Genomic DNA, 57,671 nt, shown 5'->3' on the forward strand with positions numbered 1-57,671 from the left:
ATCAGCGCGCACGTTCACCCTCACCCTAACCCTCTCCCTCAAGGGAGAGGGACCGATCGAACACAAATTTTGAGAGATATCTTCTTCTGTCTTGTAACAGAAGAACAGAAAATCGGGCTTTTGCGCCTGAATATTGCGGAGAAAAAGCATGGCCGGGAATGACCGCGAGCCAATTGGACGCAAAGGGAAACCGACGCGTCCGGTCAAACAAAAGGTAAGCCGTCGTCGTTACGAAGATGACGATGATTACGACGATTATGATGACTATGAGGATGAAGAACCGATGCCGCGCAAAGGTAAGGGCAAAGGCAAAGGGCGTAAGCCTCGTGGCAAACGCGGCTGGCTATGGCTACTGCTAAAACTGGCTATCGTTTTTGCCGTGCTGATCGCCATTTACGGCGTTTATCTCGATCAAAAAATTCGTAGCCGTATTGATGGCAAGGTCTGGCAACTGCCTGCGGCAGTTTATGGCCGAATGGTCAATCTTGAGCCAGATATGACCATCAGCAAGAACGAGATGGTGAAGCTGCTGGAGGCGACTCAGTATCGTCAGGTGTCGAAAATGACCCGTCCTGGCGAATTTACCGTGCAGGCCAACAGCATTGAGATGATCCGCCGTCCGTTTGATTTCCCGGACAGTAAAGAAGGGCAGGTGCGTGCGCGTCTGACCTTTGATGGTGATCATCTGGCGACCATCGTCAATATGGAGAACAACCGTCAGTTCGGCTTTTTCCGTCTTGATCCGCGTCTGATCACCATGATCTCCTCGCCAAACGGTGAGCAACGTCTGTTTGTGCCGCGCAGTGGTTTCCCTGATTTGCTGGTGGATACTTTGCTGGCGACAGAAGACCGCCATTTCTACGAGCATGATGGGATCAGCCTCTACTCAATTGGGCGTGCGGTGCTGGCAAACCTGACCGCAGGTCGCACGGTGCAGGGTGCGAGTACGCTGACGCAACAGCTGGTGAAAAACCTGTTCCTCTCCAGCGAGCGCTCTTACTGGCGTAAAGCGAACGAAGCCTACATGGCGCTGATCATGGACGCGCGTTACAGCAAAGACCGTATTCTTGAGCTGTATATGAACGAGGTGTATCTCGGTCAGAGCGGCGACAACGAAATCCGCGGCTTCCCGCTGGCAAGCTTGTATTACTTTGGTCGCCCGGTAGAAGAGCTAAGCCTCGACCAGCAGGCGCTGTTAGTCGGTATGGTGAAAGGGGCGTCCATCTACAACCCGTGGCGTAACCCGAAACTGGCGCTGGAGCGACGTAATCTGGTGCTGCGTCTGCTGCAACAGCAACAGATTATTGATCAAGAACTCTATGACATGTTGAGTGCCCGTCCGCTGGGGGTTCAGCCGCGCGGTGGGGTGATCTCTCCTCAGCCAGCCTTTATGCAACTGGTGCGTCAGGAGCTGCAGGCAAAACTGGGCGATAAGGTAAAAGATCTCTCCGGCGTGAAGATCTTCACTACCTTTGACTCGGTGGCCCAGGACGCGGCAGAAAAAGCCGCCGTGGAAGGCATTCCGGCACTGAAGAAACAGCGTAAGTTGAGCGATCTTGAAACTGCGATTGTGATCGTCGACCGCTTTAGTGGTGAAGTTCGTGCGATGGTGGGAGGTTCTGAGCCGCAGTTTGCGGGCTACAACCGTGCGATGCAGGCGCGTCGTTCGATTGGTTCCCTTGCAAAACCAGCGACTTATCTGACGGCTTTAAGCCAGCCGAAAATCTATCGCCTGAACACGTGGATTGCCGATGCGCCAATCGCGCTGCGTCAGCCGAATGGCCAGGTCTGGTCACCGCAGAACGATGACCGTCGTTATAGCGAAAGCGGCAGAGTGATGCTGGTGGATGCGTTGACCCGTTCGATGAACGTGCCGACGGTAAATCTGGGGATGGCGCTGGGGCTGCCTGCAGTTACGGATACCTGGATCAAACTGGGCGTACCGAAAGATCAGCTGCATCCGGTTCCGGCGATGCTGCTGGGGGCGTTGAACTTAACGCCAATCGAAGTGGCGCAGGCGTTCCAGACCATCGCCAGCGGTGGTAACCGTGCACCGCTTTCTGCACTGCGTTCGGTAATCGCGGAAGATGGCAAGGTGCTGTATCAGAGCTTCCCGCAGGCAGAACGCGCTGTTCCGGCGCAGGCGGCGTATCTGACACTATGGACCATGCAGCAGGTGGTACAACGTGGTACGGGTCGTCAGCTTGGGGCGAAATACCCGAACCTGCATCTGGCAGGGAAAACAGGGACTACCAACAATAACGTAGATACTTGGTTTGCAGGCATTGACGGCAGCACGGTGACCATCACCTGGGTAGGCCGTGATAACAACCAGCCGACCAAACTGTATGGAGCCAGCGGGGCAATGTCGATTTATCAGCGTTATCTGGCTAACCAGACGCCAACGCCGCTGAATCTTGTTCCGCCAGAAGATATTGCAGATATGGGCGTGGACTACGACGGCAACTTTGTTTGCAGCGGTGGCATGCGTGTCTTGCCGGTCTGGACCAGCGATCCGCAATCGCTGTGCCAGCAGAGCGAGATGCAGCAGCAGCCGTCAGGCAATCCGTTTGATCAGTCTTCTCAGCCGCAACAGCAACCTGCTCAGCAAGAGCAGAAAGACAGCGACGGTGTAGCCGGTTGGATCAAGGATATGTTTGGTAGTAATTAACATCTAAGCGTGAAATACCGGATGGCGAGTTGCCATCCGGTAAAATAACATCCCATCTAAGATATTAACCCTTTCTTTTCATCTGGTTGTTTATTAACCCTTCAGGAACGCTCAGATTGCGTACCGCTTGCGAACCCGCCAGCGTTTCGAATATTATCTTATCTTTATAATAATCATTCTCGTTTACGTTATCATTCACTTTACATCAGAGATATACCAATGGCGCGTTCCAAAACTGCTCAGCCAAAACACTCACTGCGTAAAATCGCAGTTGTAGTAGCCACAGCGGTTAGCGGCATGTCTGTTTATGCACAGGCAGCGGTTGAACCGAAAGAAGACACTATCACCGTTACCGCTGCACCTGCGCCGCAAGAAAGCCCATGGGGGCCTGCTGCAACTATTGCGGCGAAGCACTCTGCTACTGCGACTAAAACGGATACACCAATTGAAAAAACGCCGCAGTCTATTTCGGTTGTGACAAATGAAGAGATGCAGATGCATCAATTTCAGTCTGTAAAAGAAGCATTAGGTTATACACCTGGCGTTACGGTTAGCAGTCGTGGTGCTTCTAATACATATGATTTTGTTATCATTCGTGGTTTCTCATCTGTTGGTCTGAATCAAAATAATTACCTTGATGGACTAAAACTTCAGGGCAACTTTTATAACGATGCTGTGATTGATCCTTACATGCTCGAGAGGGTTGAACTGATGCGTGGGCCGACGTCTGTTCTCTATGGAAAAAGTAATCCTGGTGGGATTATTTCTATGGTGAGTAAGCGTCCGACCACTGAACCCCTGAAAGAAATTCAGTTTAAAATGGGGACGGATAATCTGTTTCAGACCGGATTCGATTTCAGTGATGCACTGGATGATAACGGTGAGTTCTCTTACCGTTTGACGGGCCTCGCTCGCTCAACAAACGAACAGCAGAAAAACTCTGAATCTCAGCGTTATACCATTGCTCCATCATTCTCATGGCGTCCAGACGACAAAACCAATTTTACTTTCCTGTCCTATTTCCAGAATGAACCAGAAACGGGTTATTACGGTTGGTTGCCGAAAGAGGGGACCGTTGAGCCATTGCCTAATGGTAAGCGTCTACCGACTGACTTCAATGAAGGTGCATCGAATAATACATACTCCCGTAACCAGAAAATGGTGGGATATAGTTTTGAACATGGTTTTAATGACACCTTCACCGTGCGTCAGAATCTGCGTTTCAGTGAAATGAAAACCTCACAGAAAAGTGTTTATGGCACAGGGATTGCTGGTGATGGTCATACCCTAAACCGCGGGACAGTGGTGGATAATGAGCGTCTACAAAACTTTAGCGTTGATACCCAACTTGAAAGTAAGTTTGCTACAGGTGACGTCGAGCATACTTTGCTGACAGGGGTAGACTTCATGCGGATGCGTAATGATATCAATGCCAGCTTTGGATCCGCACCATCCATCGATCTTTATAACAAATATCACCCTGAATACTTTGCATTTGGTAGCGCAGAGCCATACCAGATGAATGAAAGCAAACAAACAGGTATTTATGTTCAGGATCAGGCGGAATGGAATAAATGGGTATTCACTCTGGGGGGACGCTACGATTGGTCTAAGCAAGCGACCACTGTTCGTGAAAACTCTTATACGCCGACTGAAGGTTATATTGAGCGCAATGATCATCAGTTCACCTGGCGCGGTGGTGTAAATTACTTATTCGATAATGGTATTTCACCTTACTTTAGCTATAGCCAGTCCTTTGAACCGAGTGCTTTCGATCTGTGGAGCAACCCACGCATTTCCTATAAGCCATCGAAAGGTGAACAGTATGAAGCTGGCGTAAAATATGTTCCGAATGATATGCCGGTCGTTGTTACGGGCGCAGTCTATCAATTGACGAAAACAAATAACCTGACAGCAGACCCAACAAACCCATTAGCGCAAGTCCCAGCAGGTGAGATTCGCGCTCGTGGTGTGGAACTTGAAGCAAAAGCGGCGTTAAATGCCAATATTAACTTGACGGCTTCTTATACCTACACCGATGCGGAATACACCAAAGACACCAATCTCAAAGGTAAAACTCCAGAACAAGTACCGGAGCATATGGCATCTCTCTGGGGGGATTATACCTTCAATGAAGGGCCGCTTTCTGGTTTAACATTGGGAACAGGTGGTCGTTTTATTGGTTCCAGCTATGGTGATCCGGCAAACACTTTTAAAGTGGGTAGCGCAGCTGTAATGGATGCTGTTGTAAAATATGATCTGGCACGCTTTGGTATGGCGGGATCCAGCCTTGCTGTGAACGTCAACAATTTGCTCGATCGTGAGTATGTTGCCAGTTGCTTCCAGACTTATGGCTGCTTCTGGGGCGCAGAACGTCAGGTCGTTGCAACCGCAACCTTCCGTTTCTAATTTCTCTTTTGGGGCACGGATTTCCGTGCCCATTTCACAAGTTGGCTGTTATGCAGGAATACACGAATCATTCCGATACCACTTTTGCACTGCGTAATATCTCCTTTCGTGTGCCCGGGCGCACGCTTTTGCATCCGCTGTCGTTAACCTTTCCTGCCGGGAAAGTGACCGGTCTGATTGGTCACAACGGTTCTGGTAAATCCACTCTGCTCAAAATGCTTGGCCGTCATCAGCCTCCGTCAGAAGGGGAGATTCTTCTTGATGCCCAGCCGCTGGAAAGCTGGAGCAGCAAAGCGTTTGCCCGCAAAGTGGCTTATTTGCCGCAGCAGCTTCCTCCGGCAGAAGGGATGACCGTGCGTGAACTGGTGGCGATTGGTCGTTACCCGTGGCATGGCGCGCTGGGGCGCTTTGGGGCGGCAGATCGCGAAAAAGTCGAGGAAGCTATCTCGCTGGTTGGCTTAAAACCGCTGGCGCATCGGCTGGTTGATAGTCTCTCTGGCGGCGAACGTCAGCGGGCGTGGATCGCCATGCTGGTGGCGCAGGATAGCCGTTGTCTGTTGCTCGACGAACCGACCTCGGCGCTGGATATCGCCCACCAGGTTGATGTGCTGGCGCTGGTGCACCGTTTAAGTCAGGAGCGTGGCCTGACGGTCATTGCCGTGTTGCACGATATCAATATGGCGGCACGCTACTGTGATTATCTGGTCGCCCTGCGCGGTGGTGAAATGATTGCTCAGGGAACGCCTGCGGAAATTATGCGCGGCGATACCCTCGAAATGATTTATGGCATCCCGATGGGTATTTTGCCGCATCCGGCGGGTGCTGCACCTGTGAGTTTTGTTTATTGATGAGCGGCTTACCTCTTATTTCGCGCCGTCGACTGTTAACGGCGATGGCGCTTTCTCCGTTGTTATGGCAGATGAATACCGCCCACGCGGCGGCTATTGATCCCAATCGTATTGTGGCGCTGGAGTGGTTGCCGGTGGAATTACTGCTGGCGCTCGGCATCGTGCCTTACGGCGTGGCGGATACCATCAACTATCGCCTGTGGGTCAGCGAACCACCATTGCCGGACTCAGTGATCGACGTCGGTTTGCGCACAGAACCTAACCTTGAACTGCTGACCGAAATGAAACCGTCGTTTATGGTCTGGTCGGCAGGATATGGCCCTTCAGCAGAAATGCTGGCACGTATTGCGCCGGGGCGTGGATTTAACTTCAGCGACGGCAAACAGCCGCTGGCGATGGCGCGTAAATCACTGACGGAAATGGCAGATTTACTTAACCTGCAAAGCGCAGCAGAAACGCATTTAGCGCAATATGAAGACTTTATCCGCAGCATGAAACCCCGCTTTGTGAAGCGTGGTGCACGCCCGTTATTGCTGACGACGCTTATCGATCCGCGCCATATGTTGGTCTTCGGTCCAAACAGCTTGTTCCAGGAAATTCTTGATGAGTACGGCATCCCAAATGCCTGGCAAGGGGAAACCAACTTCTGGGGCAGTACCGCCGTCAGTATCGATCGTCTGGCAGCGTATAAAGACGTTGATGTGCTCTGTTTTGATCACGACAACAGCAAAGACATGGATGCGCTAATGGCAACCCCGCTGTGGCAGGCCATGCCGTTTGTCCGCGCTGGACGCTTTCAGCGCGTACCCGCAGTCTGGTTTTATGGTGCGACGCTCTCGGCAATGCACTTTGTGCGCGTTCTGGATAACGCCATCGGAGGTAAAGCGTGAGTAAACGAATTGCGCTTTTCCCGGCGTTATTGCTGGCGCTGCTGGTGATTGTCGCTACGGCGCTGACCTGGATGAACTTTTCGCAGGCGCTGCCGCGTAGCCAGTGGGCGCAGGCCGCCTGGTCGCCGGATATTGACGTCATCGAGCAGATGATTTTTCACTACAGCTTGCTGCCGCGTCTGGCTATTTCGCTGCTGGTGGGCGCAGGCCTGGGGCTGGTGGGCGTGCTGTTTCAGCAAGTGCTGCGTAATCCGCTGGCGGAACCGACGACACTTGGCGTTGCTACAGGCGCGCAACTGGGGATTACCGTCACTACGCTCTGGGCGATCCCAGGGGCGATGGCGAGTCAGTTTGCTGCGCTGGCGGGCGCTTGCGTTGTTGGCTTAATTGTCTTTGGCGTCGCGTGGGGGAAACGGCTTTCGCCGGTAACGCTGATCCTCGCGGGGCTGGTAGTGAGCCTTTATTGTGGGGCAATCAATCAGTTACTGGTTATCTTCCACCATGACCAACTGCAAAGCATGTTCCTGTGGAGCACCGGAACGCTGACGCAAACCGACTGGGGCGGTGTTGAGCGTTTATGGCCGCAGTTGCTGGGCGGTGTGATGCTGACGTTGCTGCTACTTCGCCCGTTAACCCTGATGGGGCTTGATGATGGCGTGGCGCGCAATCTCGGGCTGGCCTTGTCGCTCGCGCGTCTGGCGGCGCTGTCGCTGGCGATTGTCATCAGTGCGCTGCTGGTGAACGCGGTGGGGATTATCGGCTTTATCGGGTTGTTTGCGCCGTTGCTGGCAAAAATGCTGGGGTCGCGGCGTCTGCTGCCGCGACTGATGCTGGCGTCGTTGATTGGTGCGCTGATCCTCTGGCTTTCCGATCAAATCATCCTCTGGCTGACTCGCGTGTGGATGGAAGTGTCCACCGGTTCGGTCACTGCGTTGATCGGTGCGCCGCTGCTACTGTGGCTGTTGCCGCGTTTACGCAGCATTAGCGCGCCGGATATGAAGGTCAACGATCGTGTCGCGGCTGAACGCCAACATGTGCTGGCGTTTGCCCTCGCGGGCGGCGTGCTGCTGTTGATGGCTGTGGTGGTGGCGCTGTCGTTTGGTCGTGATGCGCACGGCTGGATGTGGGCGAGCGGGGCGTTGCTCGATGATTTAATGCCCTGGCGCTGGCCGCGAATTATAGCGGCGCTATTTGCGGGCGTCATGCTGGCGGTGGCGGGCTGTATTATTCAGCGACTGACCGGCAACCCGATGGCAAGCCCGGAAGTGCTGGGGATTAGCTCCGGCGCAGCGTTTGGCGTGGTACTGATGCTGTTTCTGGTACCGGGTAATGCTTTTGGCTGGCTGTTACCCGCGGGAAGTATCGGTGCCGCGGTGACGCTGTTGATTATTATGATCGCCGCCGGGCGCGGTGGATTTTCCCCACACCGCATGTTACTGGCGGGGATGGCGTTAAGTACCGCATTCACCATGCTTTTAATGATGTTGCAGGCGAGTGGTGACCCGCGAATGGCGCAAGTGCTCACCTGGATCTCTGGTTCGACCTACAACGCCACCGATGCGCAGGTCTGGCGTACCGGAATTGTGATGGTGATTTTGCTGGCGATTACCCCGCTGTACCGCCGCTGGCTGACCATTTTACCTCTGGGCGGTGATACCGCACGAGCTGTGGGAATGGCGCTGACGCCGACGCGAATTGCGCTGCTGCTGTTAGCGGCTTGCCTGACGGCGACCGCGACGATGACTATTGGACCGTTGAGTTTTGTTGGTTTAATGGCACCGCATATTGCGCGGATGATGGGTTTTCGACGGACGATGCCACACATCGTAATTTCGGCGCTGGTGGGTGGTTTACTGCTGGTATTCGCTGACTGGTGTGGGCGGATGGTGCTGTTTCCATTCCAGATCCCGGCGGGGCTGCTGTCGACCTTTATCGCGCGCCATATTTTATCTATTTGTTGAGAAAGCAGAGCCGTTAATTGAGTGCCTCGCCCGGTGGGCGAGGCAAAATTATCACAACTTCGCAAATACCCGACGTGCAGCATCGATGGTGTTATTGATATCTTCCATGCTGTGCGCCACAGACATAAAGCCCGCTTCAAACGCTGACGGTGCCAGGTAAACACCTTCGTCCAGCATCATATGGAAGAAACGCTTAAAGCGTTCCACGTCACAGGCCATCACATCCTGATAGCACGTCACGGACTCGGCGTCGGTAAAGAAAATACCGAACATGCCGCCAACGTGGTTAACGACCAGCGGAGTTCCGGCTTCTTCTGCCGCTTCCAGCAGACCTTCTGCCAGACGTGTTGTCAGCTCATCCAGCGTTTCGTGAACGCCCGGCTGCGCGACTTCATTCAGACAGGCGAAACCCGCTGCCATCGCAATCGGGTTACCGGAAAGCGTACCCGCCTGATAGACCGGACCCGTCGGGGCCAGCGCATCCATTACATCACGACGACCACCGAATGCGCCTACCGGCATTCCACCGCCGATGATTTTGCCGAGGCAGGTTAAATCTGGCACTACGCCGTAATAATCCTGTGCGCCAGCCAGTGCCACGCGGAAGCCGGTCATCACTTCATCGATGATCAGCAACGTGCCAAATTCGTCGCACAGCGCACGCAGACCTGGCAGGAACTCTGGCTGCGGCGGAACACAGTTCATATTGCCTGCCACCGGCTCGACGATAATACAGGCAATCTCTTGCGGGTATTGCTCAAACGCGGCGCGTACAGAAGCCAGATCGTTATAAGTACAGGTTAAGGTATGTTTGGCGAAATCTGCCGGAACACCCGGCGAGTTTGGCTGGCCTAACGTGAGTGCGCCAGAACCGGCTTTCACCAGCAGGCAGTCAGCGTGACCGTGGTAACAACCTTCAAATTTAATGATTTTGTCGCGACCGGTAAAACCACGGGCCAGGCGGATGGCGCTCATGGTCGCTTCAGTGCCGGAGTTCACCATGCGTACCATATCCATGGTCGGGACCAGTTCGGTCACCAGTTGCGCCATTTTCACTTCCATTTCGGTCGGTGCACCAAAGCTTAAACCACGCTCGGCGGCTTCAATCACGGCATTGCGGATAGCCGGATGGTTATGGCCCAGCACCATCGGCCCCCAGGAACCGACATAATCGATATAGGCTTTGCCATCAACATCGTACAGATAAGCGCCGTCCGCTTTTTCGATAAACAGTGGAGTGCCGCCCACGCCAGTAAAGGCGCGAACAGGGGAGTTCACACCGCCAGGGAGCAGCTCGCGCGCTGCGCTGTAAAGATTTTCAGACTTACTCATGGAGGGTTCCTGATTCGTAGAAAAAGTGAATGGCTGCTATTCTATGTTATTCATAACAAGTTAAATACTCGTCAAACATCAGGCTGCTTGTACTGGTGCAATCCTGATTTCTTAGAGTATAAAAGTTTTGTGCATTTGAAACATTACGCTTTGCAAAGGATTTTCATGGAACGCGCGAGTAAAATGCCGTCATCTTATTTGTATGACCAATAAGTGATCATTGGATGAAAACTGATACTCCCTCTTTAGAAACACCGCAGGCCGCGCGCCTACGACGCAGACAACTGATTCGCCAACTTCTTGAGCGCGATAAAACCCCGTTAGCCATTTTGTTTATGGCGGCAGTCGTCGGCACGCTTGTCGGGCTGGCAGCGGTTGCTTTTGACAAAGGTGTCGCCTGGTTGCAGAACCAACGTATGGGGGCGCTGGTACATACTGCTGATAATTATCCGCTTCTGTTAACCGTCGCTTTTCTCTGTTCGGCGGTGCTGGCGATGTTCGGCTACTTTTTGGTGCGCAAATACGCGCCGGAAGCAGGTGGTTCGGGGATCCCGGAAATTGAAGGGGCGCTGGAAGATCAACGTCCCGTTCGCTGGTGGCGTGTGTTGCCGGTGAAATTCTTTGGCGGGCTGGGGACACTCGGCGGAGGCATGGTGCTGGGGCGCGAAGGGCCAACCGTGCAGATCGGCGGCAATATCGGTCGCATGGTACTCGATATTTTCCGCCTGAAAGGTGATGAAGCTCGCCATACGCTGCTGGCAACCGGTGCTGCTGCGGGGCTGGCTGCGGCCTTTAACGCGCCGCTGGCGGGTATTTTGTTTATTATCGAAGAGATGCGTCCGCAGTTTCGCTATACGTTAATTTCGATTAAAGCGGTATTTATTGGCGTCATTATGTCGACCATTATGTACCGGATTTTTAATCATGAAGTTGCGTTGATTGACGTCGGTAAACTTTCTGATGCGCCGCTTAATACGCAGTGGCTTTATCTGATCCTCGGTATTATTTTTGGCATTTTCGGCCCTATTTTTAATAAATGGGTGCTGGGGATGCAGGATTTGCTGCACCGTGTGCACGGCGGCAATATTACCAAATGGGTGCTAATGGGCGGTGCGATTGGCGGTCTGTGTGGATTGCTGGGGTTTGTGGCACCAGCAACGTCGGGCGGCGGTTTTAACCTGATTCCTATCGCTACCGCAGGGAATTTCAGCATGGGAATGCTGGTGTTTATCTTCGTCGCGCGGGTCATTACCACCTTACTGTGCTTCTCTTCCGGCGCGCCGGCGGTATTTTTGCCCCGATGCTGGCGCTGGGTACTGTGCTGGGAACCGCTTTCGGAATGGTTGTCGTTGAGCTGTTTCCGCAATATCACCTTGAGGCGGGGACTTTTGCTATTGCCGGAATGGGGGCGTTACTGGCGGCATCTATTCGCGCGCCGTTAACGGGGATCATTTTGGTTCTGGAGATGACCGATAACTACCAGCTCATTTTGCCAATGATTATTACCGGTCTTGGCGCAACACTATTAGCGCAATTTACCGGCGGGAAACCGCTATATTCGGCGATTCTTGCGCGCACGCTGGCAAAACAGGAAGCTGAGCAACTGGCGCGAAGCAAGGCCGCATCAGCCAGCGAGAATACTTGAACGAAATACCAGGGTATTAGATAATGGCGATTATTATTGGGTTAGAATTTGCCCAATTGCCGATGTCGTTTGGAGCAAAATATGAGTGATGACGTAGCACTGCCGCTGGAGTTTACCGACGCAGCAGCCAACAAAGTTAAAAGCCTGATCGCTGACGAAGATAACCCGAATCTGAAATTACGCGTGTATATCACCGGTGGCGGTTGCAGCGGCTTCCAGTATGGTTTCACCTTTGATGATCAGGTGAACGAAGGCGATATGACCATCGAAAAACAGGGCGTTGGCCTGGTGGTTGATCCGATGAGCCTGCAATATCTGGTCGGTGGTTCCGTTGACTATACCGAAGGACTGGAAGGTTCTCGTTTCATCGTGACCAACCCGAACGCGAAAAGCACCTGCGGTTGCGGTTCTTCCTTTAGCATCTAATCTGTTGTTCATGTGCCGGATAAACTATCCGGCACATCTTCTCTCTTCAACGCCCATTCTCATCCAGCGCAAACGTCGGTAGCTTAAGATGCCAACGAATAGCCGCCAGCCGAATCAATAGCGTCACGACCATGCCCATCATACTGGCTGTTTCCAGTGGTACGGAAAATGTGTAATAAGCCGTAGCGTGGACAATACCGCCGATAATACAGGCAGTTGCGTAGATTTCTGTACGTAAAATCATGGGGATTTCGCGGGCCAGTACATCACGAATGATCCCGCCGCCAACGCCAGTAATGACGCCCATACAAACCGCGATTAACGGACCGGCTTCCGCATTAAAGGCTTTATTCACGCCAATGCCGACAAACACCGCCAGACCAACGGCGTCCAGCACCGGCAACATCCATTTTGGTAAGCGTCTTGGCTGGCGCACCAGCACGATGGTCAGCATGCTGGTTACCATTGCAACGACCAGATCGGTGGGATCTTTCACCCAAAATACCGGGCCGTGATCCAGCGCCATGTCGCGAATTGTCCCGCCGCCTACAGCGGTAACCACGCCCAGCACCAGAACACCAAAAGGGTCCATACGCAATTTTCCGGCTAACAAAACGCCGGAGATGGCAAATACCGCTGTGCCGACTATATCCAGCCAATAGACGAGCATTGTTCAATCCCCACTGAGCACCTAAAAAGGTCAGGCGCTAATCTACCTGTGAAAGCGCATTACAGAGCTGTTGTGCAGCGAGGATAATACGTGGGCTTGCACGTCAAACCAGTCACTCGTGAGAGGAATAACGGGAATTTTGAGCTGTTCACCCCAGTATTGTTTGATTTTAGGAATTTGGTCCGGTCCGCCTGTAATGACAATCGCCTGTGGCGAGCGTGCTAACACCTGTTCGCGGCTAACTTGCGGCCAAGGAACCCGGCTGTCTTTAAAGATGTTTTCTCCGCCACAAACTTCGAGTACCTGGTTTTGAATCGACTCTTTTCCACTGGTAAATGGCGGATTAATGCCGAATTGCAGAAAAACACGTTTTTTAGGTTTACCAGCATATTGCGCTTTCAATTGCGCGTACTGATCCAGCAGGGATTGCGCGGCTTGTTCGGCCTTATCCGGTTGCGGACTCCAGGGGGCCAGTTGACGTAACGCATTGGCAATTTGTTCAATGCTTGTCGCATCGACCCACATCACTTTTATTCCCAGCGAAGCCAGCTGGTCAACCTGCCGCTCGGCATTACCTCCACGCCAGGCAATCACCAGATCGGGTTTCAGCGCGACAATGCGTTCCAGATTCATCCCCTGCCAGGTGGAAACCTGCTCAATCTTTTGCGCTTGTGGAGGATAGTCGGAATAGCTGCTGACCCCAACCGGCGTGATCCCGGCGGCAAAGGCAAGTTCAGTGTTGGCGGGAGAAAGCGTGATGACGCGCGGTGCCGCGTTGAGCCACAGTGGCGCGAGAAAAGACAGGGCGACCAGCGCCCTGAACAGTGACTTAGCCATGTGCCAGTTTCTGCACCAGTGACTCAACCATCAGGCTGGACTGTTTAGCGGCAACAGCCAGGAACTCATCGAAGCTAAGATGAGACTGTTGATCGGCCACGTCGGAGATGGCGCGTACGACAACAAACGGGACGTTGAAATTGTGGCAGACATGGGCGATTGCCGTCGCTTCCATCTCTACAGCAATGGCCTGTGGGAAGTTGTGGCGGATTTTCGCCAGACCAACAGAACCGTTGATGAAAGCGTCGCCGCTAACAATCAGGCCACGTACAGCGTTAAGATTCAGTTCGGCAATGCAGGCCTCAGCGGCAGCGATCAGTTTATCGTCAGCTTTAAAGCCTGCCGGACAGCCTGGTAACTGACCGTATTCATAACCAAATGCCGTGACATCCGCGTCGTGATAACGTGCTTCGTCCGAGACAACGATATCGCCCACTTTCAACGTTGGTGCCAGGCCACCGGCAGAACCGGTGTTAATAATCACATCTGGCTTGCAGTGTTCCAACAGCAAAGTGGCACCCAGCGCCGCAGCGACTTTACCGATGCCCGATTTCAGAAGCGCAACCTCGGTTCCATTCAGTTGGCCGGTATAGATTTCGCAACCGCCGAGACTGATAGTTTGACGATTTTCGATTTTGTCACGCAGCAGCGTAACTTCTTCTTCCATTGCACCAATGATGCCGATTTTCATAGATTTACTCGCGATAAGCCCGATTTGAAGGCATAGTTTACCATGCGCTTACGGGGAAGCGTGGGAGAGGACATGGCACAGATTGATTTCCGAAAAAAAATAAACTGGCATCGTCGTTACCGTTCACCGCAGGGCGTTAAAACCGAACATGAGATCCTGCGGATCTTCGAGAGCGATCGCGGGCGTATCATCAACTCTCCGGCAATTCGTCGTCTGCAACAAAAGACCCAGGTTTTTCCACTGGAGCGCAATGCCGCCGTGCGCACGCGTCTTACCCACTCGATGGAAGTCCAGCAGGTGGGGCGCTACATCGCCAAAGAAATTCTAAGCCGTATGAAAGAGCTTAAATTACTGGAAGCATACGGCCTGGATGAACTGACCGGCCCCTTTGAAAGCATTGTTGAGATGTCATGCCTGATGCACGATATCGGCAATCCGCCGTTTGGTCATTTTGGCGAAGCGGCGATAAATGATTGGTTTCGCCAGCGTTTGCACCCGGAAGATGCCGAAAGCCAGCCTCTGACTGACGATCGCTGCAGCGTGGCGGCACTACGTTTACGGGACGGGGAAGAACCGCTTAACGAGCTGCGGCGCAAGATTCGTCAGGACTTATGTCATTTTGAGGGGAATGCACAAGGCATTCGTCTGGTGCATACATTGATGAGGATGAATCTCACCTGGGCACAGGTTGGCGGTATTTTAAAATATACCCGTCCGGCGTGGTGGCGTGGCGAAACGCCTGAGACACATCACTATTTAATGAAAAAGCCGGGTTATTATCTTTCTGAAGAAGCCTATATTGCCCGGTTGCGTAAAGAACTTAATTTGGCGCTTTACAGTCGTTTTCCATTAACGTGGATTATGGAAGCAGCCGACGACATCTCCTATTGTGTGGCAGACCTTGAAGATGCGGTAGAGAAAAGAATATTTACCGTTGAGCAGCTTTATCATCATTTGCACGAAGCGTGGGGCCAGCATGAGAAAGGTTCGCTCTTTTCGCTGGTGGTTGAAAATGCCTGGGAAAAATCACGCTCAAATAGTTTAAGCCGCAGTACGGAAGATCAGTTTTTTATGTATTTACGGGTAAACACCCTAAATAAACTGGTACCCTATGCGGCACAACGATTTATTGATAATCTGCCTGCGATTTTCGCCGGAACGTTTAATCATGCATTATTGGAAGATGCCAGCGAATGCAGCGATCTTCTTAAGCTATATAAAAATGTCGCTGTAAAACATGTGTTTAGCCATCCAGATGTCGAGCAGCTTGAATTGCAGGGCTATCGGGTCATTAGCGGATTATTAGAGATTTATCGTCCTTTATTAAGCCTGTCGTTATCCGACTTTACTGAACTGGTAGAAAAAGAACGGGTGAAACGTTTCCCTATTGAATCGCGCTTATTCCACAAACTCTCGACGCGCCATCGGCTGGCCTATGTCGAGGCTGTCAGTAAATTACCGTCAGATTATCCTGAGTTTCCGCTATGGGAATATTATTACCGTTGCCGCCTGCTGCAGGATTATATCAGCGGTATGACCGACCTCTATGCGTGGGATGAATACCGACGTCTGATGGCCGTAGAACAATAACCAGGCTTTTGTAAAGACGAACAATAAATTTTTACCTTTTGCAGAAACTTTAGTTCGGAACTTCGCGCTATAAAACGAATCTGAAGAACACAGCAATTTTGCGTTATCTGTTAATCGAGACTGAAATACATGAAAAAAACCACATTAGCACTGAGTGCACTGGCTCTGAGTTTAGGTTTGGCGTTATCTCCGCTCTCTGCAACGGCGGCTGAGACTTCTTCAGCAACGACAGCCCAGCAGATGCCAAGCCTTGCACCGATGCTCGAAAAGGTGATGCCTTCAGTGGTCAGCATTAACGTAGAAGGTAGCACAACCGTTAATACGCCGCGTATGCCGCGTAATTTCCAGCAGTTCTTCGGTGATGATTCTCCGTTCTGCCAGGAAGGTTCTCCGTTCCAGAGCTCTCCGTTCTGCCAGGGTGGCCAGGGCGGTAATGGTGGCGGCCAGCAACAGAAATTCATGGCGCTGGGTTCCGGCGTCATCATTGATGCCGATAAAGGCTATGTCGTCACCAACAACCACGTTGTTGATAACGCGACGGTGATTAAAGTCCAGCTGAGCGATGGCCGTAAGTTCGACGCGAAGATGGTCGGCAAAGATCCGCGCTCTGATATCGCGCTGATCCAAATCCAGAACCCGAAAAACCTGACCGCAATTAAGATGGCGGATTCTGATGCACTGCGCGTGGGTGATTACACCGTAGCGATTGGTAACCCGTTTGGTCTGGGCGAGACGGTAACTTCCGGGATTGTCTCTGCGCTGGGGCGTAGCGGCCTGAATGCTGAAAACTACGAAAACTTCATCCAGACCGATGCAGCGATCAACCGTGGTAACTCCGGTGGTGCGCTGGTTAACCTGAACGGCGAACTGATCGGTATCAACACCGCGATCCTCGCACCGGACGGCGGCAACATCGGTATCGGTTTTGCAATCCCGAGCAACATGGTGAAAAACCTGACCTCGCAGATGGTGGAATACGGCCAGGTGAAACGCGGTGAGCTGGGTATTATGGGGACTGAGCTGAACTCCGAACTGGCGAAAGCGATGAAAGTTGACGCCCAGCGCGGTGCTTTCGTAAGCCAGGTTCTGCCTAATTCCTCCGCTGCAAAAGCGGGCATTAAAGCGGGTGATGTGATCACCTCACTGAACGGTAAGCCGATCAGCAGCTTTGCCGCACTGCGTGCTCAGGTGGGTACTATGCCGGTGGGCAGCAAACTGACCCTGGGCTTACTGCGCGACGGTAAGCAGGTTAACGTGAACCTGGAACTGCAGCAGAGCAGCCAGAATCAGGTTGATTCCAGCTCCATCTTCAACGGCATTGAAGGCGCTGAGATGAGCAACAAAGGCAAAGATCAGGGCGTGGTAGTGAACAACGTGAAAACGGGCACTCCGGCTGCGCAGATCGGCCTGAAGAAAGGTGATGTGATTATTGGCGCGAACCAGCAGGCAGTGAAAAACATCGCTGAACTGCGTAAAGTTCTCGACAGCAAACCGTCTGTGCTGGCACTGAACATTCAGCGCGGCGACAGCACCATCTACCTGTTAATGCAGTAATCTCACTCAACCCCTTCCTGAAAACGGGAAGGGGTTCTCCTTACAATCTGTGAACTTCACCACAACTCCATACATCTTCATCATCCTTTAGGCATTTGCACAATGCCGTACGTTACGTACTTCCTTATGCTAAGCCGTGCATAACGGAGGACTTATGGCTGGCATCTTGATACCAAAATGGCGCAGGATATCGTGGCACGTACCATGCGCATCATCGATACCAATATCAACGTAATGGATGCCCGTGGGCGAATTATCGGCAGCGGCGATCGTGAGCGTATTGGTGAATTGCACGAAGGTGCATTGCTGGTACTTTCACAGGGACGAGTCGTCGATATCGATGACGCGGTGGCACGTCATCTGCACGGTGTGCGGCAAGGGATTAATCTACCGTTACGGCTGGAAGGTGAAATTGTCGGCGTAATTGGCCTGACAGGTGAACCAGAGAATCTGCGTAAATATGGCGAACTGGTCTGCATGACGGCTGAAATGATGCTGGAACAGTCGCGGTTGATGCACTTGTTGGCGCAGGATAGCCGTTTGCGGGAGGAACTGGTGATGAACCTGATTCAGGCAGAGGAGAATACTCCCGCACTTACTGAATGGGCGCAACGGCTGGGGATCGATCTCAATCAACCGCGAGTGGTGGCTATTGTTGAGGTCGACAGCGGTCAGCTTGGTGTGGACAGCGCAATGGCGGAGTTACAACAACTGCAAAACGCGCTGACTACGCCCGAGCGTAATAATCTGGTGGCGATTGTCTCGCTAACCGAAATGGTGGTGTTGAAACCGGCGTTGAACTCTTTTGGGCGCTGGGATGCAGAAGATCATCGTAAGCGAGTTGAACAACTGATTACCCGCATGAAAGAGTACGGCCAGCTGCGTTTTCGCGTTTCACTGGGCAACTATTTTACCGGTCCTGGCAGTATTGCCCGATCCTATCGTACGGCGAAAACGACGATGGTGGTGGGTAAACAGCGGATGCCAGAAAGTCGCTGCTATTTTTATCAGGATCTGATGTTACCTGTGTTACTCGACAGTTTGCGTGGCGACTGGCAGGCCAACGAACTGGCGCGACCGCTGGCGCGGCTGAAAGCGATGGACAATAACGGCTTGCTGCGACGAACGCTGGCGGCGTGGTTTCGTCACAATGTGCAACCGCTGGCAACGTCAAAGGCGTTGTTTATTCATCGTAATACCCTGGAGTATCGGCTTAATTGTATATCGGAACTGACCGGGCTTGATTTGGGCAATTTTGATGACAGGTTGCTGCTGTATGTGGCGTTACAACTGGATGAAGAGCGGTAGGTTATGCGTTAAGGTTGAGGCGGCGCTGTCTCATTCCCCTCAGCCCGAAGGGGAGAGGGGAATGCCCGAATTAACCGTCAATTCGGGATTATTTACGCGTTAGTTTTTCCAGATCGGCTTCAATCTCGCTGATCTTATTGGTTACGACTGACTCCAGGTGACGTAAGTCGTCGAGGATCTTACGCTTAAGATCAACTTCGCTGCGGTCACGCTGGCAGATTTGATCAAGCTCATCAATGATATACCGTAGATTCGGGCTGATTTCCTGGACTTCTTTATAACCCTGACCCACACCATCAGCGACGACCGTTTTACGCTGACGCGGATATTTAAACTTAACGCTCTTGGCGAAAAACTCGCCTTTGTCTTTCTGGAAATAGATTTTCAGAATATCGTTGTTGGCTTCCTGCCGGAGGCTGTAACGATCAATTTCTTCAGGATTGGTAATACCCAGACTTTTCAGATTGTCGTACATAGCGTTACCTCAAAATGAGTCAGTAAATTGTGCTTATTTTAGCATTTGGCCTGGCCCGCCCGGCTCGACTGTGATCGCAGAAAGCCTTTTTCTTCCAGACTTCTATCATGGCGTAAAAATCAAAAAATTACCTGCTTTATTGTGGTGATAAAATTCACGTTCTACACCAGTTCCAGCATCGTTACTTCCGGGCGGCAGTTCAGACGCAAACCATACAAACTGCCCACGCCACGGGTTGTGTAGATGTGTCGTTCGCCAAAGGCATTTAATCCGGCGACGTAACGTTTATCTTCGACAGGGGCAAAAGGTTCACCAACCAACGGTACGCGCAGTTGCCCGCCGTGAGTATGGCCGCACAGCATCAGATCCCAGGGTTCATCACGCATGACTTCTTTGCTGTCGGGATTATGTGCCAGCATCAGTCTTGGCAGATTTGCTTCGCTGGCGGGAGGTGGTTTGCATTGTCCGGCCCATAAGTCACCGGTGCCTACCAGTTCGAATTGCCTGTTCGGCGTGGCGATCACCGTAGCCTGGTTAAACAACACCGTGATGCCCACTGATTTCAACGTCTCGCCAATTAAGTGATTTTTTTCTGTACCAACAGGGCGATCGTGGTTGCCGAAGCAGGCAAACGTCGGCGCACATTCGGCAAGGGGGGAGAGGACATCACTAAACGCCGAAAAATTCAGCGGCATATCAAATAATACGTAATCGCCGCCCAGTAATATCAAATCGGGCTTTTGTTCTATGCCAAGAGCAATCGCGTCAGAAATCAGGCTTAAAGGAACAAAACGAGAGTAATGGAGATCGGCCAGAAAAAGAATTTTGAATGGTGCTGCGTTGTCTTTAAAAAAGGCGAGGCGGTGACGGATTAATTCAAACCAGCCTGGCTCCCAGTAATGCATATAACCGAAACCTGAGCTCGTGGCTATCGTCGCGGCAGTAGCCTGCAACAATCGGCGGCGTGAAATCATCGCTCATCCCTGCAAAAAAAATCGGGCAGCGTCGTGCTGCCCGTGTGCATACTTTTAGTCGATGGTACGCAGCAGTTCGTTAATGCCGACTTTGCCGCGAGTTTTCGCGTCAACTTTCTTAACGATAACCGCACAGTAGAGGCTGTATTTGCCATCTTTTGACGGCAGATTACCTGAAACAACCACAGACCCCGCCGGAACGCGACCGTAGTGGATTTCGCCGGTTTCACGGTCGTAAATACGGGTGCTCTGACCAATGTATACGCCCATGGAAATGACGGAACCTTCTTCGACAATCACCCCTTCAACTACTTCAGAGCGTGCGCCAATGAAGCAGTTATCTTCAATGATGGTTGGGTTAGCCTGCAGCGGTTCCAGCACGCCGCCGATGCCCACGCCACCGGAAAGGTGGACGTTTTTACCAATCTGCGCACAAGAACCGACGGTCGCCCAGGTATCAACCATGGTGCCTTCATCAACATATGCGCCGATGTTGACGTAAGACGGCATCAGCACGGTGTTACGGGCAATAAACGCACCCTGACGTACCGCCGCTGGTGGCACAACGCGGAAGCCTTCTTTCTGGAAACGTGCTTCGTCGTAGTCGGCGAATTTCATCGGCACTTTGTCGAAGTAGCGGCTTTCTGCCCCTTCGATCACCTGATTATCATTAATACGGAAAGAGAGCAGCACCGCTTTTTTCAACCACTGATGCGTCACCCACTGACCGTCAATTTTTTCCGCTACACGCAGTGCACCGGAATCCAGCAGGGAGATCACCTGATTTACCGCTTCGCGGGTAACGGTGTCTGCGTTGGCTGGCGTGATCTCGGCACGGCGTTCAAAAGCGGTTTCAATAATGTTCTGTAACTGCTGCATTGTTAAACTCTTTTCATATCAGTAAACACATCACCCTTTATCGTTTGGATTGAGGGCCTCTGTCAACCGCTGATGCACTTCCTGCTGCAACTCGTTATTAAGCGCACGCCGGTCAGCGGTGGCAATTATGAATAAATCTTCTACTCGCTCGCCAATGGTTGTAATTCGGGCACCATGAAGCGAAATTCCCAGATCGGCAAAAATTTTCCCGACTCTCGCCAGCAGTCCTGGCTGGTCGAGCGCGATAAGCTCAAGGAACGATTTGCGGTCGGTATGGGTCGGCAAAAACGTTACTTCGGTTTCAACAGTAAAATGGCGTAATTTGGCGGGTTGGCGACGGGGCTGCGGTGGCTGCCAGCTACTTTGCGTCAGTACTTGCTCCAGACCAAACCGAATAACCTCATGACGATCTGCGGACAGCGGGCTGCCATCGGGTTCCAGCACGATAAAGGTATCCATCGCCATACCGTCGCGAGTGGTGAAAATTTGTGCGTCGTGAACACTTAAATTGCGGCGGTCTAATTCGGCACAGACGGCGGCAAACAGATAGGGGCGGTCCGGGCTCCAGATAAAAATCTCGGTGCCTCCACGCGTAGCCTGCGGGCTAAGCAATACCAGTGGTTTGCTTAAATCATGCTGTAATAAATGGCGGGCATGCCAGGCCAGTTGATTTGGGCTATGGCGGACAAAATAGTTAGCACGACAGCGTGACCAAATTTGGTGCAGCGCCTCTTCGTCGATGTTATCCATGCGCAGTAGTGCCAGTGCCTGGAGTTGGTGATGGCGAACCCGTTCGCGCATATCCGGCGTGTTTTGCATTCCGCGTCGTAGCTGCTTTTCGGTGGCAAAATAGAGTTCGCGCAACAGACTTTGCTTCCAGCTATTCCACAGCGTTTCGTTGGTGGCGCAAATGTCAGCCACTGTCAGGCATACCAGATAGCGCAGACGATTTTCCGTTTGAACTTCTTCGGCAAACTGCTTGATGACTTCAGGGTCCTGAATATCGCGGCGTTGTGCTGTCACCGACATCAGCAAGTGCTGGCGAACCAGCCAGGCAACCAGCTGTGTTTCGCGTGAGTTCAGCCCGTGGAGTTCTGCAAAATGCACTACATCCTGAGCACCGAGAATGGAGTGGTCGCCGCCGCGTCCTTTGGCGATATCGTGAAACAGCGCGGCGATGAAAATCAGCTCAGTTGACGGCAGGCGCGGCCAGACGTCCACACACAACGGATGGCGCTGGCGCGTTTCTTCACTGGCAAAACTCTCCAGTTTCAGCATCACGCGGATAGTATGTTCATCCACCGTGTAGGCGTGGAACAGATCAAACTGCATCTGCCCGACGATATGCGACCATTGCGGCATATACGCGCCGAGCACGCTATGGCGATGCATTGGCAATAGCCCGCGCCGCACCGCTCCGGGGTGACGCAGAATGCTCAAAAACAGTTTTCGTGCTTCCGGAATATTACACAGCGGTTGTTGCAGATGGCGACGGGCATGGCGTAACTGGCGCAGCGTGGTGGAGTAAATGCCGGTGATCGCACTGTTGCGCACCATGGTGTAGAACATACGCAAGATGGCTTCCGGCTGGCGCATAAATAGTGTTTCATCACGCAGGTCGATTAGCGTACCGCGTAGCTGAAACTCATCGTCGATTGGACGTGGTTTTTCGTCGGCAGGAAGGGCGAGGATGGCTTCATCGAACAGTTGCAGCAGCATCTGGTTGAGTTCACTGACGCGGCGTGTAACGCGGAAGTAATCCTTCATCATCCGCTCGACCGGTTCGTTGCCTTCACCACTGTAATTCAGACGCTGAGCGACGCTAAGTTGGCGATCGAATAACAGGCGATTATCGTAACGGCTGACGACCAGATGCAGGGCAAAGCGAATACGCCACAGTATATGCAGACATTCGTTTAATTCCGCCCGCTCCGCTGAGGTTAAGAAGCCAAACCCAACCATTTCATCCAGCGATGTTGCGCCAAAATGACGGCGGGCCACCCATTGCAGAGTGTGGATATCGCGCAAGCCGCCAGGGCTACTTTTGATGTCTGGTTCAAGATTGTAGCTGGTGCCGTGGTAACGCTGATGGCGCTGGTTCTGTTCTTCAACTTTCGCCGCGTAGAACTTGTCGGAAGGCCAGAATCCTTCGCTAAAAATATGTTTTTGCAGTTCGAGGAAGAGCGCAACATCGCCAATTAATAAGCGGGATTCGATTAAATTGGTGGCGACGGTTAAATCCGATAACCCTTCCAGCATGCACTCTTCAAGCGTGCGCACACTATGACCGACTTCCAGCTTTACATCCCAGAGCAGCGTTAACAGCTCGCCCACTTTTTGCGCCTGATCGTCCGGGAGCTTTTTACGGCTTAAAATCAGTAAATCGATGTCAGAAAGTGGATGCAGCTCGCCACGACCGTAGCCACCGACGGCGACCAATGCCAGGTCGGCAATCTGGCTGAATCCCGCTTCAATCCATAATCGTTGCAGGAGCTGGTCGATAAACTCGGTGCGCGCCTCAATCAACTGTTCTGCAGAGATCCCATTGTCAAAGGCATCACCAGCCAACGCTGGAAAGTATCTATATGGGCTTTTATCCCACCGACGGTTAATTCATCACGGGGCCAGACGCATGGATTTTGCGGTTGACCGGGCAGGGTGGGGAGAGCGGTGTTTGCGTACTGTTCTGGAAGGGTATTCATTGTGCGCCACTCATAAGATTAAATTATCGCATTAAAAAAGCCGGCATTCGCCGGCTTCATCTTATTCGTCGTGCGAGATTATCGCCGGGATGGTGTCATCCTTGCGTAGCGTCAGAATTTCGCAGCCGTTATCAGTCACCACAATAGTATGCTCATATTGTGCAGACAAGCTGCGATCTTTGGTTTTTACCGTCCAGCCATCTTTCATGGTGCGGATCTCTTTTTTACCCGCGTTGACCATTGGCTCGATGGTGAACGTCATCCCAGGTTTCAGTACGACGTTGGTTTCACGGGAGTCATAGTGCAGCACCTGCGGTTCTTCATGGAAGCCGCGACCAATACCGTGTCCGCAATATTCACGAACGACGGAGAAGCCTTCTGCTTCGACAAACTTCTGAATCGCCGCACCGATTTCGCGCAGGTTAATGCCTGGTTTGACCATGCGCAGCGCCAGGTACAGGCTTTCTTGCGTGATGCGGCACAGACGTTCGCCCATGATGGTCGGCTTACCGACGATAAACATTTTCGAGGTATCGCCGTGGAAACCATCTTTGATTACGGTGACATCAATGTTAACGATATCGCCATCTTTCAGCAGCTTCGCATCGTCCGGGATACCGTGGCACACCACTTCATTAATAGAGATGCAAACGGATTTCGGATAGCCGTGATAGCCGAGGCAGGCAGAAACCGCGTGTTGTTCATTAACAATGTAATCATTACAGATGCGATCCAGCTCGCCGGTGCTGACGCCCGGTTTAACATACGGTTCGATCATCTCCAGCACTTCGGCAGCCAGTCGGCCAGCGACGCGCATTTTTTCGATATCTTCTGGGGTCTTGATTGAGATAGCCATTAATTCTGTCCATCAGCGTCGGTGATACCGACAATATATATGTAAGTGCCGTCAATGGTATCACACCCGGGCAAATTGAGAATCATTCTGAATTTCGCCAAACGTGCCACTGAACGTTTTCTATAATAGAAAATTCAACGTCTGATGCTGTACACAGCGCCAACAATTATTGGTGTCCATGACGTATTTGTGGTATAAAGCGCGCCGGACTTCCGATCCATTTCGTATACACAGACTGGACGGAAGCGACAATCTCACTTTGTGTAACAACACACACGTATCGGCACATATTCCGGGGTGCCCTTTGGGGTCGGTAATATGGGATACGTGGAGGCATAACCCCAACTTTTATATAGAGGTTTTAATCATGGCAACTGTTTCCATGCGCGACATGCTCAAGGCTGGTGTTCACTTCGGTCACCAGACCCGTTACTGGAACCCGAAAATGAAGCCGTTCATCTTCGGTGCGCGTAACAAAGTTCACATCATCAACCTTGAGAAAACTGTACCGATGTTCAACGAAGCTCTGGCTGAACTGAACAAGATTGCTTCTCGCAAAGGTAAAATCCTTTTCGTTGGTACTAAACGCGCTGCAAGCGAAGCGGTGAAAGACGCTGCTCTGAGCTGCGACCAGTTCTTCGTGAACCATCGCTGGCTGGGCGGTATGCTGACTAACTGGAAAACCGTTCGTCAGTCCATCAAACGTCTGAAAGACCTAGAAACTCAGTCTCAGGACGGTACTTTCGAAAAGCTGACCAAGAAAGAAGCGCTGATGCGCACTCGTGAGCTGGAGAAACTGGAAAACAGCCTGGGCGGTATCAAAGACATGGGCGGTCTGCCGGACGCTCTGTTTGTAATCGATGCTGACCACGAACACATTGCTATCAAAGAAGCAAACAACCTGGGTATTCCGGTATTTGCTATCGTTGATACCAACTCTGATCCGGACGGTGTTGACTTCGTTATCCCGGGTAACGACGACGCAATCCGTGCTGTGACCCTGTACCTGGGCGCTGTTGCTGCAACCGTACGTGAAGGCCGTTCTCAGGATCTGGCTTCCCAGGCGGAAGAAAGCTTCGTAGAAGCTGAGTAATAAGGCTTGATAACTCCCCCAAAATAGTTCGAGTTGCAGAAAGGCGGCAAGCTCGAGAATTCCCGGGAGCTTACATCAGTAAGTGACCGGGATGAGCGAGCGAAGATAACGCATCTGCGGCGCGAAATATGAAGGGGGAGAGCCCTTATAGACCAGGTAGTACACGTTTGGTTAGGGGGCCTGCATATGGCCCCCTTTTTCACTTTTATATCTGTGCGGTTTAATGCCGGGCAGATCACATCTCCGAGGATTTTAGAATGGCTGAAATTACCGCATCCCTGGTAAAAGAGCTGCGTGAGCGTACTGGCGCAGGCATGATGGATTGCAAAAAAGCACTGACTGAAGCTAACGGCGACATCGAGCTGGCAATCGAAAACATGCGTAAGTCCGGTGCTATTAAAGCAGCGAAAAAAGCAGGCAACGTTGCTGCTGACGGCGTGATCAAAACCAAAATCGACGGCAACTACGGCATCATTCTGGAAGTTAACTGCCAGACTGACTTCGTTGCAAAAGACGCTGGTTTCCAGGCGTTCGCAGACAAAGTTCTGGACGCAGCTGTTGCTGGCAAAATCACTGACGTTGAAGTTCTGAAAGCACAGTTCGAAGAAGAACGTGTTGCGCTGGTAGCGAAAATTGGTGAAAACATCAACATTCGCCGCGTTGCTGCGCTGGAAGGCGACGTTCTGGGTTCTTATCAGCACGGTGCGCGTATCGGCGTTCTGGTTGCTGCTAAAGGCGCTGACGAAGAGCTGGTTAAACACATCGCTATGCACGTTGCTGCAAGCAAGCCAGAATTCATCAAACCAGAAGACGTATCCGCTGAAGTGGTAGAAAAAGAATACCAGGTACAGCTGGATATCGCGATGCAGTCTGGTAAGCCGAAAGAAATCGCAGAGAAAATGGTTGAAGGCCGCATGAAGAAATTCACCGGCGAAGTTTCTCTGACCGGTCAGCCGTTCGTTATGGAACCAAGCAAAACTGTTGGTCAGCTGCTGAAAGAGCATAACGCTGAAGTGACTGGCTTCATCCGCTTCGAAGTGGTGAAGGCATCGAGAAAGTTGAGACTGACTTTGCAGCAGAAGTTGCTGCGATGTCCAAGCAGTCTTAATTATCAAAAAGGAGCCGCCTGAGGGCGGCTTCTTTTTGTGCCCATCTTGTAAATTCAGCTAACCCTTGTGGGGCTGCGCTGAAAAGCGACGTACAATGTCGCTAGTATTAATTCATTTCAATCGTTGACAGTCTCAGGAAAGAAACATGGCTACCAATGCAAAACCCGTCTATAAACGCATTCTGCTTAAGTTGAGTGGCGAAGCTCTGCAGGGCACTGAAGGCTTCGGTATTGATGCAAGCATACTGGATCGTATGGCTCAGGAAATCAAAGAACTGGTTGAACTGGGTATTCAGGTTGGTGTGGTGATTGGTGGGGGTAACCTGTTCCGTGGCGCTGGTCTGGCGAAAGCGGGTATGAACCGCGTTGTGGGCGACCACATGGGGATGCTGGCGACCGTAATGAACGGCCTGGCAATGCGTGATGCACTGCACCGCGCCTATGTGAACGCTCGTCTGATGTCCGCTATTCCATTGAATGGCGTGTGCGACAGCTACAGCTGGGCAGAAGCTATCAGCCTGTTGCGCAACAACCGTGTGGTGATCCTCTCCGCCGGTACAGGTAACCCGTTCTTTACCACCGACTCAGCAGCTTGCCTGCGTGGTATCGAAATTGAAGCCGATGTGGTGCTGAAAGCAACCAAAGTTGACGGCGTGTTTACCGCTGATCCGGCGAAAGATCCAACCGCAACCATGTACGAGCAACTGACTTACAGCGAAGTGCTGGAAAAAGAGCTGAAAGTCATGGACCTGGCGGCCTTCACGCTGGCTCGTGACCATAAATTACCGATTCGTGTTTTCAATATGAACAAACCGGGTGCGCTGCGCCGTGTGGTAATGGGTGAAAAAGAAGGGACTTTAATCACGGAATAATTCCCGTGATGGATAAATAAGGGTAAGATTCCGCGTAAGTATCGCGGGGGCGTAAGTCTGGTTATAAGGCGTTATTGTTGCAGGCAGTTTGGTCACGGCCAGCGCGCAGCAACCGGAGCGTACAAAAGTACGTGAGGATGGCGAGCACTGCTCGGGGCCAAAATGGCAAATAAAATAGCCTAATAATCCAGACGATTACCCGTAATATGTTTAATCAGGGCTATACTTAGCACACTTCCACTGTGTGTGACTGTCTGGTCTGACTGAGACAAGTTTTCAAGGATTCGTAACGTGATTAGCGATATCAGAAAAGATGCTGAAGTACGCATGGACAAATGCGTAGAAGCGTTCAAAACCCAAATCAGCAAAATACGCACGGGTCGTGCTTCTCCCAGCCTGCTGGATGGCATTGTCGTGGAATATTACGGCACGCCGACGCCGCTGCGTCAGCTGGCAAGCGTAACGGTAGAAGATTCCCGTACTCTGAAAATCAACGTGTTTGATCGTTCAATGTCTCCGGCCGTTGAAAAAGCGATTATGGCGTCCGATCTTGGCCTGAACCCGAACTCTGCGGGTAGCGACATCCGTGTTCCGCTGCCGCCGCTGACGGAAGAACGTCGTAAAGATCTGACCAAAATCGTTCGTGGTGAAGCAGAACAAGCGCGTGTTGCAGTACGTAACGTGCGTCGTGACGCGAACGACAAAGTGAAAGCACTGTTGAAAGATAAAGAGATCAGCGAAGACGACGATCGCCGTTCTCAGGACGATGTACAGAAACTGACTGATGCTGCAATCAAGAAAATTGAAGCGGCGCTGGCAGACAAAGAAGCAGAACTGATGCAGTTCTGATTTCTTGAACGACAAAAACGCCGCTCAGTAGATCCTTGCGGATCGGCTGGCGGCGTTTTGCTTTTTATTCTGTCTCAACTCTGGATGTTTCATGAAGCAACTCACCATTCTGGGCTCGACCGGCTCGATTGGTTGCAGCACGCTGGACGTGGTGCGCCATAATCCCGAACACTTCCGCGTAGTTGCGCTGGTGGCAGGCAAAAATGTCACTCGCATGGTAGAACAGTGCCTGGAATTCTCTCCCCGCTATGCCGTAATGGACGATGAAGCGAGTGCGAAACTTCTTAAAACGATGCTACAGCAACAGGGTAGCCGCACCGAAGTCTTAAGCGGGCAACAAGCCGCTTGCGATATGGCAGCGCTTGAGGATGTTGATCAGGTGATGGCAGCCATTGTTGGCGCTGCTGGGCTGTTACCTACGCTTGCTGCGATCCGCGCGGGTAAAACCATTTTGCTGGCCAATAAAGAATCACTGGTTACCTGCGGACGTCTGTTTATGGACGCCGTAAAGCAGAGCAAAGCGCAATTGTTACCGGTCGATAGCGAACATAACGCCATTTTTCAGAGTTTACCGCAACCTATCCAGCATAATCTGGGATACGCTGACCTTGAGCAAAATGGCGTGGTGTCCATTTTACTTACCGGGTCTGGTGGCCCTTTCCGTGAGACGCCATTGCGCGATTTGGCAACAATGACGCCGGATCAAGCCTGCCGTCATCCGAACTGGTCGATGGGGCGTAAAATTTCTGTCGATTCGGCTACCATGATGAACAAAGGTCTGGAATACATTGAAGCGCGTTGGCTGTTTAACGCCAGCGCCAGCCAGATGGAAGTGCTGATTCACCCGCAGTCAGTGATTCACTCAATGGTGCGCTATCAGGACGGCAGTGTTCTGGCGCAGCTGGGGGAACCGGATATGCGTACGCCAATTGCCCACACCATGGCATGGCCGAATCGCGTGAACTCTGGCGTGAAGCCGCTCGATTTTTGCAAACTAAGTGCGTTGACATTTGCCGCACCGGATTATGATCGTTATCCATGCCTGAAACTGGCGATGGAGGCGTTCGAACAAGGTCAGGCAGCGACGACAGCATTGAATGCCGCAAACGAAATCACCGTTGCTGCTTTTCTTGCGCAACAAATCCGCTTTACGGATATCGCTGCGTTGAATTTATCGGTACTGGAAAAAATGGATATGCGCGAACCACAATGTGTGGACGATGTGTTATCTGTTGATGCGAACGCGCGTGAAGTCGCCAGAAAAGAGGTGATGCGTCTCGCAAGCTGAGGATAATCCGGCTACAGAGAGTCTCGCTATTTGTTAGCGTAGGGCTTCAGTGATATAGTCTGCGCCATCTGATCGTAAGTAGTTGGCTTTATAAGGTCAGGTATGCCGTGGTTTTGCACGGCTTTTTTTTGTATAGGCTTCAGTATTCCTGAGTACCGTAAACCCTGTCAGGGAATAAAAAACGCGTGATGTTGTCTGCTACTCAACCACTTAGCGAAAAATTGCCAGCGCATGGCTGCCGTCATGTTGCGATCATTATGGACGGCAATGGTCGCTGGGCAAAAAAGCAAGGGAAGATTCGTGCCTTTGGGCATAAAGCCGGGGCAAAATCCGTCCGCCGGGCTGTCTCTTTTGCGGCCAACAACGGTATTGAGGCGTTAACGCTGTATGCCTTTAGTAGTGAAAACTGGAACCGACCAGCGCAGGAAGTCAGTGCGTTAATGGAACTGTTTGTGTGGGCGCTCGATAGCGAAGTAAAAAGTCTGCACCGACATAACGTGCGTCTGCGTATTATTGGCGATACCAGTCGCTTTAACTCGCGTTTGCAAGAATGTATTCGTAAATCTGAAGCGCTAACAGCCGGGAATACCGGTCTGACGCTGAATATTGCGGCGAACTACGGTGGACGTTGGGATATAGTCCAGGGAGTCAGGCAACTGGCTGAAAAGGTGCAGCAAGGAAACCTGCAACCAGATCAGATAGATGAAGAGATGCTAAACCAGCATGTCTGTATGCATGAACTGGCCCCTGTAGATTTAGTAATTAGGACTGGGGGGGAGCATCGCATTAGTAACTTTTTGCTTTGGCAAATTGCCTATGCCGAACTTTACTTTACAGATGTTCTCTGGCCCGATTTCGATGAACAAGACTTTGAAGGGGCGTTAAATGCCTTTGCTAATCGAGAGCGTCGTTTCGGCGGCACCGAGCCCGGTGATGAAACAGCCTGATGGGGGGCGCTTTTGCTGAAGTATCGCCTGATATCTGCTTTTGTGTTAATACCCGTCGTCATCGCGGCGTTGTTTCTGTTGCCGCCGGTGGGGTTCGCCATTGTAACGCTGGTGGTCTGCATGCTGGCAGCGTGGGAATGGGGACAGCTTAGCGGTTTTACCACTCGTTCGCAGCGAGTATGGTTGGCGGTGTTATGCGGGTTATTGTTGGCGCTGATGCTTTTTCTGTTGCCGGAATATCACCGAAATATTCATCAACCGCTGGTTGAAATCTCACTTTGGGCTTCGCTGGGTTGGTGGATTGTCGCGCTATTGCTGGTGCTGTTTTACCCAGGTTCCGCAGCAATCTGGCGTAATTCTAAAACATTGCGCCTTATTTTTGGCGTGCTAACCATTGTTCCCTTCTTCTGGGGCATGCTGGCGTTACGGGCCTGGCACTATGACGAGAATCATTACAGTGGCGCAATATGGCTGCTCTATGTCATGATCCTGGTATGGGGCGCTGACTCCGGCGCATATATGTTTGGCAAATTGTTTGGTAAACATAAGCTGGCACCGAAGGTTTCTCCGGGTAAAACCTGGCAAGGCTTTATAGGTGGACTCGCTACTGCAGCGGTAATCTCATGGGGTTATGGCATGTGGGCGAATCTCGACGTCGCTCCCGTCACCTTACTCATTTGCTCTATTGTCGCAGCGTTAGCCTCAGTGCTCGGCGATCTGACCGAGAGTATGTTTAAGCGTGAAGCAGGAATTAAGGACAGCGGTCATTTAATTCCAGGACACGGTGGTATTTTAGATCGTATTGATAGCCTGACGGCTGCGGTACCGGTCTTTGCTTGCTTGTTGTTACTGGTATTCAGGACGCTTTAACGGAAGGTAATATGCTGAGTTTTCTCTGGGATTTGGCTTCGTTCATCGTTGCACTGGGTGTACTTATCACCGTGCATGAATTTGGTCATTTCTGGGTTGCCCGGCGTTGTGGTGTTCGCGTTGAGCGTTTCTCAATAGGGTTTGGTAAGGCGCTCTGGCGGCGAACTGATAAGCTCGGCACCGAATATGTTATCGCCCTGATCCCGCTGGGCGGTTATGTCAAAATGCTGGATGAGCGCGCAGAACCGGTCGTTCCGGAACTCCGCCACCATGCCTTCAATAATAAATCTGTTGGCCAACGAGCGGCGATTATTGCCGCAGGTCCGGTTGCAAACTTCATTTTTGCTATCTTTGCCTACTGGCTGGTTTTTATTATTGGTGTGCCTGGCGTACGTCCGGTGGTTGGTGAAATGGCAGCCAATTCGATAGCTGCGGAAGCACAAATTGCACCAGGTACGGAACTAAAAGCCGTAGATGGTATCGAAACGCCTGATTGGGATGCCGTGCGTTTGCAGTTGGTCGATAAAATTGGCGATGAAAGCACCACCATTACAGTAGCGCCATTTGGCAGCGACCAACGGCGGGATGTAAAGCTCGATTTACGTCACTGGGCGTTTGAGCCTGATAAAGAAGATCCGGTATCTTCGCTGGGGATTCGTCCTCGTGGGCTGCAAATTGAACCTGTACTGGAAAATGTGCAGCCAAACTCGGCGGCAAGCAAGGCAGGTTTGCAAGCAGGCGACAGGATCGTTAAAGTCGATGGTCAGCCCTTAACGCAGTGGGTGACCTTTGTGATGCTTGTCCGGGATAACCCGGGTAAATCCTTAGCGTTAGAAATCGAAAGGCAGGGAAGTCCCTTGTCTTTGACATTAATCCCGGAGAGTAAACCGGGTAATGGTAAAGCGATTGGTTTTGTCGGTATTGAGCCGAAAGTCATTCCTTTGCCAGATGAGTATAAAGTTGTACGCCAGTATGGGCCGTTCAACGCCATCGTCGAAGCCACGGACAAAACGTGGCAGCTGATGAAGCTGACGGTCAGTATGCTGGGAAAATTGATCACCGGTGATGTGAAACTGAACAACCTCAGTGGGCCGATCTCTATCGCCAAGGGGGCTGGGATGACAGCGGAACTCGGGGTAGTTTATTACCTGCCGTTTCTTGCGCTTATTAGCGTGAACTTAGGGATAATTAACCTGTTTCCGTTGCCCGTACTTGACGGGGCGCATCTGCTGTTCCTTGCGATCGAAAAGATCAAGGGCGGACCGGTATCCGAGCGGGTTCAAGACTTTTGTTATCGCATTGGCTCGATTCTGCTGGTGCTGTTAATGGGGCTTGCACTTTTCAATGATTTCTCTCGGTTATGAGAGTTAGTTAGGAAGAACGCATAATAACGATGGCGATGAAAAAGTTGCTCATAGCGTCGCTGCTGTTTAGCAGCGCCACCGTATACGGTGCTGAAGGGTTCGTAGTGAAAGATATTCATTTCGAAGGCCTTCAGCGTGTCGCCGTTGGTGCGGCCCTCCTCAGTATGCCGGTGCGTACAGGCGACACGGTTAATGATGAAGATATCAGTAATACCATTCGCGCTCTGTTTGCTACCGGCAACTTTGAGGATGTTCGCGTCCTTCGTGATGGTGATACCCTTCTGGTTCAGGTAAAAGAACGTCCGACCATTGCCAGCATTACTTTCTCCGGTAACAAATCGGTGAAAGATGACATGCTGAAGCAAAACCTCGAGGCTTCTGGTGTGCGTGTGGGCGAATCCCTCGATCGCACCACCATTGCCGATATCGAGAAAGGTCTGGAAGACTTCTACTACAGCGTCGGTAAATATAGCGCCAGCGTAAAAGCTGTCGTGACCCCGCTGCCGCGCAACCGTGTTGACCTAAAACTGGTGTTCCAGGAAGGTGTGTCAGCTGAAATCCAGCAAATTAACATTGTTGGTAACCATGCTTTCACCACCGACGAACTGATCTCTCATTTCCAACTGCGTGACGAAGTGCCGTGGTGGAACGTGGTAGGCGATCGTAAATACCAGAAACAGAAACTGGCGGGCGACCTTGAAACCCTGCGCAGCTACTATCTGGATCGCGGTTATGCCCGTTTCAACATCGACTCTACCCAGGTCAGTCTGACGCCAGATAAAAAAGGTATTTACGTCACGGTGAACATTACCGAAGGCGATCAGTACAAGCTTTCTGGCGTTGAAGTGAGCGGCAACCTTGCCGGGCACTCCGCTGAAATTGAGCAGCTGACTAAGATCGAGCCGGGCGAGCTGTATAACGGCACCAAAGTGACCAAGATGGAAGATGACATCAAAAAGCTTCTCGGTCGCTATGGTTATGCCTATCCGCGCGTACAGTCGATGCCTGAAATTAACGATGCCGACAAAACCGTTAAATTACGCGTGAACGTTGATGCGGGTAACCGTTTCTACGTGCGTAAGATCCGTTTTGAAGGTAACGATACCTCGAAAGATGCCGTCCTGCGTCGCGAAATGCGTCAGATGGAAGGTGCATGGCTGGGAAGCGATCTGGTCGATCAGGGTAAGGAGCGTCTGAATCGTCTGGGCTTCTTTGAAACTGTCGATACCGATACCCAACGTGTTCCGGGTAGCCCGGACCAAGTAGATGTAGTCTACAAGGTGAAAGAACGTAACACCGGTAGCTTCAACTTCGGGATTGGTTACGGTACTGAAAGTGGCGTGAGCTTCCAGGCTGGCGTGCAACAGGATAACTGGTTAGGTACAGGTTATGCTGTTGGTATCAACGGGACCAAAAACGATTACCAGACCTATGCTGAATTGTCGGTAACCAACCCGTACTTCACTGTAGATGGTGTAAGCCTCGGTGGTCGTCTCTTCTATAATGACTTCCAGGCAGATGACGCCGACCTGTCCGACTATACCAACAAGAGTTATGGTACAGACGTGACGTTGGGCTTCCCGATCAACGAATATAACTCGCTGCGTGCAGGTCTGGGTTATGTACATAACTCCCTGTCCAACATGCAGCCTCAGGTTGCGATGTGGCGTTATCTGTACTCTATGGGTGAACATCCGAGCACCTCTGATCAGGATAACAGCTTCAAAACGGACGACTTCACGTTCAACTATGGTTGGACCTATAACAAGCTTGACCGTGGTTACTTCCCGACAGATGGTTCACGTGTCAACCTGACCGGTAAAGTGACCATTCCTGGATCGGATAACGAATACTACAAAGTGACGTTAGACACGGCGACTTATGTGCCGATCGATGACGATCACAAATGGGTTGTTCTGGGGCGTACCCGCTGGGGTTATGGTGATGGTTTAGGCGGCAAAGAGATGCCGTTCTACGAGAACTTCTATGCCGGTGGTTCCAGCACGTCCGTGGCTTCCAGTCCAATACCATTGGTCCGAAAGCAGTTTACTTCCCGCATCAGGCCAGTAATTATGATCCGGACTATGATTACGAATGTGCGACTCAGGACGGCGCGAAAGACCTGTGTAAATCGGATGATGCTGTAGGCGGTAACGCCATGGCGGTTGCCAGCCTCGAGTTCATCACCCCGACGCCGTTTATTAGCGATAAGTATGCTAACTCGGTTCGTACTTCCTTCTTCTGGGATATGGGTACCGTTTGGGATACAAACTGGGATTCCAGCCAATATTCTGGATATCCGGACTATAGTGATCCAAGCAATATCCGTATGTCTGCGGGTATCGCATTACAATGGATGTCCCCATTGGGGCCGTTGGTGTTCTCCTACGCCCAGCCGTTCAAAAAGTACGATGGAGACAAGGCAGAACAGTTCCAGTTTAACATCGGTAAAACCTGGTAAGTGTTCTCCACAAAGGAATGTAGTGGTAGTGTAGCGATGACTTTAGGCGATCAATATAAGATCGCCGGGCCACGCAAAGAACTGCACCCTCCGGTGCAAATGGGATGGTAAGGAGTTTATTGTGAAAAAGTGGTTATTAGCGGCAGGTCTCGGTTTAGCACTGGCAACTTCTGCTCAGGCGGCTGACAAAATTGCAATCGTCAATATGGGCAGCCTGTTCCAGCAGGTAGCGCAGAAAACCGGTGTTTCTAACACGCTGGAAAATGAGTTCAAAGGCCGTGCCAGCGAACTGCAGCGTATGGAAACCGATCTGCAGGCTAAAATGAAAAAGCTGCAGTCCATGAAAGCGGGCAGCGATCGCACTAAGCTGGAAAAAGACGTGATGGCTCAGCGCCAGACTTTTGCTCAGAAAGCGCAGGCTTTTGAGCAGGATCGCGCACGTCGTTCCAACGAAGAACGCGGCAAACTGGTTACTCGTATCCAGACTGCTGTGAAATCCGTTGCCAACAGCCAGGATATCGATCTGGTTGTTGATGCAAACGCCGTTGCTTACAACAGCAGCGATGTAAAAGACATCACTGCCGACGTACTGAAACAGGTTAAATAAGTAATGCCTTCAATTCGACTGGCTGATTTAGCGCAGCAGTTGGATGCAGAACTACACGGTGATGGCGATATCGTCATCACCGGCGTTGCGTCCATGCAATCTGCACAAACAGGTCACATTACGTTCATGGTTAACCCAAAATACCGTGAGCATTTAGGCTTGTGCCAGGCGTCCGCGGTTGTCATGACCCAGGACGATCTTCCTTTCGCGAAAAGTGCCGCGCTGGTAGTGAAGAATCCCTACCTGACTTACGCGCGCATGGCGCAAATTTTAGATACCACGCCGCAGCCCGCGCAGAACATTGCACCCAGTGCGGTGATCGACGCGACGGCGAAGCTGGGGAACAATGTATCGATTGGCGCTAACGCGGTGATTGAATCCGGCGTTGAACTGGGCGATAACGTGATTATCGGTGCCGGTTGCTTCGTAGGTAAAAACAGCAAAATCGGTGCAGGTTCGCGTCTCTGGGCGAACGTAACCATTTACCATGAGATCCAGATCGGTCAGAATTGCCTGATCCAGTCCGGAACAGTGGTAGGCGCAGACGGCTTTGGTTATGCCAACGATCGTGGTAACTGGGTTAAGATCCCACAGATTGGTCGCGTAATTATTGGCGATCGCGTGGAGATCGGTGCCTGCACTACCATCGATCGCGGCGCGCTGGATGACACTGTTATTGGCAATGGCGTGATCATTGATAACCAGTGCCAGATTGCACATAACGTCGTGATTGGCGACAATACGGCGGTTGCCGGTGGCGTCATTATGGCGGGCAGCCTGAAAATTGGTCGTTACTGCATGATCGGCGGAGCCAGCGTAATCAACGGGCATATGGAAATATGCGACAAAGTGACGGTTACGGGCATGGGTATGGTGATGCGTCCCATCACTGAACCAGGCGTCTATTCCTCAGGCATTCCGCTGCAACCCAACAAAGTCTGGCGCAAAACCGCTGCACTGGTGATGAACATTGATGACATGAGCAAGCGTCTGAAATCGCTTGAGCGCAAGGTTAATCAACAAGACTAACGTTCCATCTTTTGTTCGCCAAACTTTACGGCCTGTCTCATTCTTACGATTGCGGCAGGCGTGTTATTATTGTCGTTTCTTATATTTTGACAGGAAGAGTATCTTGACTACTAACACTCATACTCTGCAGATTGAAGAGATTTTAGAACTTCTGCCGCACCGTTTCCCGTTCTTACTGGTGGATCGCGTGCTGGATTTTGAAGAAGGTCGTTTTCTGCGCGCAGTAAAAAATGTCTCTGTCAATGAGCCATTCTTCCAGGGCCATTTCCCTGGAAAACCGATTTTCCCGGGTGTGCTGATTCTGGAAGCAATGGCACAGGCAACAGGTATTCTGGCGTTTAAAAGCGTAGGAAAACTGGAACCGGGTGAGCTGTACTACTTCGCTGGTATTGACGAAGCGCGCTTCAAGCGCCCGGTCGTGCCTGGCGATCAAATGATCATGGAAGTCACTTTCGAAAAAACGCGCCGCGGCCTGACCCGTTTTAAAGGGGTTGCTCTGGTCGATGGTAAAGTAGTTTGCGAAGCAACGATGATGTGTGCTCGTAGCCGGGAGGCCTGATACGTGATTGATAAATCCGCCTTTGTGCATCCAACCGCCATTGTGGAAGAGGGCGCGTCAATTGGCGCGAACGCACACATTGGTCCTTTTTGTATCGTTGGACCCCATGTCGGAATTGGTGAGGGTACCGTACTGAAATCTCACGTTGTCGTGAATGGTCATACTAAAATTGGCCGCGATAATGAGATTTATCAGTTCGCCTCCATCGGCGAAGTTAACCAGGATCTGAAATATGCTGGCGAACCGACCCGTGTGGAAATCGGCGATCGTAACCGCATTCGCGAAAGCGTCACCATTCATCGTGGCACAGTCCAGGGCGGTGGATTGACGAAGGTGGGCAGCGACAACTTACTGATGATCAACGCGCACATTGCGCACGATTGTACGGTAGGTAACCGCTGTATTCTCGCCAACAACGCAACGCTGGCGGGTCACGTATCGGTTGACGACTTCGCGATCATCGGCGGCATGACCGCAGTCCATCAGTTCTGCATCATTGGTGCGCACGTGATGGTTGGCGGCTGCTCCGGTGTGGCGCAGGACGTCCCTCCTTATGTCATTGCGCAGGGTAACCACGCAACGCCGTTCGGTGTCAATATCGAAGGGCTGAAGCGCCGCGGATTCAGCCGTGAGGCGATTACCGCTATCCGCAATGCGTATAAGCTGATTTATCGTAGCGGTAAAACGCTCGATGAAGTGAAACCGGAAATTGCTGAACTGGCGGAAACATATCCGGAAGTGAAAGCCTTTACCGATTTCTTTTCACGCTCAACGCGCGGTCTGATTCGTTAATGACTGAACAGCGTCCATTAACGATTGCCCTGGTCGCCGGAGAAACCTCCGGCGATATCCTGGGGGCCGGTTTAATCCGCGCTCTGAAAGAACGTGTGCCCAACGCCCGCTTTGTTGGTGTTGCCGGGCCACGAATGCAGGCTGAAGGCTGCGAAGCCTGGTACGAAATGGAAGAACTGGCGGTGATGGGCATTGTTGAAGTGCTCGGTCGTCTGCGTCGCTTACTGCATATTCGTGCCGATCTGACAAAGCGTTTTGGCGAACTGAAGCCAGATGTTTTTGTTGGTATTGATGCGCCTGACTTCAATATTACTCTTGAAGGTAACCTCAAAAAGCAGGGTATCAAAACCATTCATTACGTCAGTCCGTCAGTCTGGGCGTGGCGACAGAAACGTGTTTTCAAAATAGGCAGAGCCACCGATCTGGTGCTCGCATTTCTGCCTTTCGAAAAAGCGTTTTATGACAAATACAACGTACCGTGCCGCTTTATCGGTCATACCATGGCTGATGCCATGCCATTAGATCCAGATAAAAATGCCGCCCGTGATGTGCTGGGGATCCCTCACGATGCCCACTGCCTGGCGTTGCTACCGGGGAGCCGTGGTGCAGAAGTTGAAATGCTTAGTGCCGATTTCCTGAAAACGGCCCAGCTTTTGCGCCAGACATATCCGGATCTCGAAATCGTGGTGCCACTGGTGAATGCCAAACGCCGCGAGCAGTTTGAACGCATCAAAGCTGAAGTCGCGCCAGACTTTTCAGTTCATTTGCTGGATGGGATGGGCCGTGAGGCGATGGTCGCCAGCGATGCGGCGCTACTGGCGTCGGGTACGGCAGCCCTGGAGTGTATGCTGGCGAAATGCCCGATGGTGGTGGGATATCGCATGAAGCCTTTTACCTTCTGGTTGGCGAAGCGGCTGGTGAAAACTGATTATGTCTCGCTGCCAAATCTGCTGGCGGGCAGAGAGTTAGTCAAAGAGTTATTGCAGGAAGAGTGTGAGCCGCAAAAACTGGCTGCGGCGCTGTTACCGCTGTTGGCGAACGGGAAAATCAGCCACGCGATGCACGATACCTTCCGTGAACTGCATCAGCAGATCCGCTGCAATGCCGATGAGCAGGCGGCACAAGCCGTTCTGGAGTTAGCACAATGATCGAATTTGTTTATCCGCACACGCAGCTGGTTGCGGGTGTGGATGAAGTCGGACGCGGGCCGTTAGTTGGCGCGGTCGTCACCGCTGCGGTGATCCTTGACCCGGCGCGCCCGATTGCCGGGCTGAATGATTCCAAAAAGCTGAGCGAAAAACGCCGTCTGGCGCTCTGTGAAGAGATCAAAGAGAAAGCGTTGAGCTGGAGTCTGGGCCGCGCGGAACCCCACGAAATCGACGAGCTGAACATTCTTCATGCGACCATGCTGGCGATGCAGCGTGCCGTCGCTGGGCTGCATATTGCGCCGGAATATGTGTTGATTGATGGTAACCGCTGCCCGAAATTACCGATGCCTGCGATGGCTGTGGTGAAAGGCGATAGCCGCGTACCGGAAATCAGTGCCGCGTCTATCCTGGCGAAAGTGACGCGTGACGCCGAAATGGCGGCGCTGGATATTGTTTTCCCGCAATATGGTTTTGCCCAACACAAAGGGTACCCAACCGCTTTTCATCTGGAAAAACTGGCTGAACACGGCGCGACCGAACACCATCGGCGCAGCTTTGGGCCTGTCAAACGCGCACTGGGACTTGCGTCCTGATTCTTGTGTCGAGATTAAGTAAACCGGAATCTGAAGATGTCTGAACCACGTTTCGTACACCTGCGGGTGCACAGCGACTACTCGATGATCGATGGCCTGGCCAAAACTGCACCGTTGGTAAAAAAGGCGGCGGCGTTGGGTATGCCAGCACTGGCGATCACCGATTTCACCAACCTTTGTGGTCTGGTGAAGTTCTACGGAGCGGGACATGGCGCAGGGATTAAGCCTATCGTCGGGGCAGATTTTAACGTCCAGTGCGACCTGCTGGGTGATGAGTTAACCCACCTGACGGTACTGGCGGCGAACAATACCGGCTATCAGAATCTGACGTTGCTGATCTCAAAAGCGTATCAGCGCGGGTACGGTGCCGCTGGGCCGATCATCGATCGCGACTGGCTTATCGAATTAAATGAAGGGTTGATCCTTCTTTCCGGCGGGCGCATGGGCGACGTCGGACGCAGTCTTTTGCGTGGTAACAGCGCGCTGGTAGATGAGTGTGTCGCGTTTTATGAAGAACACTTCCCGGATCGCTATTTTCTCGAGCTGATCCGCACCGGCAGGCTGGATGAAGAAAGCTATCTGCACGCGGCGGTGGAACTGGCGGAAGCGCGCGGTTTGCCCGTCGTGGCGACTAACGATGTGCGCTTTATCGACAGCAGCGACTTTGACGCACACGAAATCCGCGTCGCGATCCACGACGGCTTTACCCTCGACGATCCTAAACGCCCGCGTAACTATTCGCCGCAGCAATATATGCGTAGCGAAGAGGAGATGTGTGAGCTGTTTGCCGACATCCCCGAAGCCCTTGCCAACACCGTTGAGATCGCCAAACGCTGTAACGTAACTGTGCGTCTTGGTGAATACTTCCTGCCGCAGTTCCCGACCGGGGACATGAGCACCGAAGATTATCTGGTCAAGCGTGCAAAAGAGGGCCTGGAAGAGCGTCTGGCCTTTTTATTCCCTGACGAGGAAGAACGTGTTAAGCGCCGCCCGGAATATGACGAACGTCTGGAGACTGAACTTCAGGTTATCAACCAGATGGGCTTCCCGGGCTACTTCCTCATCGTTATGGAATTTATCCAGTGGTCGAAAGATAACGGCGTACCGGTAGGGCCAGGCCGTGGCTCCGGTGCGGGTTCACTGGTGGCCTACGCGCTGAAAATCACCGACCTCGATCCGCTGGAATTTGACCTGCTGTTCGAACGTTTCCTTAACCCGGAACGTGTCTCCATGCCTGACTTCGACGTTGACTTCTGTATGGAGAAACGCGATCAGGTTATCGAGCACGTAGCGGACATGTACGGTCGTGATGCGGTATCGCAGATCATCACCTTCGGTACAATGGCGGCGAAAGCGGTGATCCGCGACGTAGGCCGCGTGCTGGGGCATCCGTACGGCTTTGTCGATCGTATCTCGAAACTGATCCCGCCCGATCCGGGGATGACGCTGGCGAAAGCGTTTGAAGCCGAGCCGCAGCTGCCGGAAATCTACGAAGCGGATGAAGAAGTTAAGGCGCTGATCGACATGGCGCGCAAACTGGAAGGGGTCACCCGTAACGCCGGTAAGCACGCCGGTGGGGTGGTTATCGCGCCGACCAAAATTACCGATTTTGCGCCGCTTTACTGCGATGAAGAGGGCAAACATCCGGTCACCCAGTTTGATAAAAGCGACGTTGAATACGCCGGACTGGTGAAGTTCGACTTCCTTGGTTTGCGTACGCTCACCATCATCAACTGGGCGCTGGAGATGATCAACAAGCGGGGGGCGAAGAATGGCGAGCCGCCGCTGGATATCGCCGCGATCCCGCTGGATGACAAGAAAAGCTTCGACATGCTGCAACGCTCGGAAACCACGGCGGTATTCCAGCTTGAATCGCGCGGCATGAAGGACCTGATCAAGCGTCTGCAACCTGACTGCTTCGAAGATATGATCGCACTGGTGGCGCTGTTCCGCCCAGGTCCGTTGCAATCAGGGATGGTGGATAACTTTATCGACCGTAAACATGGTCGCGAAGAAATCTCCTATCCGGACGTACAGTGGCAGCATGAAAGCCTGAAACCGGTACTGGAGCCAACCTACGGCATCATCCTGTATCAGGAACAGGTCATGCAGATTGCGCAGGTGCTTTCTGGTTATACCCTCGGTGGCGCGGATATGCTGCGTCGTGCGATGGGTAAGAAAAAGCCGGAAGAGATGGCTAAGCAGCGTTCTGTATTTGCTGAAGGTGCAGAAAAGAACGGAATCAACGCCGAACTGGCGATGAAAATCTTCGACCTGGTGGAGAAATTCGCGGGTTACGGATTTAACAAATCGCACTCTGCGGCCTATGCTTTGGTGTCATATCAAACGTTATGGCTGAAAGCGCACTATCCGGCGGAGTTTATGGCGGCGGTAATGACCGCCGATATGGACAACACCGAGAAGGTGGTGGGCCTGGTGGATGAGTGCTGGCGGATGGGGCTGAAAATCCTGCCACCAGATATAAACTCCGGTCTTTACCATTTCCACGTCAACGACGACGGCGAAATCGTGTATGGTATTGGCGCCATCAAAGGGGTAGGTGAAGGTCCGATTGAGGCCATCATCGAAGCCCGTAATAAAGGCGGCTACTTCCGCGAACTGTTTGATCTCTGCGCCCGTACCGACACCAAAAAGTTAAACCGGCGGGTGCTGGAAAAACTGATCATGTCCGGGGCGTTTGACCGTCTTGGGCCACACCGCGCGGCGCTGATGAACTCGCTGGGTGATGCGTTAAAAGCGGCAGATCAACACGCGAAAGCGGAAGCTATCGGTCAGGCCGATATGTTCGGCGTGCTGGCCGAAGAGCCGGAACAAATTGAACAATCCTACGCCAGCTGCCAACCGTGGCCGGAGCAGGTGGTGTTAGATGGGGAACGTGAAACGTTAGGTCTGTACCTTACGGGACACCCTATCAACCAGTATTTAAAAGAGATTGAGCGTTATGTCGGAGGCGTAAGGCTGAAAGACATGCACCCGACAGAACGTGGTAAAGTCATCACGGCTGCGGGGCTCGTTGTTGCCGCGCGGGTTATGGTCACCAAGCGCGGCAATCGTATCGGTATCTGCACGCTGGATGACCGTTCCGGGCGGCTGGAAGTGATGTTGTTTACTGACGCCCTGGATAAATACCAGCAATTGCTGGAAAAAGACCGCATACTTATCGTCAGCGGACAGGTCAGCTTTGATGACTTCAGCGGTGGGCTTAAAATGACCGCTCGCGAAGTGATGGATATTGACGAAGCCCGGGAAAAATATGCTAGCGGGCTTGCTATCTCGCTGACGGACAGGCAAATTGATGACCAGCTTTTAAACCGACTCCGTCAGTCTCTGGAACCCCACCGCTCTGGGACAATTCCAGTACATCTCTACTATCAGAGGGCGGATGCACGCGCGCGGTTGCGTTTTGGCGCGACGTGGCGTGTCTCTCCGAGCGATCGTTTATTAAACGATCTCCGTGGCCTCATTGGTTCGGAGCAGGTGGAACTGGAGTTTGACTAATACAGGAATACTATGAGTCTGAATTTCCTTGATTTTGAACAGCCGATTGCAGAGCTGGAAGCGAAAATCGATTCTCTGACTGCGGTTAGCCGTCAGGATGAGAAACTGGATATTAACATCGATGAAGAAGTGCATCGTCTGCGTGAAAAAAGCGTAGAACTGACACGTAAAATCTTCGCCGATCTCGGTGCATGGCAGATTGCGCAACTGGCACGCCATCTACAGCGTCCTTATACCCTGGATTACGTTCGCCTGGCATTTGATGAATTTGACGAACTGGCTGGCGACCGCGCGTATGCAGACGATAAAGCTATCGTCGGTGGTATCGCCCGTCTTGACGGTCGTCCGGTGATGATCATTGGTCATCAAAAAGGTCGTGAAACCAAAGAAAAAATTCGCCGTAACTTTGGTATGCCAGCGCCAGAAGGTTACCGCAAAGCACTGCGTCTGATGCAAATGGCTGAACGCTTTAAGATGCCTATCATCACCTTTATCGACACCCCGGGGGCTTATCCTGGCGTGGGCGCAGAAGAGCGTGGTCAGTCTGAAGCCATTGCACGCAACCTGCGTGAAATGTCTCGCCTCGGCGTACCGGTAGTTTGTACGGTTATCGGTGAAGGTGGTTCTGGCGGTGCGCTGGCGATTGGCGTGGGCGATAAAGTGAATATGCTGCAATACAGCACCTATTCCGTTATCTCGCCGGAAGGTTGTGCGTCCATTCTGTGGAAGAGCGCCGACAAAGCGCCGCTGGCGGCTGAAGCGATGGGTATCATCGCTCCGCGTCTGAAAGAGCTGAAACTGATCGACTCCATCATCCCGGAACCGCTGGGCGGCGCTCACCGTAACCCGGAAGCGATGGCGGCATCGTTGAAAGCGCAACTGCTGGCGGATCTGGCCGATCTCGATGTGTTAAGCACTGAAGATTTAAAAAATCGTCGTTATCAGCGCCTGATGAGCTACGGTTACGCGTAATTCGCAAAAGTTCTGAAAAAGGGTCACTTCGGTGGCCCTTTTTTATCGCCACGGTTTGAGCAGGCTATGATTAAGGAAGGATTTTCCAGGAGGAACACATGAACATCATTGCCATTATGGGACCGCATGGCGTCTTTTATAAAGATGAGCCCATCAAAGAACTGGAGTCGGCGCTGGTGGCGCAAGGCTTTCAGATTATCTGGCCACAAAACAGCGTTGATTTGCTGAAATTTATCGAACATAACCCTCGAATTTGCGGCGTGATTTTTGACTGGGATGAGTACAGTCTCGATTTATGCAGCGATATCAATCAACTTAATGAATATCTCCCGCTTTATGCCTTCATCAACACCCACTCGACGATGGATGTCAGCGTGCAGGATATGCGGATGGCGCTCTGGTTTTTTGAATATGCGCTGGGGCAGGCGGAAGATATCGCCATTCGTATGCGTCAGTACACCAACGAATATCTTGATAACATTACGCCGCCGTTCACGAAAGCCTTGTTTACCTACGTTAAAGAGCGGAAGTACACCTTTTGTACGCCGGGGCATATGGGCGGCACCGCATATCAAAAAAGCCCGGTTGGCTGCCTGTTTTATGATTTTTTCGGCGGGAATACCCTCAAGGCTGATGTCTCTATTTCGGTCACCGAGCTTGGTTCGTTGCTCGACCACACCGGGCCACACCTGGAAGCGGAAGAGTACATCGCGCGGACTTTTGGCGCGGAACAGAGTTATATCGTTACCAACGGAACATCGACGTCGAACAAAATTGTGGGTATGTACGCCGCGCCATCCGGCAGTACGCTGTTGATCGACCGCAATTGTCATAAATCGCTGGCGCATCTGTTGATGATGAACGATGTAGTGCCAGTCTGGCTGAAACCGACGCGTAATGCGTTGGGGATTCTTGGTGGGATCCCGCACCGTGAATTTACTCGCGACAGCATCGAAGAGAAAGTCGCTGCCACCACGCAGGCACAATGGCCGGTTCATGCGGTGATTACCAACTCCACCTATGATGGCTTGCTCTACAACACCGACTGGATCAAACAGACGCTGGATGTCCCGTCGATCCACTTCGATTCCGCCTGGGTGCCGTACACCCATTTTCATCCGATCTACCAGGGGAAAAGTGGTATGAGCGGCGAGCGTGTTGCGGGAAAAGTGATCTTCGAAACGCAATCGACCCACAAAATGCTGGCGGCGTTATCGCAGGCTTCGCTGATCCACATTAAAGGCGAGTATGACGAAGAGGCGTTTAACGAAGCCTTTATGATGCATACCACCACCTCGCCCAGTTATCCCATTGTTGCTTCGGTTGAGACGGCGGCGGCGATGCTGCGTGGTAATCCGGGCAAACGGCTGATTAACCGTTCGGTGGAGCGGGCGCTGCATTTTCGCAAAGAGGTCCAGCGGTTGCGGGAAGAGTCTGACGGTTGGTTTTTCGATATCTGGCAACCGCCGCAGGTGGATGAAGCCGAATGCTGGCCCGTTGCGCCAGGCGAACAGTGGCACGGCTTTAACGATGCGGATGCCGATCATATGTTTCTCGATCCCGTTAAAGTCACTATTTTGACACCGGGGATGGACGAACAGGGCAATATGAGCGAGGAGGGGATCCCGGCGGCGCTGGTGGCAAAATTCCTCGACGAACGTGGGATCGTAGTAGAGAAAACCGGCCCTTATAACCTGCTGTTTCTCTTTAGTATTGGTATCGATAAAACCAAAGCAATGGGATTATTGCGTGGGTTGACGGAATTTAAACGCTCTTACGATCTCAACCTGCGGATCAAAAATATGCTACCCGATCTCTATGCTGAAGATCCCGATTTCTACCGCAATATGCGTATTCAGGATCTGGCGCAAGGGATCCATAAGCTGATTCGTAAACACGATCTTCCCGGTTTGATGTTGTGGGCATTCGATACTTTGCCGGAAATGATCATGACGCCACATCAGGCATGGCAGAGACAGATTAAAGGTGAAGTAGAAACCATTGCGCTGGAACAACTGGTCGGTAGAGTATCGGCAAATATGATCCTGCCTTATCCACCGGGCGTACCGCTGTTGATGCCAGGAGAAATGCTGACCAAAGAGAGCCGCACGGTACTCGATTTTCTACTGATGCTTTGTTCCGTAGGGCAACATTACCCCGGTTTTGAAACGGATATTCACGGCGCGAAACAGGACGAAGACGGCGTTTACCGCGTACGAGTCCTAAAAATGGCGGGATAACTTGCCAGAGCGGCTTACGGGCGAGTAACGTGCTGTTAACAAATAAAGGAGACGTTATGCTGGGTTTAAAACAGGTTCACCATATTGCGATTATTGCGACGGATTATGCGGTGAGCAAAGCTTTCTACTGCGATATTCTTGGTTTCACGCTGCAAAGCGAAGTCTATCGCGAAGCGCGCGACTCGTGGAAAGGGGATTTGGCGCTTAATGGGCAATATGTGATTGAGCTTTTCTCTTTTCCGTTCCCGCCGGAGCGCCCCAGCCGACCGGAAGCTTGCGGCCTGCGTCATCTGGCTTTTAGCGTTGATGACATCGATGCGGCAGTGGCGCACCTTGAAAGCCATAACGTGAAGTGTGAAGCCATCTGTGTCGATCCATACACGCAAAAACGCTTCACCTTCTTTAACGATCCGGACGGGCTGCCGTTGGAACTGTATGAGCAGTAAGGCTTGTCATCGCCGCATTTGCCCGGTAACGTGCCGGGCATTGCTACTGTAAAATCGCACCATCATGACACTCACGCTCAATAGACAACTTCTCACCTCACGCCAGATTTTGGTCGCCTTTAGCGGCGGGCTTGACTCCACCGTTCTGCTGCATCAGTTGGTGCAGTGGCGGACGGAAAATCCGGGCGTCACTCTGCGCGCTATTCATGTGCATCACGGTTTAAGTGCCAATGCCGATGCCTGGGTTACGCATTGCGAAAACGTCTGCCAACAGTGGCAGGTGCCGCTGGTGGTCGAACGCGTACAACTTGCGCAAGAGGGGCTGGGGATTGAGGCCCAGGCGCGGCAGGCGCGTTATCAGGCATTTGCCCGTACCCTATTGCCCGGCGAAGTGCTGGTCACCGCGCAACATCTCGACGATCAATGTGAAACCTTTCTGCTGGCGCTAAAACGCGGTAGCGGCCCTGCCGGGCTTTCGGCTATGGCGGAAGTTTCGGAGTTTGCCGGAACACGGCTTATCCGCCCGTTGCTTGCCCGCACGCGGGGGGAACTGGCGCAGTGGGCATTGGCGCATGGTTTACGCTGGATTGAAGACGAAAGTAATCAGGACGACTCATACGATCGTAACTTTCTGCGCCTGCGCGTAGTGCCGTTATTGCAGCAGCGTTGGCCGCATTTTGCGGAAGCAACGGCCCGCAGCGCCGCACTTTGTGCTGAACAAGAGAGTCTGTTGGATGAACTGCTGGCGGATGATTTAGCACACTGCCAAACGTCGCAGGGGACGCTGCAGATTGCGCCAATGCTGGCGATGAGTGATGCCCGCCGCGCGGCGATTATCCGTCGCTGGCTGGCAGGGCAGAATGCACCAATGCCTTCCCGCGACGCGCTGGTGCGGATCTGGCAGGAAGTGGCGCTGGCGCGGGAAGATGCCTCCCCCTGTTTACGCTTGGGCGCGTTTGAAATCCGCCGCTATCAGTCGCAACTGTGGTGGATTAAATCCGTCACCGGGCAAAGTGAAACCATTGTGCCGTGGCAGACGTGGCTACAACCGCTGGAATTACCGGCGGGGCTGGGAAGCGTACAGCTTACTGCGGGAGGCGATATTCGCCCTCCGCGTGCAGACGAAGCGGTCAGCGTGCGTTTCAAATCGGCAGGATTGCTGCATATTGTCGGGCGCAACGGCGGACGTAAGCTGAAGAAAATCTGGCAAGAGTTAGGCGTGCCGCCGTGGCTACGTGACACCACGCCACTGCTGTTTTATGGCGAAACGCTGATTGCGGCGGCAGGGGTATTTGTGACGCAAGAAGGTGTGGCTGAAGGTGAGAATGGCGTAAGTTTTGTCTGGCAGAAAACGCTTAGTTAAGTGAAAGCCGGATAAGACGCATCAAACGTCGCATCCGGCGAAAGTCAATCAGGACTCGCTCACCACCACCGTACCGATTTCCGGGTGGCTAAAGCTGGTAATTTTATCCAGACGTAGCTCACGGGTTTCGCCAGCGGCCTCGACGACCAGATACTCCACATTTTTGCGGGAGACTAAATCGCTGGCTTTTGCCTGCAATTTTTCGCCATCTTTCAGCTCAAGTGTCAGCATTAAATGATGCTGGCAGGCGAGCTCAAGATTATCGTAATCATCACAATTGATTGGTTGATACGTATCATTCATTGACATAATCGCTCACCAGTAAGTTTGCCGCAGCGTATGCTGCTTTTTCCCTGACAGCCTCAGAAAGGGCGTCGTCGGCAGCCATTTCATTCAGCACTTTCAAAACGCAGCCCAGCGCGTCCGGAACGTATCCTAAGTCTCCGCTGGCGATTTCCGCGTACCGCTTGCGTATTAACTCACAATATTTTTCCACATGCCCTCCTGTCAGCACACTGACTTAACCGTGGATGCAAGTCTAAGCCTACGAAGATAAACTCTGTTTCGCAAGGTGACTATACCACACTCATTTCTGCAATATCAGCGCCGCAACTGCACGTATTCCGTTACAATGGCCTCCTGATTCGAAAGGAGTTTTCTTATAGCGCTTAAAGCGACAATTTATAAAGCGACGGTTAATGTGGCCGATCTCGACCGCAACCAGTTTCTCGATGCCTCTCTGACGCTGGCGCGCCACCCTTCAGAAACCCAGGAGCGTATGATGCTGCGCCTGCTGGCGTGGCTGAAATATGCTGATGAACGTCTGCAATTTACCCGTGGTTTGTGTGCCGATGATGAGCCGGAAGCGTGGCTGCGTAACGATCACCTGGGCATTGATTTGTGGATTGAGCTGGCGCTGCCGGATGAGCGGCGGATTAAGAAAGCCTGCACCCAGGCCGCAGAAGTGGCGCTGTTTACCTATAATAGTCGGGCGGCGCAAATCTGGTGGCAGCAAAATCAGAGCAAATGTGTGCAGTTTGCCAATCTTTCCGTCTGGTATCTGGACGATGAACAACTGGCGAAAGTAAGCGCCTTTGCCGATCGTACCATGACGCTGCAGGCAACGATTCAGGATGGCGTGATCTGGTTATCGGACGATAAGAATAATCTGGAAGTTAACTTAACCGCCTGGCAACAACCTTCATGATTGTGATTTCCCGACATGTTGCTATTCCCGATGGTGAGCTTGAGATCACCGCCATTCGTGCGCAGGGCGCGGGCGGGCAGCATGTTAATAAGACCTCAACGGCCATTCATCTGCGTTTTGACATTCGGGCGTCCAGCCTGCCAGAGTATTACAAAGAGCGTCTGCTCGCCGCCAGCCATCATTTGATCAGCAGTGATGGCGTGATTGTCATTAAGGCACAGGAATACCGCAGTCAGGAACTGAACCGCGAAGCCGCGCTAGCCCGGCTGGTGGCAGTGATTAAAGATTTAACAACAGAACAAAAAGCCCGACGACCCACGCGGCCCACCCGTGCATCGAAAGAGCGCAGGCTGGCATCGAAAGCACAAAAATCAAGCGTGAAGGCGATGCGCGGCAAAGTACGCAGCGGTCGGGAATAAAAAGAAGGAATAGATGGTGAAAAAAGCGATAGTGACAGCGATGGCTGTAATCAGCCTCTTTACTCTGATGGGATGTAATAACCGGGCCGAAGTCGATACGCTTTCTCCAGCACAGGCTGCCGAACTGAAACCGATGCCGCAAAGTTGGCGCGGCGTGCTGCCGTGTGCTGATTGTGAAGGAATCGAAACCTCTCTGTTCCTCGAAAAAGACGGAACATGGGTGATGAATGAGCGTTATCTCGGTGCTCGTGAAGAACCTTCCTCCTTCGCTTCCTACGGTACATGGGCGCGAACCGCTGACAAGCTGGTATTAACCGACAGCAAAGGTGAAAAGTCATATTATCGGGCGAAAGGCGATGCGCTGGAGATGCTCGATCGTGAAGGCAATCCGATTGAATCGCAGTTCAACTATACGCTGGAACCGGCACAATCCAGTTTACCTATGACGCCGATGACCCTGCGAGGCATGTATTTTTATATGGCTGATGCGGCGACCTTCACTGATTGCGCGACCGGAAAACGTTTCATGGTAGCGAATAACGCAGAGCTGGAGCGTGGCTACCTGGCTGCGCGCGGTCACAGTGAAAAACCGGTGTTACTGTCAGTAGAAGGTCACTTTACGCTTGAGGCTAATCCGGATACTGGTGCGCCAACCAAAGTATTAGCGCCCGATACGGCGGGTAAATTTTACCCGAATAAGGATTGCAGTAGTTTGGGGCAGTAAACCTGCTTAAGGCAGAAACAAACGCAAAACAGGCCAGAAGGATATATTTCAACATTTTGAATTTGCACGTTTTTTGTAGGCCGGATAAGGCGTTTACGCCGCATCCGGCAATGGTGCTCAACGCCTGATGCGACTCTGGCGCGTCTTATCATGCCTACAACCCCCCTCATACCTTAAGGCGGATAAGGCATTTACTTTATCACCGGGTCAAACCAACAAAGCGACCCGCCTTGATATAAATCCCTGGCTTCAGGTGCCCAACATACTGTAACTGCGTTTCTGGCTTAAACGCAGAGACATCACCAATACGCATATGCATCAGATCGGCAGGGCTAATCCAGCCCGATTGCGCCAGTGTAAGTGGATGTCCGGCTTTGGCAAATGCATCAGTGACAAATTCCGAACAAAACCACGACTTTTTGTCTCCTTCGCCCACACTGCTTAACTGCGCTTTCGCCAGGCCGCTGACGCACTGTTGGCGAAAATCCTCGGAGAACGGATTCAGTGAGCACATCTGGCGAGTCACCATAAAGGGAATAAATTCGACAATGCCGCGATAGTTATAACCGCTATCTTTGATTTTATTGGCAAACGCGGTGATATCTGTGGCTTGTTGCGGGGTAAGATCCGGGACTCGTAAGACGAAAAGCTTATCACTATGCTTCATCGCTTTTTTAAGGGAAACAATCTGGACGCCAGCGCCTGTCGCTTCTGCAACGTTATTATCACCCAGAAAGATTGCAACGTGACTCACAGAGGAAGTGCTGAAGACGCGGATTCCAAATGAGGTTACCCCAAGGCTTGAGGAGAACAGCAAATCGCCGGGTTTGAGATCAGGTGCCGTTATTTCTTTTATTGATTGTTCGGTGAAAGAGCTTTGATGCTGGAATTTGACAGCCCATGTTTTTGCCTCGGCATCTACTGCTGTGGCTGATGGGTCTGGCTGGCTGATATCAACGGTACAAGCCGAAAGTAAAAGAAAGCTGGGGAGAAGCAGGCGGCAGTACGCCTTTGGTTTATCCATTTTATACAATCCATGTAAAAAAGGGCCCTGAAATTCAGGACCCTTTCTGGCATCAGCCTTTAATCTGTTTCACCAGATATTCGACGATGTCACCAGTCTTAATTAACTGTTTCTCGCCGTTGCGACGATATTTATATTCGATATCGTCGTTGTCGAGGTTACGGTCGCCCAGCACAATAGTGTGCGGAATACCGATCAGTTCCATATCAGCAAACATCACGCCCGGACGCTCTTTGCGGTCATCCAGCAGCACTTCGATACCTTGTGCACGCAGTTCGCTGTACAGTTTCTCAGCAAGCTCTTGTACGCGGAAGGATTTGTGCATGTTCATCGGCAGAATCGCCACCTGGAACGGCGCGATAGCGTCAGGCCATACGATGCCGCGTTCGTCGTAGTTCTGCTCAATCGCCGCAGCTACCACACGCGTTACCCCGATACCGTAGCAACCCATCGTCAGGATTTGGTTACGGCCATCTTCACCCTGTACGGAGGCTTTCAGTGCTTCGGAGTACTTGGTACCCAGCTGGAAGATGTGACCAACTTCGATACCACGTTTGATCAGCAGCGTACCCTGGCCATCCGGGCTTGGATCGCCAGCCACCACGTTACGGATATCTGCAACTTCCGGGGTAGCGACATCGCGATCCCAGTTGATACCGAAGTAGTGTTTACCATCGATGTTAGCACCAGCAGCGAAATCACTCATCGCCGCAACGGTACGGTCAATCACCACCGGAATCGGCATGTTTACCGGACCCAGTGAACCCGGACCGGCTTTAACCACAGCACGAATTTCTTCTTCGGTCGCGAAAGTCAGCGGGCTTGCAACCTGCGGCAGTTTTTCTGCTTTAACTTCGTTCAGCTCGTGATCACCGCGCACCAGCAGCGCAACCAGCGGGAAGCTGCTGCCTTCAACCGCTTTAACCAGCAGAGTCTTAACCGTTTTCTCAATCGGCAGATTGAACTGTTCAACCAGTTCCGCGATGGTTTTCGCGTTCGGCGTATCAACCAGCGTCATTTCCTGGGTAGCAGCAGCGCGCGGTTCTTTCGGCGCGATAGCTTCTGCCAGTTCAATGTTCGCTGCATAGTCAGAGGTGTCGGAGAAGACCACATCGTCTTCACCGCTCTGCGCCAGCACCTGGAATTCGTGAGAGGCGCTGCCGCCGATAGAACCGGTGTCGGCTTGCACGGCGCGGAAATCCAGCCCCATGCGGCTGAAGATTTTGCTGTAGGCCGCATACATTGCATCGTAGGTTTCCTGCAGGGATTCCTGAGAAGTATGGAAAGAGTAAGCATCTTTCATCAGGAATTCGCGGGAACGCATGACGCCGAAACGCGGACGCACTTCGTCGCGGAACTTGGTCTGGATCTGATAGAAGTTCAGCGGCAGCTGTTTGTAAGAGCTAAGCTCGTTACGAATCAGGTCAGTGATAACTTCTTCATGAGTTGGGCCGAGTACGAACGGACGCTCGCCACGGTCAACAAAACGCAGCAGTTCCGGACCGTACTGTTCCCAACGACCACTCTCTTGCCACAAATCGGCTGGCTGAACCACCGGCATCGACACCTCGATTGCACCGGCGTTGTTCATCTCTTCACGCACGATGTTTTCGACTTTTTTCAGAACGCGCACGCCGGTCGGCAGCCAGGTATATAACCCGGAGGCCAGCTTGCGGATCATCCCGGCGCGCAGCATCAGCTGATGGCTGATCACCTCGGCGTCGGCAGGTGTCTCCTTGAGAGTGGAGAGCAGGTATTGGCTAGTACGCATGTTGTTACGGTTCCAGTTGGAAGGTAGAACAGGCTCAAGGCGAGCCTGGGACAAAAAAAGTGATTTAGTTTACCAGTGCAAAAGAAATGTCAAAAGAGAAGGGCGTGAATTTAACGCGGTTCCAGCGCAAAGACTTCAAAACCTGCGTCGGTGACGCGCCAGCGAACGTTAAAATCATGTAGCCAGACGGCATAGGTTTTGCCCGTTTCCTCACCTTTATGATAGGCCGGGCGCGGGTCCTGCGCCAGTACTTCGCGGATAAACAGCGTTAACTGCGGATAACGCTTCTCCAGCGTCAAAAGCTGGTTTTCGACCTCTGCGGTAAAACTCACCGCCATCTCTGCAGCTGGCGCACTTTGCGCATAGCTGGCACTGGCATCGGGAAGCGATTCGGCAAAGGGGAGATACGGTTTGATATCCACTACCGGCGTACCATCGACCAGATCCAGACTGCCGAGCTTCAGAATCACGCTGTCTTTATGGCAAACAACCTCTTTCAGCTCTACCAGCGACATACCAATTGGGTTAGGGCGGAAAGTAGAGCGTGTTGCGAAAACCCCCATTCTGGCGTTACCGCCGAGGCGCGGTGGACGCACAGTCGGACGCCAGCCGCCTTCCATCGTTTGATGAAAGACGAAAAGGATCCATAAATGGCTGAACGCTTCCAGGCCGCGAACGGCGTCGGCCTGGTTGTAGGGAGCAATGAGATGCAGTTCGCCGTTGGCGCTTTTTACCAGACCTGGCTGGCGCGGAACGGCGAATTTTTCTTTATAGGGCGAGCGAATAACGCCTATTTGCTCGAACTGGAAACTGCTCATTTCGCCGTAATGTTAAGCGCAGAGCCGATACATACAGCCTGACGATAGCAGCCTGGCGTACCGCTGGTGACTTCGCAGCTATGCAGTAATACCGCATTGGCTTTCATTTTAGAGGCGTTGATTTGCATCCGCTTACGCGCGGTTGGAATGCTCGGCGGAGAGTCCTGATTAGAGGCCTGGCAAGAGTCGCCACTGACTTCACCGAGATCGCGGAACGGTTTGCCGACTAATTCTTCTGCATTGGTATAAATTCGGACCGGCGTGGCGCGCGGCGCTTTCGGTTTTGCAGGCTCCGCTTTCGGCTGGGGTGCAGTGCTTTGAACGGGTTCGACAGGGGATCTGCTTAACATGGAACAGCCGCTTAGCATGAGTGCTACTAAACAGATCGGTAAAGCACGCATAGTATTTCCTCAATGTATGATCAAAACGTCAATATTGAATCAGGAGCTTGTAAAAATGACAAGACGGGCAAGTGCCCATCCTGAATGATATTACAAATTGTGGAAACAGCCTAAAAATTACCAGCCTTTAACAGCGCCGCCGTTAAACACTTTGTTTGCTGCTTCGTAAACTTCATCAGACTGATAAGCCTGGACGAATTTCTTCACGTTCTCGGCGTCTTTGTTATCTTCACGCGTTACGATCAGGTTTACGTACGGGGAGTCTTTATCTTCGACAAAGATACCGTCTTTCGCTGGAGTCAGGCCAATCTGGCTGGCATAGGTGGTATTGATAACTGCCAGAGCGATTTGCGCGTCGTCCAGAGATCGAGGCAGCTGCGGTGCTTCCAGCTCAACAATTTTCAGATTTTTTGGGTTCTCAACAACATCAAGTACGGTCGGCAGCAGGCCAACGCCATCTTTCAGTTTGATCAAGCCCACTTTTTGCAGCAGCAGCAGTGAACGACCAAGGTTAGTTGGATCGTTTGGCACGGCAACCTGCGAACCATCCTGCAGTTCATCCAGTGATTTGATTTTCTTGGAGTAACCAGCAATCGGATAAACAAAAGTGTTGCCTACTGCGACCAGTTTGTAGCCACGATCTTTCAGTTGCTGATCAAGGTACGGTTTATGCTGGAAGGCGTTGGCGTCGATATCGCCTTTGCTCAATGCTTCGTTTGGCAGAACATAGTCGTTGAAGGTTACCAGCTCAACGTCTAGGCCATATTTGTCTTTCGCAACTTTCTGCGCGACTTCTGCAACCTGCTGTTCGGCACCAACAATCACGCCGACTTTAATGTGGTTTGGATCTTTTTCATCCTGACCGCAGCCTACCAGTGCCAGTGATCCAATCAGGGCTCCCACTGCCGCAAAGGTTTTGAATTTGAACGCCATACCTTATTCCTTCTTCAATTATTTATGTTGTGTTGAACGTTACTTGCGAGTGACAGCCCGGACGATGCGGTCGCCTGCGAACTGAATTAAATAAACCAGAATGACCAGCAATACCAGTACCGTATTCATCACCGTCGCGTTATAGCCGATGTAGCCATACTGATAGCCAATCTGACCTAAACCACCGGCACCGACAGCACCACCCATCGCGGAATAACCGACCAGGGTAATCAGGGTGATAGTTGCCGCATTCACCAGACCCGGCAATGCTTCCGGTAACAGCACTTTACGGACGATCTGCATCGGCGTGGCACCCATTGCACGGGAAGCTTCAATTAACCCGGTTGGGATCTCCAGCAGAGCGTTCTCGACCATACGGGCAATAAACGGTGCTGCACCAACGGTTAACGGAACAATCGCTGCCTGCAAACCAATCGATGTACCAACAATAACGCGGGTAAACGGAATCGTCCATACCAGCAAGATAATGAACGGGATAGAACGGAAAATGTTCACAATCGCAGAAACGGTACGATACAGCTTCGCGTTAGCAATAATTTGCCCCGGACGCGTGACATAAAGCAGAACGCCAACCGGCAGACCAATCACAAAGCCAAAAAAACCGGATACGAAGGTCATTGCCAGCGTTTCCCATACGCCACGAACCAGCAGCCACATCATCGGCTCAGACATAACCCAGTACCTCTACTTTTACATGGTGTTCCTGCAGCCAGGCAATGGCGGCTTGCGTATCTTGTTGTGTGCCGTGCATTTCAGTCAGCATGATGCCGAACTTAACGCCACCGGCGTAGTCCATCTGCGCGCTAATAATGTTGTTGTTGACGTTGAAACGACGCGCGGTTTCAGAAAGCAGTGGGGCATCGACCGATTGACCGGTAAACTCCAGACGCAGCATCGGCACGCAGTCAGTAAATGGCTCCGCTTGCAGACGTTCCTGGTAATCTTCCGGGATATCCAGATGCAGGGTCGACTGAATAAACTTCTGCGCCAGCGGCGTTTTCGGATGCGAGAACACTTCACTTACCGTGTCCTGCTCGATCAGTTCGCCATTGCTGATGACCGCCACGCAATCACAAATACGCTTCACAACGTCCATTTCGTGGGTGATCAACAGAATCGTCAAACCCAGACGGCGGTTAATGTCTTTCAGCAGTTCGAGAATAGAACGTGTCGTTGGCCGGGTCCAGCGCGCTGGTGGCTTCATCACACAGCAATACTTTGGGATTGCTGGCTAATGCACGGGCAATCGCCACACGTTGTTTCTGCCCACCGGAAAGATTCGACGGGTAGCTATCATGCTTATCGCCAAGACCAACCAATGACAGCAATTCCGTCACGCGACGTTTGATCTCGTCTTTCGGTGTGTTGTCCAGCTCCAGCGGCAGAGCCACGTTGCCAAAAACAGTACGCGAAGAGAGCAGGTTAAAATGCTGGAAAATCATACCAATCTGGCGGCGAGCTTTGGTCAACTCGGATTCTGACAGCGTGGTCAGTTCCTGGCCATCGACCAGCACG

The 57,671-nt window shown here is 52.1% G+C and carries 45 protein-coding genes and 8 pseudogenes (1 of these 53 running past the window's edge); 35 read left to right on the plus strand and 18 right to left on the minus strand.

Going from position 1 to position 57,671, the window contains the following annotated elements; all coding sequences use genetic code 11:
* Positions 1-148: 148 nt before the first annotated feature.
* The 5 genes and pseudogenes from mrcB to fhuB all read left to right on the plus strand — a co-directional run bounded on the left by mrcB (position 149) and on the right by fhuB (position 8,796).
* The gene (gene mrcB, locus BFF42_RS17170) at positions 149-2,671 is read left to right on the plus strand and encodes a bifunctional glycosyl transferase/transpeptidase (protein ID WP_039058963.1); all 2,523 of its coding nucleotides are present in this window, start codon (positions 149-151) and stop codon (positions 2,669-2,671) included.
* A gap of 219 nt (positions 2,672-2,890) precedes the next feature.
* Positions 2,891-5,080, plus strand: coding sequence for a ferrichrome porin FhuA (gene fhuA, locus BFF42_RS17175; RefSeq protein WP_000124445.1), 2,190 nt, complete (start codon positions 2,891-2,893; stop codon positions 5,078-5,080).
* Positions 5,081-5,130: 50 nt separating this feature from the next.
* The gene (gene fhuC, locus BFF42_RS17180; protein ID WP_001400473.1) at positions 5,131-5,928 is read left to right on the plus strand and encodes a Fe3+-hydroxamate ABC transporter ATP-binding protein FhuC; all 798 of its coding nucleotides are present in this window, start codon (positions 5,131-5,133) and stop codon (positions 5,926-5,928) included.
* Complete coding sequence (fhuD, locus tag BFF42_RS17185; RefSeq protein ID WP_000015988.1) at positions 5,928-6,818, plus strand: Fe(3+)-hydroxamate ABC transporter substrate-binding protein FhuD; 891 nt, start codon at positions 5,928-5,930, stop codon at positions 6,816-6,818. Before fhuC ends, fhuD begins: the two co-directional genes overlap by 1 nt.
* Positions 6,815-8,796: pseudogene (fhuB, locus tag BFF42_RS17190) on the plus strand (Fe(3+)-hydroxamate ABC transporter permease FhuB). Before fhuD ends, fhuB begins: the two are co-directional and overlap by 4 nt.
* A 34-nt stretch (positions 8,797-8,830) precedes the next feature.
* On the opposite strand, the gene hemL reads toward fhuB, so the two are convergent.
* Entirely contained in the window at positions 8,831-10,111 is a 1,281-nt protein-coding gene (hemL, locus tag BFF42_RS17195) for a glutamate-1-semialdehyde 2,1-aminomutase (protein WP_000045326.1), read from the minus strand.
* A 165-nt stretch (positions 10,112-10,276) separates the two neighbouring features.
* Here hemL and yadX point away from each other — a divergent pair, with 165 nt between their 5' ends.
* From yadX to erpA, 4 genes and pseudogenes are all read left to right on the plus strand, one after another.
* The gene (yadX, locus tag BFF42_RS27310) at positions 10,277-10,324 is read left to right on the plus strand and encodes a protein YadX (RefSeq protein ID WP_211180485.1); all 48 of its coding nucleotides are present in this window, start codon (positions 10,277-10,279) and stop codon (positions 10,322-10,324) included.
* 11 nt (positions 10,325-10,335) lie between these two features.
* Positions 10,336-11,756: pseudogene (clcA, locus tag BFF42_RS17200) on the plus strand (H(+)/Cl(-) exchange transporter ClcA).
* A gap of 23 nt (positions 11,757-11,779) precedes the next feature.
* A complete protein-coding gene (yadW, locus tag BFF42_RS17205) occupies positions 11,780-11,845 on the plus strand; it encodes a small protein YadW (protein ID WP_120795373.1) in 66 nt (21 codons plus the stop codon).
* On the plus strand, positions 11,838-12,182 hold the full coding sequence (gene erpA, locus BFF42_RS17210; RefSeq protein WP_001295564.1) for an iron-sulfur cluster insertion protein ErpA: 345 nt from the start codon (positions 11,838-11,840) through the stop codon (positions 12,180-12,182). Before yadW ends, erpA begins: the two co-directional genes overlap by 8 nt.
* A 46-nt stretch (positions 12,183-12,228) precedes the next feature.
* On the opposite strand, the gene BFF42_RS17215 is transcribed toward erpA, so the two are convergent.
* The 3 genes and pseudogenes from BFF42_RS17215 to mtnN form a co-directional block, all read right to left on the minus strand.
* The gene (locus tag BFF42_RS17215; RefSeq protein ID WP_000964221.1) at positions 12,229-12,852 is read right to left on the minus strand and encodes a TRIC cation channel family protein; all 624 of its coding nucleotides are present in this window, start codon (positions 12,850-12,852) and stop codon (positions 12,229-12,231) included.
* A gap of 37 nt (positions 12,853-12,889) precedes the next feature.
* Positions 12,890-13,689 (minus strand): annotated as a pseudogene (gene btuF / locus BFF42_RS17220) (vitamin B12 ABC transporter substrate-binding protein BtuF).
* On the minus strand, positions 13,682-14,380 hold the full coding sequence (gene mtnN / locus BFF42_RS17225) for a 5'-methylthioadenosine/S-adenosylhomocysteine nucleosidase (RefSeq protein ID WP_000689844.1): 699 nt from the start codon (positions 14,378-14,380) through the stop codon (positions 13,682-13,684). Before mtnN ends, btuF begins: the two are co-directional and overlap by 8 nt.
* Before the next feature lie 72 nt (positions 14,381-14,452).
* Here mtnN and dgt point away from each other — a divergent pair, with 72 nt between their 5' ends.
* The 3 genes and pseudogenes from dgt to cdaR form a co-directional block, all read left to right on the plus strand.
* Entirely contained in the window at positions 14,453-15,970 is a 1,518-nt protein-coding gene (gene dgt, locus BFF42_RS17230) for a dGTPase (protein WP_000057110.1), read from the plus strand.
* 129 nt (positions 15,971-16,099) lie between these two features.
* A complete protein-coding gene (gene degP / locus BFF42_RS17235) occupies positions 16,100-17,524 on the plus strand; it encodes a serine endoprotease DegP (RefSeq protein WP_000753946.1) in 1,425 nt (474 codons plus the stop codon).
* A 156-nt stretch (positions 17,525-17,680) separates the two neighbouring features.
* A pseudogene (gene cdaR / locus BFF42_RS17240) lies at positions 17,681-18,832 on the plus strand (DNA-binding transcriptional regulator CdaR); the annotation flags it as partial.
* 88 nt (positions 18,833-18,920) lie between these two features.
* Here cdaR and BFF42_RS17245 read toward each other — a convergent pair.
* The 5 genes and pseudogenes from BFF42_RS17245 to map all read right to left on the minus strand — a co-directional run bounded on the left by BFF42_RS17245 (position 18,921) and on the right by map (position 24,718).
* On the minus strand, positions 18,921-19,307 hold the full coding sequence (locus BFF42_RS17245) for a DUF3461 family protein (RefSeq protein WP_000272188.1): 387 nt from the start codon (positions 19,305-19,307) through the stop codon (positions 18,921-18,923).
* A 161-nt stretch (positions 19,308-19,468) separates the two neighbouring features.
* Positions 19,469-20,281 carry a phosphodiesterase YaeI gene (gene yaeI, locus BFF42_RS17255; protein WP_000625639.1) on the minus strand — a complete coding sequence of 271 codons (813 nt, stop codon included), beginning with the start codon at positions 20,279-20,281 and terminating at the stop codon, positions 19,469-19,471.
* 54 nt (positions 20,282-20,335) lie between these two features.
* Positions 20,336-21,160, minus strand: a complete 825-nt coding sequence (gene dapD, locus BFF42_RS17260; RefSeq protein WP_001186662.1) for a 2,3,4,5-tetrahydropyridine-2,6-dicarboxylate N-succinyltransferase — start codon at positions 21,158-21,160, stop codon at positions 20,336-20,338.
* 30 nt (positions 21,161-21,190) lie between these two features.
* Positions 21,191-23,862: pseudogene (gene glnD, locus BFF42_RS17265) on the minus strand (bifunctional uridylyltransferase/uridylyl-removing protein GlnD).
* Between the two features lie 61 nt (positions 23,863-23,923).
* Complete coding sequence (gene map, locus BFF42_RS17270; RefSeq protein ID WP_001018194.1) at positions 23,924-24,718, minus strand: type I methionyl aminopeptidase; 795 nt, start codon at positions 24,716-24,718, stop codon at positions 23,924-23,926.
* Between the two features lie 367 nt (positions 24,719-25,085).
* On the opposite strand from map, the gene rpsB reads away from it, so the two are divergent.
* The 20 genes and pseudogenes from rpsB to tilS all read left to right on the plus strand — a co-directional run bounded on the left by rpsB (position 25,086) and on the right by tilS (position 48,838).
* Positions 25,086-25,811 carry a 30S ribosomal protein S2 gene (rpsB, locus tag BFF42_RS17275; RefSeq protein WP_000246884.1) on the plus strand — a complete coding sequence of 242 codons (726 nt, stop codon included), beginning with the start codon at positions 25,086-25,088 and terminating at the stop codon, positions 25,809-25,811.
* Positions 25,812-26,068: 257 nt separating this feature from the next.
* A pseudogene (gene tsf / locus BFF42_RS17280) lies at positions 26,069-26,919 on the plus strand (translation elongation factor Ts).
* A 146-nt stretch (positions 26,920-27,065) separates the two neighbouring features.
* On the plus strand, positions 27,066-27,791 hold the full coding sequence (pyrH, locus tag BFF42_RS17285) for a UMP kinase (RefSeq protein ID WP_000224573.1): 726 nt from the start codon (positions 27,066-27,068) through the stop codon (positions 27,789-27,791).
* Positions 27,792-28,082: 291 nt separating this feature from the next.
* Positions 28,083-28,640 (plus strand): ribosome recycling factor, encoded by a 558-nt coding sequence (frr, locus tag BFF42_RS17290; RefSeq protein WP_000622418.1) that lies wholly within the window; start codon positions 28,083-28,085, stop codon positions 28,638-28,640.
* A gap of 91 nt (positions 28,641-28,731) precedes the next feature.
* Complete coding sequence (gene ispC / locus BFF42_RS17295; protein ID WP_000811923.1) at positions 28,732-29,928, plus strand: 1-deoxy-D-xylulose-5-phosphate reductoisomerase; 1,197 nt, start codon at positions 28,732-28,734, stop codon at positions 29,926-29,928.
* A 188-nt stretch (positions 29,929-30,116) separates the two neighbouring features.
* On the plus strand, positions 30,117-30,875 hold the full coding sequence (gene ispU / locus BFF42_RS17300; protein WP_005039433.1) for a (2E,6E)-farnesyl-diphosphate-specific ditrans,polycis-undecaprenyl-diphosphate synthase: 759 nt from the start codon (positions 30,117-30,119) through the stop codon (positions 30,873-30,875).
* A 12-nt stretch (positions 30,876-30,887) separates the two neighbouring features.
* Positions 30,888-31,745, plus strand: coding sequence for a phosphatidate cytidylyltransferase (cdsA, locus tag BFF42_RS17305; protein ID WP_000922446.1), 858 nt, complete (start codon positions 30,888-30,890; stop codon positions 31,743-31,745).
* Between the two features lie 11 nt (positions 31,746-31,756).
* A complete protein-coding gene (gene rseP / locus BFF42_RS17310) occupies positions 31,757-33,109 on the plus strand; it encodes a sigma E protease regulator RseP (RefSeq protein ID WP_012421466.1) in 1,353 nt (450 codons plus the stop codon).
* Between the two features lie 29 nt (positions 33,110-33,138).
* Positions 33,139-35,570, plus strand: a pseudogene (gene bamA, locus BFF42_RS17315) (outer membrane protein assembly factor BamA).
* Between the two features lie 121 nt (positions 35,571-35,691).
* Positions 35,692-36,177 carry a molecular chaperone Skp gene (skp, locus tag BFF42_RS17320; protein WP_000758956.1) on the plus strand — a complete coding sequence of 162 codons (486 nt, stop codon included), beginning with the start codon at positions 35,692-35,694 and terminating at the stop codon, positions 36,175-36,177.
* Between the two features lie 3 nt (positions 36,178-36,180).
* On the plus strand, positions 36,181-37,206 hold the full coding sequence (gene lpxD / locus BFF42_RS17325; protein WP_001139282.1) for a UDP-3-O-(3-hydroxymyristoyl)glucosamine N-acyltransferase: 1,026 nt from the start codon (positions 36,181-36,183) through the stop codon (positions 37,204-37,206).
* Between the two features lie 103 nt (positions 37,207-37,309).
* On the plus strand, positions 37,310-37,765 hold the full coding sequence (gene fabZ, locus BFF42_RS17330) for a 3-hydroxyacyl-ACP dehydratase FabZ (protein ID WP_000210739.1): 456 nt from the start codon (positions 37,310-37,312) through the stop codon (positions 37,763-37,765).
* 3 nt (positions 37,766-37,768) lie between these two features.
* Complete coding sequence (gene lpxA, locus BFF42_RS17335; RefSeq protein ID WP_000565978.1) at positions 37,769-38,557, plus strand: acyl-ACP--UDP-N-acetylglucosamine O-acyltransferase; 789 nt, start codon at positions 37,769-37,771, stop codon at positions 38,555-38,557.
* Positions 38,557-39,705, plus strand: coding sequence for a lipid-A-disaccharide synthase (lpxB, locus tag BFF42_RS17340; protein ID WP_000139665.1), 1,149 nt, complete (start codon positions 38,557-38,559; stop codon positions 39,703-39,705). Before lpxA ends, lpxB begins: the two co-directional genes overlap by 1 nt.
* Positions 39,702-40,298: a ribonuclease HII gene (gene rnhB / locus BFF42_RS17345; protein WP_000569419.1), complete on the plus strand. Its 597-nt coding sequence runs from the start codon at positions 39,702-39,704 to the stop codon at positions 40,296-40,298. The genes lpxB and rnhB overlap by 4 nt, the downstream gene beginning before the upstream one ends.
* Positions 40,299-40,334: 36 nt before the next feature.
* Positions 40,335-43,817 carry a DNA polymerase III subunit alpha gene (dnaE, locus tag BFF42_RS17350; RefSeq protein ID WP_039060002.1) on the plus strand — a complete coding sequence of 1,161 codons (3,483 nt, stop codon included), beginning with the start codon at positions 40,335-40,337 and terminating at the stop codon, positions 43,815-43,817.
* Positions 43,818-43,829: 12 nt separating this feature from the next.
* Entirely contained in the window at positions 43,830-44,789 is a 960-nt protein-coding gene (accA, locus tag BFF42_RS17355) for an acetyl-CoA carboxylase carboxyl transferase subunit alpha (RefSeq protein WP_000055733.1), read from the plus strand.
* A gap of 98 nt (positions 44,790-44,887) precedes the next feature.
* Positions 44,888-47,029: a lysine decarboxylase LdcC gene (gene ldcC / locus BFF42_RS17360; protein ID WP_001020996.1), complete on the plus strand. Its 2,142-nt coding sequence runs from the start codon at positions 44,888-44,890 to the stop codon at positions 47,027-47,029.
* A 56-nt stretch (positions 47,030-47,085) separates the two neighbouring features.
* Positions 47,086-47,475 (plus strand): VOC family protein, encoded by a 390-nt coding sequence (locus tag BFF42_RS17365; protein ID WP_039060006.1) that lies wholly within the window; start codon positions 47,086-47,088, stop codon positions 47,473-47,475.
* 64 nt (positions 47,476-47,539) lie between these two features.
* Positions 47,540-48,838 (plus strand): tRNA lysidine(34) synthetase TilS, encoded by a 1,299-nt coding sequence (tilS, locus tag BFF42_RS17370; protein ID WP_000176568.1) that lies wholly within the window; start codon positions 47,540-47,542, stop codon positions 48,836-48,838.
* Positions 48,839-48,886: 48 nt separating this feature from the next.
* Here the strand turns inward: tilS and rof are convergent, their stop codons facing one another.
* Together rof and BFF42_RS17380 are read right to left on the minus strand one after the other, a co-directional pair.
* Positions 48,887-49,147 carry a Rho-binding antiterminator gene (rof, locus tag BFF42_RS17375; RefSeq protein WP_000062312.1) on the minus strand — a complete coding sequence of 87 codons (261 nt, stop codon included), beginning with the start codon at positions 49,145-49,147 and terminating at the stop codon, positions 48,887-48,889.
* Positions 49,134-49,334, minus strand: a complete 201-nt coding sequence (locus BFF42_RS17380) for a YaeP family protein (RefSeq protein WP_000417058.1) — start codon at positions 49,332-49,334, stop codon at positions 49,134-49,136. Before BFF42_RS17380 ends, rof begins: the two co-directional genes overlap by 14 nt.
* Before the next feature lie 165 nt (positions 49,335-49,499).
* Here BFF42_RS17380 and BFF42_RS17385 point away from each other — a divergent pair, with 165 nt between their 5' ends.
* The 3 genes from BFF42_RS17385 to nlpE are packed head-to-tail and all read left to right on the plus strand — an operon-like array spanning position 49,500 to position 51,188.
* Complete coding sequence (locus BFF42_RS17385) at positions 49,500-50,045, plus strand: YaeQ family protein (protein ID WP_039058969.1); 546 nt, start codon at positions 49,500-49,502, stop codon at positions 50,043-50,045.
* On the plus strand, positions 50,042-50,464 hold the full coding sequence (gene arfB, locus BFF42_RS17390) for an alternative ribosome rescue aminoacyl-tRNA hydrolase ArfB (RefSeq protein WP_000635545.1): 423 nt from the start codon (positions 50,042-50,044) through the stop codon (positions 50,462-50,464). Before BFF42_RS17385 ends, arfB begins: the two co-directional genes overlap by 4 nt.
* A gap of 13 nt (positions 50,465-50,477) precedes the next feature.
* The gene (nlpE, locus tag BFF42_RS17395; protein ID WP_000239180.1) at positions 50,478-51,188 is read left to right on the plus strand and encodes an envelope stress response activation lipoprotein NlpE; all 711 of its coding nucleotides are present in this window, start codon (positions 50,478-50,480) and stop codon (positions 51,186-51,188) included.
* 199 nt (positions 51,189-51,387) lie between these two features.
* On the opposite strand, the gene BFF42_RS17400 is transcribed toward nlpE, so the two are convergent.
* The 7 genes and pseudogenes from BFF42_RS17400 to metN form a co-directional block, all read right to left on the minus strand.
* A complete protein-coding gene (locus BFF42_RS17400) occupies positions 51,388-52,212 on the minus strand; it encodes a YaeF family permuted papain-like enzyme (RefSeq protein WP_012421638.1) in 825 nt (274 codons plus the stop codon).
* Positions 52,213-52,264: 52 nt separating this feature from the next.
* Positions 52,265-53,983 carry a proline--tRNA ligase gene (gene proS, locus BFF42_RS17405; RefSeq protein ID WP_001260712.1) on the minus strand — a complete coding sequence of 573 codons (1,719 nt, stop codon included), beginning with the start codon at positions 53,981-53,983 and terminating at the stop codon, positions 52,265-52,267.
* Between the two features lie 110 nt (positions 53,984-54,093).
* Positions 54,094-54,801 carry a tRNA (N6-threonylcarbamoyladenosine(37)-N6)-methyltransferase TrmO gene (gene tsaA / locus BFF42_RS17410; protein WP_000094014.1) on the minus strand — a complete coding sequence of 236 codons (708 nt, stop codon included), beginning with the start codon at positions 54,799-54,801 and terminating at the stop codon, positions 54,094-54,096.
* Positions 54,798-55,202, minus strand: coding sequence for an Rcs stress response system protein RcsF (gene rcsF / locus BFF42_RS17415; RefSeq protein WP_001202329.1), 405 nt, complete (start codon positions 55,200-55,202; stop codon positions 54,798-54,800). Before rcsF ends, tsaA begins: the two co-directional genes overlap by 4 nt.
* A 117-nt stretch (positions 55,203-55,319) precedes the next feature.
* The gene (gene metQ / locus BFF42_RS17420; RefSeq protein WP_000874224.1) at positions 55,320-56,135 is read right to left on the minus strand and encodes a methionine ABC transporter substrate-binding lipoprotein MetQ; all 816 of its coding nucleotides are present in this window, start codon (positions 56,133-56,135) and stop codon (positions 55,320-55,322) included.
* Positions 56,136-56,174: 39 nt separating this feature from the next.
* The gene (locus BFF42_RS17425) at positions 56,175-56,828 is read right to left on the minus strand and encodes a methionine ABC transporter permease MetI (protein WP_001294604.1); all 654 of its coding nucleotides are present in this window, start codon (positions 56,826-56,828) and stop codon (positions 56,175-56,177) included.
* Positions 56,821-57,671, minus strand: a pseudogene (gene metN, locus BFF42_RS17430) (methionine ABC transporter ATP-binding protein MetN); it runs 182 nt beyond the window's last position. Before metN ends, BFF42_RS17425 begins: the two are co-directional and overlap by 8 nt.

The sequence above is a fragment of the Shigella sp. FC1661 genome, from assembly GCF_001712525.1.
Lineage (GTDB): Bacteria > Pseudomonadota > Gammaproteobacteria > Enterobacterales > Enterobacteriaceae > Escherichia > Escherichia coli.

Excerpts from the sequence above, each read along its gene's own strand:
- ldcC (WP_001020996.1), top strand. The coding sequence starts at position 44,888 with ATGAACATCATTGCCATTATGGGACCGCATGGCGTCTTTTATAAAGAT.
- erpA (WP_001295564.1), top strand. The coding sequence starts at position 11,838 with ATGAGTGATGACGTAGCACTGCCGCTGGAGTTTACCGACGCAGCAGCC.
- tilS (WP_000176568.1), top strand. The coding sequence starts at position 47,540 with ATGACACTCACGCTCAATAGACAACTTCTCACCTCACGCCAGATTTTG.
- rpsB (WP_000246884.1), top strand. The coding sequence starts at position 25,086 with ATGGCAACTGTTTCCATGCGCGACATGCTCAAGGCTGGTGTTCACTTC.
- fhuD (WP_000015988.1), top strand. The coding sequence starts at position 5,928 with ATGAGCGGCTTACCTCTTATTTCGCGCCGTCGACTGTTAACGGCGATG.
- BFF42_RS17365 (WP_039060006.1), top strand. The coding sequence starts at position 47,086 with ATGCTGGGTTTAAAACAGGTTCACCATATTGCGATTATTGCGACGGAT.
- hemL (WP_000045326.1), bottom strand. The coding sequence starts at position 10,111 with ATGAGTAAGTCTGAAAATCTTTACAGCGCAGCGCGCGAGCTGCTCCCT.
- lpxB (WP_000139665.1), top strand. The coding sequence starts at position 38,557 with ATGACTGAACAGCGTCCATTAACGATTGCCCTGGTCGCCGGAGAAACC.
- arfB (WP_000635545.1), top strand. The coding sequence starts at position 50,042 with ATGATTGTGATTTCCCGACATGTTGCTATTCCCGATGGTGAGCTTGAG.
- BFF42_RS17245 (WP_000272188.1), bottom strand. The coding sequence starts at position 19,307 with ATGTACGACAATCTGAAAAGTCTGGGTATTACCAATCCTGAAGAAATT.
- nlpE (WP_000239180.1), top strand. The coding sequence starts at position 50,478 with ATGGTGAAAAAAGCGATAGTGACAGCGATGGCTGTAATCAGCCTCTTT.
- map (WP_001018194.1), bottom strand. The coding sequence starts at position 24,718 with ATGGCTATCTCAATCAAGACCCCAGAAGATATCGAAAAAATGCGCGTC.
- yaeI (WP_000625639.1), bottom strand. The coding sequence starts at position 20,281 with ATGATTTCACGCCGCCGATTGTTGCAGGCTACTGCCGCGACGATAGCC.
- dnaE (WP_039060002.1), top strand. The coding sequence starts at position 40,335 with ATGTCTGAACCACGTTTCGTACACCTGCGGGTGCACAGCGACTACTCG.
- BFF42_RS17425 (WP_001294604.1), bottom strand. The coding sequence starts at position 56,828 with ATGTCTGAGCCGATGATGTGGCTGCTGGTTCGTGGCGTATGGGAAACG.
- mtnN (WP_000689844.1), bottom strand. The coding sequence starts at position 14,380 with ATGAAAATCGGCATCATTGGTGCAATGGAAGAAGAAGTTACGCTGCTG.
- tsaA (WP_000094014.1), bottom strand. The coding sequence starts at position 54,801 with ATGAGCAGTTTCCAGTTCGAGCAAATAGGCGTTATTCGCTCGCCCTAT.
- dgt (WP_000057110.1), top strand. The coding sequence starts at position 14,453 with ATGGCACAGATTGATTTCCGAAAAAAAATAAACTGGCATCGTCGTTAC.
- fhuC (WP_001400473.1), top strand. The coding sequence starts at position 5,131 with ATGCAGGAATACACGAATCATTCCGATACCACTTTTGCACTGCGTAAT.
- ispC (WP_000811923.1), top strand. The coding sequence starts at position 28,732 with ATGAAGCAACTCACCATTCTGGGCTCGACCGGCTCGATTGGTTGCAGC.
- rcsF (WP_001202329.1), bottom strand. The coding sequence starts at position 55,202 with ATGCGTGCTTTACCGATCTGTTTAGTAGCACTCATGCTAAGCGGCTGT.
- rof (WP_000062312.1), bottom strand. The coding sequence starts at position 49,147 with ATGTCAATGAATGATACGTATCAACCAATCAATTGTGATGATTACGAT.
- fhuA (WP_000124445.1), top strand. The coding sequence starts at position 2,891 with ATGGCGCGTTCCAAAACTGCTCAGCCAAAACACTCACTGCGTAAAATC.
- lpxD (WP_001139282.1), top strand. The coding sequence starts at position 36,181 with ATGCCTTCAATTCGACTGGCTGATTTAGCGCAGCAGTTGGATGCAGAA.
- mrcB (WP_039058963.1), top strand. The coding sequence starts at position 149 with ATGGCCGGGAATGACCGCGAGCCAATTGGACGCAAAGGGAAACCGACG.
- metQ (WP_000874224.1), bottom strand. The coding sequence starts at position 56,135 with ATGGCGTTCAAATTCAAAACCTTTGCGGCAGTGGGAGCCCTGATTGGA.
- BFF42_RS17215 (WP_000964221.1), bottom strand. The coding sequence starts at position 12,852 with ATGCTCGTCTATTGGCTGGATATAGTCGGCACAGCGGTATTTGCCATC.
- rseP (WP_012421466.1), top strand. The coding sequence starts at position 31,757 with ATGCTGAGTTTTCTCTGGGATTTGGCTTCGTTCATCGTTGCACTGGGT.
- ispU (WP_005039433.1), top strand. The coding sequence starts at position 30,117 with ATGTTGTCTGCTACTCAACCACTTAGCGAAAAATTGCCAGCGCATGGC.
- BFF42_RS17400 (WP_012421638.1), bottom strand. The coding sequence starts at position 52,212 with ATGGATAAACCAAAGGCGTACTGCCGCCTGCTTCTCCCCAGCTTTCTT.
- pyrH (WP_000224573.1), top strand. The coding sequence starts at position 27,066 with ATGGCTACCAATGCAAAACCCGTCTATAAACGCATTCTGCTTAAGTTG.
- degP (WP_000753946.1), top strand. The coding sequence starts at position 16,100 with ATGAAAAAAACCACATTAGCACTGAGTGCACTGGCTCTGAGTTTAGGT.
- accA (WP_000055733.1), top strand. The coding sequence starts at position 43,830 with ATGAGTCTGAATTTCCTTGATTTTGAACAGCCGATTGCAGAGCTGGAA.
- rnhB (WP_000569419.1), top strand. The coding sequence starts at position 39,702 with ATGATCGAATTTGTTTATCCGCACACGCAGCTGGTTGCGGGTGTGGAT.
- dapD (WP_001186662.1), bottom strand. The coding sequence starts at position 21,160 with ATGCAGCAGTTACAGAACATTATTGAAACCGCTTTTGAACGCCGTGCC.
- proS (WP_001260712.1), bottom strand. The coding sequence starts at position 53,983 with ATGCGTACTAGCCAATACCTGCTCTCCACTCTCAAGGAGACACCTGCC.